The organism is Stenotrophomonas sp. STEN054 (assembly GCF_056854535.1).
The window spans coordinates 55948-103889 of record NZ_JBXFWG010000010.1 but is presented as its reverse complement, the minus strand read 5'-3'; the positions used below and the strand labels follow the sequence as shown (position 1 = coordinate 103889).

At 65.3% G+C, this 47942-nt stretch carries 43 protein-coding genes and 1 pseudogene (1 of these 44 running past the window's edge); 26 read left to right on the top strand and 18 right to left on the bottom strand.

Features of this window, described 5'->3' with window-relative positions; genetic code table 11:
• Nucleotides 1-135: 135 nt before the first annotated feature.
• The 5 genes from moeB (at nucleotide 136) to guaA (ending at nucleotide 7868) form a co-directional block, all read left to right on the top strand.
• Entirely contained in the window at nucleotides 136-1272 is a 1137-nt protein-coding gene (moeB, locus tag AC1VXD_RS06155) for a molybdopterin-synthase adenylyltransferase MoeB (protein WP_482991318.1), read from the top strand.
• A gap of 217 nt (nucleotides 1273-1489) precedes the next feature.
• The gene (locus tag AC1VXD_RS06150) at nucleotides 1490-3319 is read left to right on the top strand and encodes a monovalent cation:proton antiporter-2 (CPA2) family protein (protein ID WP_482991317.1); all 1830 of its coding nucleotides are present in this window, start codon (nucleotides 1490-1492) and stop codon (nucleotides 3317-3319) included.
• 227 nt (nucleotides 3320-3546) lie between these two features.
• On the top strand, nucleotides 3547-4425 hold the full coding sequence (folD, locus tag AC1VXD_RS06145; protein WP_482991316.1) for a bifunctional methylenetetrahydrofolate dehydrogenase/methenyltetrahydrofolate cyclohydrolase FolD: 879 nt from the start codon (nucleotides 3547-3549) through the stop codon (nucleotides 4423-4425).
• 310 nt (nucleotides 4426-4735) lie between these two features.
• On the top strand, nucleotides 4736-6193 hold the full coding sequence (gene guaB, locus AC1VXD_RS06140) for an IMP dehydrogenase (RefSeq protein ID WP_482991315.1): 1458 nt from the start codon (nucleotides 4736-4738) through the stop codon (nucleotides 6191-6193).
• Between the two features lie 109 nt (nucleotides 6194-6302).
• Nucleotides 6303-7868, top strand: a complete 1566-nt coding sequence (gene guaA, locus AC1VXD_RS06135) for a glutamine-hydrolyzing GMP synthase (protein WP_005413109.1) — start codon at nucleotides 6303-6305, stop codon at nucleotides 7866-7868.
• Between the two features lie 766 nt (nucleotides 7869-8634).
• Here guaA and AC1VXD_RS06130 read toward each other — a convergent pair.
• From AC1VXD_RS06130 to AC1VXD_RS06110, 5 genes are all read right to left on the bottom strand, one after another.
• Nucleotides 8635-11895 carry a type I restriction endonuclease subunit R gene (locus AC1VXD_RS06130; RefSeq protein WP_482991314.1) on the bottom strand — a complete coding sequence of 1087 codons (3261 nt, stop codon included), beginning with the start codon at nucleotides 11893-11895 and terminating at the stop codon, nucleotides 8635-8637.
• 57 nt (nucleotides 11896-11952) lie between these two features.
• Entirely contained in the window at nucleotides 11953-13269 is a 1317-nt protein-coding gene (locus tag AC1VXD_RS06125) for a restriction endonuclease subunit S (RefSeq protein ID WP_482991313.1), read from the bottom strand.
• Complete coding sequence (locus tag AC1VXD_RS06120; RefSeq protein WP_482991312.1) at nucleotides 13269-15383, bottom strand: N-6 DNA methylase; 2115 nt, start codon at nucleotides 15381-15383, stop codon at nucleotides 13269-13271. The genes AC1VXD_RS06125 and AC1VXD_RS06120 overlap by 1 nt, the downstream gene beginning before the upstream one ends.
• 1056 nt (nucleotides 15384-16439) lie before the next feature.
• Nucleotides 16440-16577, bottom strand: coding sequence for a hypothetical protein (locus tag AC1VXD_RS06115; protein ID WP_482991311.1), 138 nt, complete (start codon nucleotides 16575-16577; stop codon nucleotides 16440-16442).
• Between the two features lie 492 nt (nucleotides 16578-17069).
• The gene (locus AC1VXD_RS06110; protein ID WP_482991310.1) at nucleotides 17070-17993 is read right to left on the bottom strand and encodes a LysR family transcriptional regulator; all 924 of its coding nucleotides are present in this window, start codon (nucleotides 17991-17993) and stop codon (nucleotides 17070-17072) included.
• Between the two features lie 94 nt (nucleotides 17994-18087).
• Here AC1VXD_RS06110 and AC1VXD_RS06105 point away from each other — a divergent pair, with 94 nt between their 5' ends.
• Entirely contained in the window at nucleotides 18088-18927 is an 840-nt protein-coding gene (locus AC1VXD_RS06105) for a type 1 glutamine amidotransferase domain-containing protein (RefSeq protein WP_482991309.1), read from the top strand.
• A gap of 68 nt (nucleotides 18928-18995) precedes the next feature.
• Here the strand turns inward: AC1VXD_RS06105 and AC1VXD_RS06100 are convergent, their stop codons facing one another.
• Complete coding sequence (locus tag AC1VXD_RS06100; RefSeq protein WP_482991308.1) at nucleotides 18996-19520, bottom strand: hypothetical protein; 525 nt, start codon at nucleotides 19518-19520, stop codon at nucleotides 18996-18998.
• Between the two features lie 152 nt (nucleotides 19521-19672).
• Here AC1VXD_RS06100 and AC1VXD_RS06095 point away from each other — a divergent pair, with 152 nt between their 5' ends.
• The gene (locus AC1VXD_RS06095) at nucleotides 19673-20455 is read left to right on the top strand and encodes a 3-hydroxybutyrate dehydrogenase (RefSeq protein WP_482991307.1); all 783 of its coding nucleotides are present in this window, start codon (nucleotides 19673-19675) and stop codon (nucleotides 20453-20455) included.
• A gap of 425 nt (nucleotides 20456-20880) precedes the next feature.
• Here AC1VXD_RS06095 and AC1VXD_RS06090 read toward each other — a convergent pair whose 3' ends face one another.
• Both AC1VXD_RS06090 and AC1VXD_RS06085 read right to left on the bottom strand, forming a co-directional pair.
• Entirely contained in the window at nucleotides 20881-21237 is a 357-nt protein-coding gene (locus AC1VXD_RS06090) for a hypothetical protein (protein ID WP_482991306.1), read from the bottom strand.
• 667 nt (nucleotides 21238-21904) lie between these two features.
• On the bottom strand, nucleotides 21905-22300 hold the full coding sequence (locus tag AC1VXD_RS06085) for a winged helix-turn-helix transcriptional regulator (RefSeq protein ID WP_482991305.1): 396 nt from the start codon (nucleotides 22298-22300) through the stop codon (nucleotides 21905-21907).
• 96 nt (nucleotides 22301-22396) lie between these two features.
• Here AC1VXD_RS06085 and AC1VXD_RS06080 point away from each other — a divergent pair, with 96 nt between their 5' ends.
• Nucleotides 22397-23134 carry an SDR family NAD(P)-dependent oxidoreductase gene (locus AC1VXD_RS06080; protein WP_482991304.1) on the top strand — a complete coding sequence of 246 codons (738 nt, stop codon included), beginning with the start codon at nucleotides 22397-22399 and terminating at the stop codon, nucleotides 23132-23134.
• A 22-nt stretch (nucleotides 23135-23156) separates the two neighbouring features.
• Here the strand turns inward: AC1VXD_RS06080 and AC1VXD_RS06075 are convergent, their stop codons facing one another.
• On the bottom strand, nucleotides 23157-23414 hold the full coding sequence (locus AC1VXD_RS06075) for a hypothetical protein (protein WP_482991303.1): 258 nt from the start codon (nucleotides 23412-23414) through the stop codon (nucleotides 23157-23159).
• 413 nt (nucleotides 23415-23827) lie between these two features.
• Here AC1VXD_RS06075 and AC1VXD_RS06070 point away from each other — a divergent pair, with 413 nt between their 5' ends.
• From AC1VXD_RS06070 to AC1VXD_RS06030, 9 genes are all read left to right on the top strand, one after another.
• Nucleotides 23828-25195, top strand: coding sequence for an EAL domain-containing protein (locus AC1VXD_RS06070; RefSeq protein ID WP_482991302.1), 1368 nt, complete (start codon nucleotides 23828-23830; stop codon nucleotides 25193-25195).
• Between the two features lie 58 nt (nucleotides 25196-25253).
• Nucleotides 25254-25913 (top strand): thermostable hemolysin, encoded by a 660-nt coding sequence (locus AC1VXD_RS06065; protein ID WP_482991301.1) that lies wholly within the window; start codon nucleotides 25254-25256, stop codon nucleotides 25911-25913.
• Entirely contained in the window at nucleotides 25910-27397 is a 1488-nt protein-coding gene (locus tag AC1VXD_RS06060) for an AMP-binding protein (protein ID WP_482991300.1), read from the top strand. Before AC1VXD_RS06065 ends, AC1VXD_RS06060 begins: the two co-directional genes overlap by 4 nt.
• Complete coding sequence (locus AC1VXD_RS06055) at nucleotides 27394-28068, top strand: iron-containing redox enzyme family protein (protein ID WP_482991299.1); 675 nt, start codon at nucleotides 27394-27396, stop codon at nucleotides 28066-28068. Before AC1VXD_RS06060 ends, AC1VXD_RS06055 begins: the two co-directional genes overlap by 4 nt.
• Entirely contained in the window at nucleotides 28068-28928 is an 861-nt protein-coding gene (locus AC1VXD_RS06050; protein WP_482991298.1) for an SDR family oxidoreductase, read from the top strand. Before AC1VXD_RS06055 ends, AC1VXD_RS06050 begins: the two co-directional genes overlap by 1 nt.
• A gap of 4 nt (nucleotides 28929-28932) precedes the next feature.
• A complete protein-coding gene (locus AC1VXD_RS06045) occupies nucleotides 28933-29571 on the top strand; it encodes a tetratricopeptide repeat protein (RefSeq protein WP_482991324.1) in 639 nt (212 codons plus the stop codon).
• 24 nt (nucleotides 29572-29595) lie between these two features.
• On the top strand, nucleotides 29596-30270 hold the full coding sequence (locus AC1VXD_RS06040; protein ID WP_482991297.1) for a response regulator transcription factor: 675 nt from the start codon (nucleotides 29596-29598) through the stop codon (nucleotides 30268-30270).
• A 17-nt stretch (nucleotides 30271-30287) separates the two neighbouring features.
• Nucleotides 30288-31673: an ATP-binding protein gene (locus AC1VXD_RS06035; RefSeq protein ID WP_482991323.1), complete on the top strand. Its 1386-nt coding sequence runs from the start codon at nucleotides 30288-30290 to the stop codon at nucleotides 31671-31673.
• A gap of 111 nt (nucleotides 31674-31784) precedes the next feature.
• Nucleotides 31785-32441 carry a hypothetical protein gene (locus AC1VXD_RS06030; RefSeq protein WP_482991296.1) on the top strand — a complete coding sequence of 219 codons (657 nt, stop codon included), beginning with the start codon at nucleotides 31785-31787 and terminating at the stop codon, nucleotides 32439-32441.
• A 196-nt stretch (nucleotides 32442-32637) separates the two neighbouring features.
• On the opposite strand, the gene AC1VXD_RS06025 is transcribed toward AC1VXD_RS06030, so the two are convergent.
• From AC1VXD_RS06025 to AC1VXD_RS06010, 4 genes are all read right to left on the bottom strand, one after another.
• Entirely contained in the window at nucleotides 32638-33084 is a 447-nt protein-coding gene (locus AC1VXD_RS06025) for a chemotaxis protein CheW (RefSeq protein ID WP_482991295.1), read from the bottom strand.
• Between the two features lie 113 nt (nucleotides 33085-33197).
• Nucleotides 33198-34964 carry an EAL domain-containing protein gene (locus AC1VXD_RS06020; protein WP_482991294.1) on the bottom strand — a complete coding sequence of 589 codons (1767 nt, stop codon included), beginning with the start codon at nucleotides 34962-34964 and terminating at the stop codon, nucleotides 33198-33200.
• Between the two features lie 120 nt (nucleotides 34965-35084).
• The gene (locus AC1VXD_RS06015) at nucleotides 35085-36677 is read right to left on the bottom strand and encodes a diguanylate cyclase (protein WP_482991293.1); all 1593 of its coding nucleotides are present in this window, start codon (nucleotides 36675-36677) and stop codon (nucleotides 35085-35087) included.
• Nucleotides 36678-36822: 145 nt separating this feature from the next.
• Complete coding sequence (locus AC1VXD_RS06010) at nucleotides 36823-37656, bottom strand: oxidoreductase (protein WP_482991292.1); 834 nt, start codon at nucleotides 37654-37656, stop codon at nucleotides 36823-36825.
• A 100-nt stretch (nucleotides 37657-37756) separates the two neighbouring features.
• Here AC1VXD_RS06010 and AC1VXD_RS06005 point away from each other — a divergent pair, with 100 nt between their 5' ends.
• The 3 genes from AC1VXD_RS06005 (at nucleotide 37757) to AC1VXD_RS05995 (ending at nucleotide 39618) form a co-directional block, all read left to right on the top strand.
• A complete protein-coding gene (locus AC1VXD_RS06005) occupies nucleotides 37757-38710 on the top strand; it encodes an AraC family transcriptional regulator (RefSeq protein WP_482991291.1) in 954 nt (317 codons plus the stop codon).
• 129 nt (nucleotides 38711-38839) lie between these two features.
• Nucleotides 38840-39271 carry a BLUF domain-containing protein gene (locus tag AC1VXD_RS06000; protein ID WP_482991290.1) on the top strand — a complete coding sequence of 144 codons (432 nt, stop codon included), beginning with the start codon at nucleotides 38840-38842 and terminating at the stop codon, nucleotides 39269-39271.
• Between the two features lie 62 nt (nucleotides 39272-39333).
• Nucleotides 39334-39618: a hypothetical protein gene (locus AC1VXD_RS05995; protein ID WP_482991289.1), complete on the top strand. Its 285-nt coding sequence runs from the start codon at nucleotides 39334-39336 to the stop codon at nucleotides 39616-39618.
• Here the strand turns inward: AC1VXD_RS05995 and AC1VXD_RS05990 are convergent.
• Nucleotides 39581-40057, bottom strand: a complete 477-nt coding sequence (locus tag AC1VXD_RS05990; protein ID WP_482991288.1) for a BLUF domain-containing protein — start codon at nucleotides 40055-40057, stop codon at nucleotides 39581-39583. The genes AC1VXD_RS05995 and AC1VXD_RS05990 overlap by 38 nt on opposite strands.
• A gap of 350 nt (nucleotides 40058-40407) precedes the next feature.
• On the opposite strand from AC1VXD_RS05990, the gene AC1VXD_RS05985 reads away from it, so the two are divergent.
• Nucleotides 40408-43173 (top strand): hybrid sensor histidine kinase/response regulator, encoded by a 2766-nt coding sequence (locus tag AC1VXD_RS05985; RefSeq protein ID WP_482991287.1) that lies wholly within the window; start codon nucleotides 40408-40410, stop codon nucleotides 43171-43173.
• Here the strand turns inward: AC1VXD_RS05985 and AC1VXD_RS05980 are convergent.
• Both AC1VXD_RS05980 and AC1VXD_RS05975 read right to left on the bottom strand, forming a co-directional pair.
• Nucleotides 43130-43474: a response regulator gene (locus AC1VXD_RS05980; protein ID WP_482991322.1), complete on the bottom strand. Its 345-nt coding sequence runs from the start codon at nucleotides 43472-43474 to the stop codon at nucleotides 43130-43132. The genes AC1VXD_RS05985 and AC1VXD_RS05980 overlap by 44 nt on opposite strands.
• 124 nt (nucleotides 43475-43598) lie before the next feature.
• Nucleotides 43599-43769, bottom strand: a complete 171-nt coding sequence (locus AC1VXD_RS05975; protein ID WP_482991286.1) for a CsbD family protein — start codon at nucleotides 43767-43769, stop codon at nucleotides 43599-43601.
• Between the two features lie 154 nt (nucleotides 43770-43923).
• Between AC1VXD_RS05975 and AC1VXD_RS05970 the strand changes: the two are divergent.
• Nucleotides 43924-44073 (top strand): annotated as a pseudogene (locus tag AC1VXD_RS05970) (TetR/AcrR family transcriptional regulator); the annotation flags it as partial.
• Between the two features lie 89 nt (nucleotides 44074-44162).
• Nucleotides 44163-44663, top strand: coding sequence for a hypothetical protein (locus AC1VXD_RS05965; protein WP_482991285.1), 501 nt, complete (start codon nucleotides 44163-44165; stop codon nucleotides 44661-44663).
• Between the two features lie 5 nt (nucleotides 44664-44668).
• Here the strand turns inward: AC1VXD_RS05965 and AC1VXD_RS05960 are convergent, their stop codons facing one another.
• Nucleotides 44669-44866, bottom strand: a complete 198-nt coding sequence (locus AC1VXD_RS05960) for a hypothetical protein (protein ID WP_482991284.1) — start codon at nucleotides 44864-44866, stop codon at nucleotides 44669-44671.
• Nucleotides 44867-45346: 480 nt separating this feature from the next.
• On the opposite strand from AC1VXD_RS05960, the gene AC1VXD_RS05955 reads away from it, so the two are divergent.
• Nucleotides 45347-45847 carry a helix-turn-helix transcriptional regulator gene (locus AC1VXD_RS05955; protein ID WP_482991321.1) on the top strand — a complete coding sequence of 167 codons (501 nt, stop codon included), beginning with the start codon at nucleotides 45347-45349 and terminating at the stop codon, nucleotides 45845-45847.
• Nucleotides 45848-45868: 21 nt separating this feature from the next.
• Here the strand turns inward: AC1VXD_RS05955 and AC1VXD_RS05950 are convergent, their stop codons facing one another.
• Nucleotides 45869-46945 (bottom strand): MBL fold metallo-hydrolase, encoded by a 1077-nt coding sequence (locus tag AC1VXD_RS05950; protein WP_482991283.1) that lies wholly within the window; start codon nucleotides 46943-46945, stop codon nucleotides 45869-45871.
• A gap of 104 nt (nucleotides 46946-47049) precedes the next feature.
• Here AC1VXD_RS05950 and AC1VXD_RS05945 point away from each other — a divergent pair, with 104 nt between their 5' ends.
• Nucleotides 47050-47661 carry a TetR/AcrR family transcriptional regulator gene (locus AC1VXD_RS05945; RefSeq protein ID WP_482991282.1) on the top strand — a complete coding sequence of 204 codons (612 nt, stop codon included), beginning with the start codon at nucleotides 47050-47052 and terminating at the stop codon, nucleotides 47659-47661.
• A gap of 129 nt (nucleotides 47662-47790) precedes the next feature.
• Nucleotides 47791-47942: the 5' portion of a phosphotransferase gene (locus AC1VXD_RS05940; RefSeq protein WP_482991281.1), read on the top strand. 868 nt of this gene lie beyond the right edge of the window; the window shows 152 of its 1020 coding nt (coding positions 1-152); the start codon lies at nucleotides 47791-47793; its stop codon lies beyond the right edge, outside the window.

Below are 47942 nucleotides of genomic sequence, written 5' to 3'. Positions count from 1 at the left end.
GGGGGGGGCGGGGCGTGGGTGGGCGGGGTGCGCTGCCGGCCGCCGCGCGGCGCGGCGCGCCGCGCGGCGCGGAGCGCGCCCCCCCGGCGGCCGCCCCCCGCCCGCTACCGGCTGAGCCTGCGCGATAATGGGCACATGAGCATTCCAGAGCTTTCCCCGCAGCAGGCGCAGGCGCGCGTGGCCCACGGCGCGGTGCTGATCGATGTGCGCCAGGCACATGAGCGTGCCGGTGGCATGGCTGAGGGTGCGCGTGGCGTGGCCAAGAACGACCTGCTGGCCGACCCGGCCGCGCACCTGCCGCTCCAGGGCCAGGACATCCTGCTGATCTGCCAGAGCGGCAAGCGCTCCACCGACGCGGCGCAGGCGCTGCTGGCCGCAGGCTATTCGAACGTGGCGTCCGTGGCCGGCGGCACCGTGGCATGGCGCGAGCAGGGGCTGCCGCTGGTGCAGCCGATGCTGGATGCCGCTGACCGCGACTTCTACGACCGCTACTCACGCCATCTGCTGCTGCCGCAGGTGGGTGAGGCCGGCCAGCGCCGCCTGCAGCAGTCGCGCGTGCTGGTACTGGGTGCAGGCGGCCTGGGCGCTCCGGCCGGCTTCTATCTCGCGGCGGCTGGGGTAGGGCGCCTGCGCTTCGCCGACCACGACCGCGTGGAGCGCAGCAACCTGCACCGGCAGATCGTGCATACCGAGGCCAGCGTCGGCCAGCTGAAGGTCGATTCGGCACGCGAGCGCCTGCTGGCGTTGAACCCGTCCATCGAGGTCGAGGCCGTGCCCGAGCGGGTGACCTCGGAGAACGTCGATCGCCTGCTGGACGGCGTGGACGTGGTGCTGGATGGCTCGGACAACTTCTCGCTGCGCTACCTGCTCAACGACGCCTGCATCAAGCACGCGAAGCCCATGGTCCATGCCGCCATCGAGCGCTTTGATGGGCAGGTAAGCGTGTTTGATGCGGGCCGCCAGCGTGGCGTGGCGCCTTGCTACCGCTGCCTGTTCCCGGAGCCGCCGCCGCCGGAGTTCGCGCCCAATTGCTCCGAGGCCGGTGTGCTCGGCGTGTTGCCCGGTCTGGCCGGCGTGCTGCAGGCCACCGAGGTGCTGAAGCTGCTGCTGGGCATCGGCGAGCCGCTGGTCGGCAGGCTGCTGCGCTTCGATGCGCTGGGGATGCGCTTTCGTGAGACCCGCATCCAGCCTGATCCCCAGTGCCCGGTGTGCGCGCCCGGGGTGCCGTTCCCGGGGTATATCGATTACGCCGCGTTCTGCCGGGGCGGCTGAGCGCCGCGGCGCGTCATCCACGCATGGCGTGGATCTGCTCCTGTCTGCAGTAGATCCACGGCATGCGTGGATCAATGTTGGCGATTCCGGAACGATATTGGTTATCGACGCCGCCATCGTTCCATTTTCGGCACAAGCAAACGCAACGCACGTGCTATTGCCGTCAGAAAACTTGCTCTATCGTTGAGGCCGATTTCGGTTTTCGGGGACACACCGCATGGCGGTAGAAGCAGCGACCAGCGAACTGGTCAAGGTCGTGGCCCTGTTGGGCGCGGCAGTGGTGATGGTGCCCCTGTTCCGCAGGCTCGGCCTGGGTTCGGTGCTGGGTTACTTCGCCGCGGGCCTGGCGATCGGACCGTTCGGCCTGGGCTGGTTCTCCGACCCGCAGGCGATCCTGCATACGGCCGAGCTGGGCGTGGTGATGTTCCTGTTCGTCATCGGCCTGGAAATGCGCCCCTCGCACCTGTGGAGCCTGCGCAAGGAAATCTTCGGGCTGGGGACGCTGCAGATCGCCACCTGTGCGCTGGTGCTGACCAGCATCGCCAAACTGTTCGGCCTGCCGTGGCAGGTGGCCTTCATCGGCGCCACCGGCTTCGTGCTCACCTCCACCGCCGTGGTGATGCAGCTGCTGGCCGAGCGCGGTGACATCGCGCTGCCGTCGGGGCAGAAGATCGTCTCCATCCTGCTGTTCGAAGACCTGCTGATCGTGCCGCTGCTGGCCCTGGTCGCGTGGATGGCGCCGAGCGCGGGCAGTGCCGATGGCGAAGGCTCGCGCTGGTTGTCGGTGGCAATCGGCGTTGGCGCCATCGTCGGCCTGGTGCTGGTCGGTCGCTTCCTGCTCAATCCGTTGTTCCGCCTGCTGGCCGAATCGAAGGCACGCGAAGTGATGACCGCCGCCGCGCTGCTGGTGGTGCTGGGTGCGGCGCTGCTGATGCAGCTGTCCGGCCTGTCGATGGCGATGGGCGCGTTCCTCGCGGGCGTGCTGCTGAGCGAATCCACCTTCCGCCACCAGATCGAAGCGGACATCGAGCCGTTCCGCGGCATCCTGCTGGGCCTGTTCTTCCTCAGCGTGGGCATGGCCCTGGACCTGTCCGTGGTGGCCGGCAACTGGCCGATGATCGTAGGCCTGGTGCTGGCGCTTATGGCCGCCAAGGCGCTGTGCATCTACGGGGTGGCACGGGTGATGGGCAGCGACCACGCACAGGCGATGGACCGCGGCGTGCTGATGGCACAGGGCGGCGAGTTCGCCTTCGTGCTGTTCTCCGCCGCCGCCAGTGCCGGCGTCATCGACATGGACATCAATGCCAACTTCACCGCCGTGGTGGTGCTGTCGATGGCGCTGACCCCGCTGGTGGTGCTGATCTACAAGCGCGTGGCGCCCAAGCCCGAGGTGAGCCTGGAAGGCGTGGACACCGCCGACGGCCTGTCCGGCAGCGTGCTGATGATCGGCTTCGGCCGCTTCGGCCAGGTGGCCAGCCAGTCGCTGCTGGCCCGCGACGTGGATGTGACCATCATCGACAACGATGTCGAGATGATCCACAACGCCGAGCGCTTCGGTTTCAAGATCTATTACGGCGATGGTACCCGTCTTGACGTGCTGCATGCCTCCGGCGCCGGTACCGCCCGGGCGATCGCGGTGTGCGTGAACAATGCCGAGGATGCCGACCGCATCGTCGAGCTGGTCGCGCATGAGTTCCCGCAGGCCAAGCTGCTGGTGCGCTCGTTCGACCGCGAGCACTCGCTGCGGTTGATCCATGCCGGCGTTGATTTCCAGATCCGCGAGACCTTTGAATCGGCGCTGATGTTCGGCCAGGCCGCGCTGATGGAACTGGGTGCGGACGAGGACGACGCGCAGGAGATCGCCGAGCAGATCCGCGAGCGCGACGCCGAGCGTTTCGAACTGGAAATGGCCGGCGGCAGCCTGCGGGCCGGTGCGCACATGGTGTTCGGCAGCGCGCTGCCGGGCGTGCCGACCCCGACCCCGTTCACCGCGCCCAAGCGCAAGGCCCGCACGTTGAATGCGGACCAGGTGCCGGAAGAAGAGTAGAGCCGAGCCCACGCTCGGCTGCTCTTCAGCCAGATCGCGCTGGCCCCCCGCCGCGCTTCGCGCTCGCCGGGCATGGCCCGGCGCTACCCGGGCGGTGCGCGTGGTTCGTGGGTAGCGCCGGGCCATGACCGGCGAGCGAAGCGGTCGTAACAACCGGTCGTGGCGGTGGGCGAGGGGGCCTGAATCAGGGACAATAGCGTCCCCGCCGCCGCCTGCCCCCGCATTCGATGACTGACTCCGCCCCCCAGCTTCCTGCCCGCATCCTCGATGGCCGCCGTATTGCCGAGGACCTGCTCGACAGCCTGAAGGTGCGTGTCGACGCCCGCGTGGCCGCTGGCGGCAGCCGCCCCGGTTTGGCCGTGGTGCTGGTGGGTGGCGACCCGGCCTCGGCCGTGTACGTGCGCAACAAGCGCCGCGCGGCCGAAAAGGTCGGCATCGAAGCGCATGACTACGATCTGCCGGCCGGCACCAGCGAAGCCGAACTGCTGGCCCTGATCGACCAGCTCAATGCCGACCCCAAGATCAATGGCATCCTGATCCAGCTGCCGCTGCCGGGTATTCCCGACGCGCGCCGCCTGATCCAGCGCATCGACCCGCGCAAGGACGTGGACGGCTTCCACCCGGAAAACGTCGGCCACCTGGCCCTGCGTGAGTTCGGCCTGCGCCCGTGCACCCCGCGCGGCATCACCACGCTGCTGGGCCATACCGACCAGCCGGTGCGCGGCCGCAACGCCACCATCGTCGGCGTCAGCAACCACGTCGGCCGGCCGATGGGCCTGGAGCTGCTGATCGCCGGTTGCACGGTCACCAGCTGCCACAAGTTCACCCCCAAGGACGTGCTGGAACAGGCCGTGCGCAATGCCGACATCCTGGTGGTGGCGGTGGGCCGCCCGGGCATTGTGCCGGGCGAGTGGGTGAAGCCGGGCGCGGTGGTGATTGATGTGGGCATCAACCGGCTGGAGGATGGTCGCCTGGTGGGCGATGTCGGCTTCGAGGCTGCGGCCGAGCGGGCGAGCTGGATCACCCCGGTGCCGGGTGGTGTGGGCCCGATGACTGTGGCCACGCTGATGCAGAACACGTTGGAAGCGGCGGAAGCGCTGAGCTGACCGGCTGTTGGCAGGTGCCAACCTTGGTTGTCACGGTAGGGTAGCGCCGGGCCACGCCCGGCGGAGGGCAACTGCGCCGCTGCGCTCGCCGGGCATGGCCCGGCGCTACCGGGGCAGTCAACCTTGGTTGTCACGGTAGGGTAGCGCCGGGCCGCGCCGGGGGGAGGCAACTGCGCCGCTGCGCTCGCCGGGCATGGCCCGGCGCTACCCGGGCGGTGTCGCCCGCGCGACACTGCGTCGCATCCACCCCCTCCCACGGGGCGTGAAAAAGGGGTAAAATGTCGCGCTTCCCCACATCTCGGGTATGCCGATGCTGCGCATCCAGGCTGAAGCACTCACTTACGACGACGTCTCGCTCGTCCCCGCCCACTCGACCATCCTGCCCAAGGACGTCAACCTCGAAACGCGGTTGACCCGAGACCTGAAGCTCAAGCTTCCGATCCTGTCCGCAGCCATGGATACCGTCACCGAAGCCCGCCTGGCCATCGCCATGGCACAGCTGGGTGGCATGGGCATCATCCACAAGAATCTCAGCCTGGAACAGCAGGCCGCAGAAGTGGCCAAGGTCAAGAAGTTCGAGGCCGGCGTCATCCGCGACCCGATCACCGTCGGCCCGGAAACCACCATCCGGGACGTGCTGGCCTTGACCCAGGCGCACAACATCTCCGGCGTACCGGTGGTGGGCAGCGACGGCCTGCTGGCCGGTATCGTCACCCACCGGGACATGCGCTTCGAGACCGAGCTGGACGATCCGGTCCGCCACATCATGACCAAGAAGGATCGCCTGATCACGGTCAAGGAAGGCGCCGCCAGCGAAGAAGTGCTGCAGCTGCTGCACCGCAACCGCATTGAAAAGGTGCTGGTGGTCAACGATGATTTCGCCCTGCGTGGCCTGATCACCGTCAAGGACATCCAGAAGAACACCGACTTCCCCAACGCCGCCAAGGATCTGTCGACCCGCCTGCTGGTCGGCGCTGCCGTCGGCGTGGGTGGCGATACCGACCGCCGCGTGGAAGCGCTGGTTGCCGCCGGCGTGGACGTGATCGTGGTCGATACCGCGCACGGCCATTCGCAGGGCGTGCTGGACCGCGTCAGCTGGGTGAAGAAGCACTTCCCGAACGTGCAGGTCATCGGTGGCAACATCTGCACCGGCGAAGCCGCACTGGCACTGCTGGACAGCGGCGCAGACGCCGTGAAGGTCGGCATCGGCCCGGGCTCGATCTGCACCACCCGCGTCGTCGCCGGCGTCGGCGTGCCGCAGGTCACTGCCATCGATCTGGTGGCCGAGGCCCTGCAGGACCGCATCCCGCTCATCGCCGACGGTGGTATCCGCTTCTCCGGTGATATCGGCAAGGCGCTGGCCGCCGGTGCCTCGACCATCATGGTCGGCGGCCTGCTGGCCGGTACCGAGGAATCGCCGGGCGAGACCGAGCTGTACCAGGGACGTTCGTACAAGAGCTACCGCGGCATGGGTTCGCTGGCCGCCATGGAAAAGGGGTCCAAGGACCGCTACTTCCAGGACGCCGCCACCGCCGACAAGCTGGTGCCGGAAGGCATCGAAGGCCGCGTGCCGTACCGCGGCCCGGTGGGCGGCATCATCCACCAGCTGATGGGTGGCCTGCGCGCCACCATGGGCTACGTGGGGTGCGCCACCATCGAGGACATGCGCACCAAGCCCAAGTTCGTCAAGATCAGCGGCGCCGGCCAGCGTGAGAGCCACGTCCACGACGTGACGATCACCAAGGAACCGCCGAACTACCGCGCCTGACGCGGGCCGGAGAAAGAGGAACGAGGAAGCTGATTCCCGTTCCTCTTTTTCCATCTGCCGCAGCAAATTATTTGAAGTTTCGTTTTCCCTACTGCATTGCCAGGGCGCCATGACCAATATCCATAACGACAAGATCCTGATCCTCGATTTCGGCGCGCAGTACACGCAGCTGATTGCCCGCCGCATCCGCGAGCTGGGCGTCTACTGCGAGATCTGGGCCTGGGACCACAACCCGGCCGAGATCGCGGCGTTTGGCGCCAAGGGCATCATCCTGTCCGGTGGCCCGGAATCGACTACGCTGCCGGGCGCCCCGGCCGCGCCGCAGGAAGTGTTCGACAGCGGCCTGCCGATCTTCGGCATCTGCTACGGCATGCAGACCCTGGCGGCCCAGCTGGGCGGTGCCACCGAAGCGGCGGACCAGCGCGAATTCGGCCACGCCGAAGTGAACGTCATCAACCCCGATGCACTGTTCAAGGGCCTGAGCGACCACGGCGGCGAGCCGAAGCTGAATGTCTGGATGAGCCACGGCGACCACGTCTCCGTCGCACCGCCGGGCTTCACCATCACCGCCACCACCGACCGCATTCCGGTGGCCGCCATGGCCAACGAAGAAAAGCGCTGGTACGGCGTGCAGTTCCACCCGGAAGTGACCCACACCCTGCAGGGCCAGGCGCTGCTGCGCCGCTTCGTGGTGGATGTGTGTGGCTGCCAGACCCTGTGGACCGCCGCCAACATCATCGACGACCAGATCGCCCGCGTGCGCGAGCAGGTTGGCGATGACGAAGTGATCCTGGGCCTGTCCGGCGGCGTCGATTCGTCCGTGGTGGCTGCGCTGCTGCACAAGGCCATCGGCGAGAAGCTGACCTGCGTGTTCGTGGATACCGGCCTGCTGCGCTGGCAGGAAGGCGACCAGGTGATGGCGATGTTTGCCGAGCACATGGGGGTAAAGGTGGTGCGCGTGAATGCCGCCGACCGTTACTTCGCCGCGCTGGAAGGCGTGAGCGACCCGGAAGCCAAGCGCAAGATCATCGGCAACCTGTTCGTTGAGATCTTCGACGAAGAGTCGAACAAGCTGAAGAACGCCAAGTGGCTGGCGCAGGGCACCATCTACCCGGACGTGATCGAGTCGGCCGGCAGCAAGACCGGCAAGGCGCATGTGATCAAGAGCCACCACAACGTGGGCGGCCTGCCGGAGCACATGAAGCTGGGCCTGGTGGAGCCGCTGCGCGAGCTGTTCAAGGACGAAGTGCGCCGCCTGGGCGTGGAGCTGGGCCTGCCGCGCACCATGGTCTACCGCCATCCGTTCCCGGGCCCGGGCCTGGGCGTGCGTATCCTGGGCGAAGTGAAGCGCGAATACGCCGAGCTGCTGGCCAAGGCCGATGCCATCTTCATTGATGAGCTGCGCAAGGCCGACCTGTACGACAAGACCAGCCAGGCGTTTGCCGTGTTCCTGCCGGTGAAGTCGGTGGGTGTGGTGGGCGATGCGCGGGCTTATGAGTGGGTGATTGCGCTAAGGGCCGTGGAGACGATCGACTTCATGACCGCGCACTGGGCGCATCTGCCGTATGAGTTCCTGGGTACGGTGAGCAACCGGATCATCAATGAGTTGCGGGGGGTGTCAAGGGTTGTCTATGACATCTCGGGGAAGCCGCCGGCTACTATTGAGTGGGAGTGAGTTGAAAGAACGAGGGCGCCGAGAGGCGCCCTTGTTGTTTGTGGTGTCCGATATCCATCGGGCAAATAGCAGGCGATGGGGCAGCTGTTCTTTCGAAGGTCGCATCGCCCGCCAACTGGACTTGGTACGCATGCATTGAGAACGCATCGACTAGGCATTGCCAACGGTCACATCAGGCGGCAGCTTCTGGTATATCCAGTGCGGTAGGGCCAGCGATAAACCTGGTGGCGGTGTTCCTTTTCGAACCATGGACAATTGATGCTATCGCTCCAGTCTAGTGCTGGGTCTGGTTATGCGCTGGCTTGTTAGCGACGCGCTAGGCAGACCTACTATCGAATCTCTGGTGAAAGCCCAAATAATGCGGCGAAGCACTCGTTCTTCTTGGTACCTGACTGGCTGAGTCAGACGAGCGACGAGGCCCTTGGGCGCGTTGTCGGTCAAACCTACGATGGCAGTTGCCAAGAGTCTGAATGCTGTTGACTAGTCAGGGTGGATATCGCGCACCATCGCTGCTTGGGCAAGCATCATGGTCCTTCCAACACTAGGCGCACCCTCACTCCTGGCCAGCTCGTTGGGCCGCTTGATCCAGTGCCGCCGGTCCTAGCCGCATGGAGGGTAAAAGGGGCTGGGCATTTGGGCCTCAGTGAAGCGTCGGTGGTGCTCTGGCGCTGTCAGCTTCTGGCCGCAGGACGCCATGCGACTTGAAGCAGTCGGTTACTGTCAGCGGTTGTTGAGCTAATCCACTGCGATCCATCGCTACCCGCGCTCATGCTGCCCACTTCCTGCCGCGCAGCGCGTACTCAACGGCAAGGTCATAGACGTTGTCGCACTTCTGCTTGAAGGTTGTACGGTCATAGCTTTCCGGCAAGTCCGCATCAAGCACGCGTTCGATTTCCGCGCGCACCTGCTTCTGCGTCTGCGCGCTCTGGTGCCAGTTCTGAATCAGCACCTTGGGCTGCTCTTCCACCAGGCGCTTCAGCAGGTGCTTGGCGGCCAGCTTCACGCGCTGAGTCTCTTCCTGCGTCAGTGACTCCTTGTTCAGCAGATCGAACAGCTCCAACTCGTCCTCGGTCAGGCCCTCGCGGATGTGTCGTTCGGCTTCTTCCTTCAGCTCCTGGGCATAGGCGGTCAGCTCGTCGTAGTAGTTCTCGGTGGACGTGGCGCCGGAGTTGTAGGCGTCGATCACATTCTGCAGCCGCTGGATGAAGTCCACCCGTGTACGGTTCTGCGCCAGCATCTCGGCCAGCTTTCGCTGCAGAAAGGCCTGCAGGTCGGCGATCTGGATGTTCTTGAACGGCGTCTGCTGGAACTCCTCGCGTAGCTTCTCAACGTTCACCTTGCTGAGGTCCCAGGCCTTGCCGCGCTGCACGATCTTGTACTGCGCCTCGAACTCTTTGGCCGAAAAGGCCTCGGCCTTGTCCACCACCACGCTGGCGTCAAGCAGCGCCTCGATGCGCTGCACCGCGCTGTCAATGTCGACCTGCTCGACGATGCTGTCCATCACCCCGCGCAGGTACTGGAAGGCCGACACCACGCGGCCCAGTTCGCGGCCCAGCACCTCAGGCTTGCAGGCCTCGTACAGCGAGGAGATCGTGTTTTCGTAGACGTTGAAGGACTTGCGCTGCTCGTCGCTGGTCAGCAGCGTGTCGGCAAAGCCGTTGAACTGGCCAAGCTTGGTGAACACGTCGCCGCGGTCCAGCGCCTCGTGCAGCGGCACACCCTGGCTTTGGCAGTAGGCCAGGCCCTGCTCTATGGCCTCGTCCAGCAGCGTGAACAGATGACTCTTGTCTCGCACCGGCAGCTCGTCGTCCTCGGGGCCGGCGGCGTAGTCCTTTAGCGCCTTCTTCATGCGGCGGAAGACGTTGTAGTAGTCCACGATCTCGCCGTGACGCTTGGCCACGCCCAAGATCTCGTGGCCGCTCACCCGGTTGGCCCGCGCGATGGTCTGCATCAGCGTGTGGCCCTGCATGGGCTTGTCGAGGTACAGCGTGCTCACCGTAGGCGCGTCGAAGCCTGTCAGCCACATCGCGCAGACGAACACCAGTTGCAGCGGGTGCTCCGGGTCCTTGAAGTTGAACTCGATATCGTGGCCGTGCTCATCCAGCGCATTCATGCGCTGGCGATGCGGCTTGATGTCGAGATTCTTCTTGGAGAACTTCTCCTCCTCGCCCGCCTCCTCGCTGACGATCACCGCCATCTGCACCGCGCCCATCCAGGCCTTGAGCTGCTTCAGGCGCTGCCGCTCCACGTCGTTGGTCGTCGCGCTGATGCGGCCGTTCAGCGCCTTGATTTCGGCTTTCCACAGAGCCTGCACCTTGTCGAACATGGTCACGGCGGTGAACTTGTCCACCGAGATGACGATGCCCTTGCCCAAGTAGCCGCGACGGGGGAAGTGGTAGACGATGTCTCGCGCAATCGTGTCCAGTCGGTCCTCGCGCTTGACAACCTCCATCTCCTGCGCGAAGCGCTTCTCCAGCTTTTCCTGCGCCTCGCCGTCGAGGTTCTCGTCTTCCAGGATCGCAGCGAACTCGTCGCTGAGATCGTCGTTCTGGATCAGCACCTCCGGCACACGCTTCTCGTAGAACAGCGGCACCGTGGCGCCGTCTTCCACGCTTTGCTGGAAGTTGTACTCGGACACGTAGTCGCCGAACCAAGCGTTGGTCTTGCGCTCCTGGCCCAACAGCGGCGTGCCGGTGAAGGCCAGGAAGTTGGCGCGTGGCAGGCCGACGCGCATGTTCTCGGCCAGGCCCGCGTACTGCGTACGGTGCGCCTCGTCCACGATGACGACGATGTCGTCGCGGTCGGACAGCAGCGGGTAGTCCTTGCCCTTGTCGAACCGGAACTTCTGGATCAGCGTGAACACCACGCGCTTGTTCTTCCCCAGCATCTCGCGCAGTTGCGCGCTGCCCTTGGGTCGCACGTCGTCCTTGGGCGCCACCACACCGGTGTGCAGGAAGTTGCGGTAGATCTGCCCATCCAGGTCGTCTCGGTCCGTCACCACCACGAAGGTGAAGTTGCCGGTGAGCTTGCGGAAGATCTTGCGCGTGTAAAACACCATCGAGAAGCTCTTGCCCGAGCCCTGAGTGTGCCAGAAAACGCCCAGCCTGCCGCCCAGCTCGCGCCGACGGCTGAACTGCTCGAAGGCGTTGTTGACGCCGATGAATTGGTGGTTCTGCGCGATGACCTTCTGCGTCTCGCGGTAGAACACGCAGAAGTTCTCCACATAGTCCAGCAGCCGCTCAGGCATCAGCAGGCCCAACACGGCGCGCTCCACGCTTAGGCCCTGCGCGGCAATGGCAGGGCGGTCCAGCTTTTCCTTCTCGTCGTCCACCCGCAGCCAGGTGAAGAAGTGCTCCCACTGCGCGGTGATGCTGCCCAGCCGGGTCTCGATGCCATTGCTCAGCAGGCACAACGCATTGGCGGTGAAGAGCTGCGGAATCTCGGCCTTGTAGGTAGTCAGGTTGTCGTCGAAGGCTGCGCGCAGCTTCACGTTGCTGTTCTTCAGCTCGATGAACACCAACGGCAGGCCGTTCACGTACAGCAGCAAGTCGGGCCGGCGGTAGCCATGTTCGCCGCGCACCCAGAGCTGGCTCACCGCCAGATAGTGGTTGCGGCCGGTGCGCGGATCATGCGCGTCGAAGTCGATGACCTTCAGCCGCTCGGTCACGGTCTGCCCGACCTGCGGCCCGGCCTCGGGCTTGTAGGTCACCGGCACGCCGTCGCGTATCAATCCGTCCATCTCCCGGTTGGCCGCGACCAGGCTCATTGCCGTGCGCGGTTGCAGCAGTTGGGCCAGAGCCTGGTCCACCGCATGGGCCGGAGCCTGCGGGTTCAGCCGCTCCAGCGCGGCGCGCAGCCGGTCGGCCAGGATCACCTCGCGCTTGTCCGCGCGGCCCGAGCCGTCGTTCAGCTCGTCGGGCTGGGCCGTGTAGCAGTTCAGCGCATCGAAGCCGCACAGATGCTGCAGCCGCTGCAGCAGGGCCTGCTCGATATCGTCTTCGCTGATGAAATTCTTCGCGGCGGCCACGGCACCCCCTGGTGTTTGCCGGTTGTGGAGAAGAAGACCTGCTAACGGGCTATCGCCTCACGCGGCGGGGCCTGTGCGGGAGGCATGCTGTTGCATGCTGGGCGGGAACTGGATGTCTAAGGCCTCGACGCGGAGTTTGCCGGATATCAGGCGGGGCAGAAGGGCATCTCGACTCTTGGCGAGTCGCAGGTTCTGTTTCGACAGCACCAGCCGCTGCTCTAAGAGTTGGTTCAGCAGCTGCAGTTGAGGATTCAATGAATCCGGCGGAACCAGGAGCTTTATCGCGTTGAGATGCTTGGCTCCAAGGTGTCCGACTGTCGCGCCAACAATCGTCTGCTGGTAGTGCGATATTGGCGCTTTCAGGGAATGGGCCAAATACGCGCGCAGTCGCTCCTGCTTTGGAACAACACGGCAGGTCCGTTGAACAAGATAGGCATCCTCAGCGACCCAATGGTTCATGTGGAACTCTCCGTCCATGCCGATGAGCAGATCGCCCGCGCGCACGACGTACTTGTCATCAGCAATCTCCTCCGTATAGGTCTTCGAGTCGCCTGCGAGGACGTCACGGATGCGGATGATCTTCTTGCCTACGTCCAGCTCAGAGAACCGATCACCTGCGAAGGTGAAGCCGTATGTGATCGAAGCCAGTTTGGGCAAATCAACGTATGACCAGCCAGGGGGTGGATTCACCCGGCTTACGCCGTTTGCGGCGCCAGGAAACCGCATCCGCACAAACCACTCGCGGTAGATCTCTTCGGCCATGGACTCCAGCAAGGCGATGCGGCGCTGGTTGTTGGCGATCAGGTCATCAAGCGTACCCAGAATCGCAGCGATCTTTTCCTGCTTCTCGTGCGGAGGGAGGATGACTGGCAGTCGATGCTGCTCAGTGATGCCGAGGTAGGCACGAGTCGAGCCAGAACTGGCCAGCATTTGCAGCGTCTGCTGGAACAATGAGCTATCGAAGTATGCCTTCAGGTACCGGTTGCTGAGCGCCGCTTTATCCTTGACGCGGTAGTAGGTCACCTGGGGCGTGAGCATGATGTACGGATGCTTGTCGTAGGCCACGATGGCGGTCTCACCAATTGTGGCCTTGTGTGTCAACAAGACGTCGCCGTTCTTCGCGAAACCCTTGCGCAGACTCTCCGCTTGGCGTTCGGTGATGAAAGCGCAGTGGCCATACTCAACGCGACCGTTCTTGAGATCGCTTGCCATCACGAAGGGCACCCCCTCGGACACGAAGTCCGCTGACTTCGGATGAATTTCTCCGTGGTTACCGTCGATAGGGCGCTCCAGGACGCCTCGCTTAATCAGATCACCTACGGTCGTGAGCTCAAAGCTTGCGTCCCGTATACCGATGGCTTCTCTCTTGTCCATCAGTGGCCCCCGAGGATCGCAGCAAGGTTCTTGGTCAAGGTCGCCTCAAGCGCATGCGCATTGGCTGCGAGTGATTCCAGTTCGGCGTGCTGTTCTGCAATAGCGGCCAGGAACTCCTCCTCCGTCTTCCCATCCTCCTCGATCACCACGCCGACATACCGCCCCGGATTGAGCGACCAATCCTGCTCGGCAATCTCTTCGCGGCTGGCCAGCTTGCACAGGCCGGTGACGTCTTCGTAGGCGGCCTTCGGGAAACGCCCCTGCAGCCAGCTCACATGCTGGTAGTACAGCTCGGCAGCCTTCAGTTCGTCGTGCAGCGCCTGCACCGCGACTTTCACGCCCTTGGTCTGGCGGTTGGCAGTGGCGCGCTTGCCGACTGCCTTGGCGGCCTCGGTCTTGCGCTTGTCCATCTCGCGGATGGCCTTGTCCAGCGCCTTCACCGCTGCGTGCTGGCCGGTGAAGAAGGGCGCGAACTGGGCGCGCAGCAGGTGCTGCGCTTGGTTGCGCTCCTCCACGCTGTGCTTCTGGCCACGGGTGCGTTCGTGCTGGTCCTGCGCCAGCGCAAGCGCGGCGAGCTGGCCCCACTGGGCCTGCAGCGCGGCGATGGCGTCGCGCGCCGCTTGGCTGGTCTGGGCATCGGCCGCTTCTTCAGCCAGCACAGCCAGCAGACGGTCGCTCAAGGCGGGCAGGTGCTCGGCGGCTTCCTTGAGCTGGGCCATGCCTAGGTGCAGGTAACGGTCCACCTGGTCCACGAACTCCTGGCGGCGGCCCTTGTGCAGGCGGGGGATGAGGGCGATGTTCTGGATCTGCTCGTCGCTCAGCTCACGGTGGGCGCGGTCCACTTGTGTGAAGATGTTGCGGGCGTCGATGAACAGCAACTTGTCATCGGTCTTGCCCTTGTCGAAGAACCACAGCGTGGCGGGCAGCGTGACGGTGTAGAACAGGTTGGACGGCAGGGTGAGCATGCCGTAGATAAGGTTCTGTTCGATGAGCGTGCGGCGGATGTCTGCCTCGGAGTGGCGGGCATCGCTCGCCGAGTTGGCCATCACCAGCGCGGCGCGGCCGCCGGGCTTGAGCGACGTGGCGAAGAGGTTGATCCAGAGGTAGTTGCCGTTGGGCACGGTCTCGACGGCTTTTTCCTTGCCGCCTTTCCCGCCCGCCGCCTTTGCCTTGGTCTTGTTGCGGGGCACGCCGTAGGTGTTGAAGCGGCGGTCTTTCTCCACGGCGTCCAGCGTCACGTCGTCCACGTTGAACGGCGGGTTGGCCATCACGTAGTCGAAGGCGCCGAAGGCGTTGAAGGGGTCCTCGTAGTAGGTGTTGGCTTGCTTGATGTCGCCGCGCAGGTTGTTCACGGCAAGGTTCATCTTGGCGAGCTTGACGGTCTCCAGCGTCTTCTCGGTGCCGCAGACGAACACGTCCAGGTCTGCCGCCTTGTCGGCCTGGTGCTGGAGGATGAAATCCGCAGACTGCACAAACATGCCGCCGGAGCCGCAGGCGGGGTCGAAGACTTTGCCGCCATGGGGCTCGATAATCTCGGTCATCAGCTTGACGACGGAGCGCGGCGTGAAGAACTCACCGCCGCCCTGGCCCTCGCTGAGCGCAAAGTTCGCGAGAAAGTACTCGTAGATCTGGCCGAACACGTCGCCGGTAGCGTCCACCGGGATGTCGGAGAACAGCTTGAGCAGGTCCTTAGGAATGTGCTGGTTCTTAGGGCTGCGGGTGAAGCGGTCGTACTCCTCCTGCGGCAGCACGCCCAGCAGCTCTGGCTTGGTGTTCTCGATGCTGGCCATCGCGGCGCGGATGGCCTTGGCGATGTTTTCCTTCTCGGGCAGGTTCAGCAGGTAGTCGTAGCGGGCCTTCGCATCGACGTAGAAGCCACACTTCTCGATGGCAATCTCTTCCAATGTGCGCTCACGGCGCGTGCCCTGGAGCTTCTTGAATTCCTGCTCGATTGCCGCTTGGTGTTGCCGGTACTTGTTATCCGCGAATTTCAGGAAGATCAGACCGAGCACTGGGGTGCTGTACTCGCTGGCCTTGAGATCGGAGTTGGCGCGGAGCTTGTCGGCTGCTGACCACAGGTCATTTTCGAGTTTCTTGAGCTGGTCGCGGTTCATTCTATTGATCGTAAAGGGGTTTGACCTGTTCCTGTCCTGCCGCCAATGAACATGTTCTGACGCGCAGACTCGATCACGGCGCCCAGGGGGTTTCGATAGGCGTCTTGACGTTCGTAAACAAATCTTGAGTTGACAATCAAAGATGATACTAGCCAGAAGGCTGCTTGTGGCTATCGTGCGTCATATGACCCATTGCGGCCATTGGTGCGGCCGCCGATCCTGCCCTGATGCCATTTGCCGCTGACTTGTTAGCTGGGCCCTGCCGCCCAAGATCGAGTTGTATCAAGGCGAAGCGCGCAGATCGGTACTTTGTGAGTGAGTCGCATAACCGGACCCACTGGTCCGTCTACTTGGTAGTTGGGCGCCACTACAGCTATGACTGACCTTTGGGGTCTCATTTCGGCAACCGATTGGCATGCCACACCCTGCATGGTCGGCCGCGCAGCGCCGGGACTGATGTTGCGGCCGGCTCGGTCATCTTGTATGAACAGGGCGGTTCCACTCCAGCTCCAATGAGCCTTCCATGCTGCGCAGTTCAGATACTGGACGATGGCTCTGAGCAGCCTATCGTCGTTGTCCAGGCAGAGCTCGCGCAGCAGGGCGCCATCTTGGGTGTACGGCCATTATCCGGGGGTAATGGCATTTGCATGTCTACGGACGTTCGGTTGCTTCCTGCCGGCTTTGGGTCGCAGGTTGGCGCCTAACAGTTCAGTCAAGCCGAGCTTGCTTCGCGAGTTGGACTAATTCCAGAGTCGAACGTCCGCTCTTGGCCGGAAGCGGACGTTGTTCGATGTTGTACGCTACGAAGTCTGTCGTGTGTATGCTCCGGCAAGCAGATCACGCCGGTCTAAACTCCCGACAAGCCCACTCAACCAATCCTCGGCAAGCCAAAAACAACCCGTCCGCCACCCCCTCATCCAGATGCCGCTCCAGGTCCGCTACCACCCGGCAGCCGTCTGCCTCGTGCAGCAGTTCCAGCACCGTCAGCGCTCCCGCCATCGCGCGCTCACTCCTGGCCAGGCTCACGCGACGGCCCGGTGACACATCGGTTTCCGGTCAGGGGTGCCCATCAGCCCCTTCGCAGCCGCGCATGCGCTTGAGGATGCTGAGGAGATAGTTCAGGTCGGGCAGGGAACCGTCGTCGTTGATGGGCCCAACAACGGTGTAGGCGGAGAGGATGTCGGAATCGTTCATGGCGTCGGTTTCCTTGACTGTGCTTAATAGCGCCACCGCGTGAGCGGGGTGGCGGACGATGCGTGGATGCAAACCGGACGTTAGTTGTCAGTGCCGGGTGGGCCCGCCGCCCCCCACGCGCCGCCCGCCCAAACGGCTGACCGATTGCCCGCCGGCACCGGTTAAGGACGTTGCCGACGGGCAACCGCAAACTACAGACGCGTACATCAATGCGGGTTTGCAGACCCGGCCACCCCTTGTCCGTGGCGCGCCACGGTATTTTGCGCCGTCGATCCTAATGCCAATAGAAATTTGCGAAGGAATCGCCGAATCCTAGAGCGAAGTACCGTAGTTGCACGGCCCATTCGCGCAGCACAGGACACCACTAGACGCATTCGCGCAGATGCTCTGTTGATTGCGAATCTGAGTAACCCAATCGCCCACGCCGCAAGCGAATGCCGCGACGGCCATCTTTCAAACAGTTCCTAGCCCCGCTCCGCTGGCAGCGCAGCCTCAGCCAGCACCGTCCGATGCCTCAGCCGCATTCCCCACCAGCAACTCAATCATCGCCCTTGCCGCCGCCGACTGCCGCCGATGCGGCGCATAGATCACCGAGAACGGCCTCGACCGCCCGCGCAGCTGTGGCAGCACTTCCACAAGCTCCCCACGCAGCAACCGCTCCCGCACGATGAACTCATAAGTCTGGCAAATCCCAATCCCCTGTTCGGCCAGCGACACCACGCCCAGCACGTCGTCGGAGGTCTCGATGGACGAACGCGGCAGCCAGTCCACGTCGCGGCCGTCGTCGCGGAAGATCCACGGGGCCAGCCGCCCGGTGCGCGGCATCACGAAGGGCAGGCACAGGTGCTGCTGCAGATCGTCCAGCGTCTGTGGCGTCCCGCGGCGCTGCAGGTACTCCGGCGAAGCCACCAACAGCAGTGGCGCATCCTCCAGCTTCCGCCCTACCAGCCCGCTATCCGGCAGCTGCCCCAGCCGAATAGCCAGGTCAAAACCCTCCGCCACCAGGTCCACATTGCGGTTGGTGATGTTCAGTTCCACCTGCACCTGCGGGTACTGCTGCGCAAAGCGCGCCAGCACGGGCGGCAGCCGGTAGTGGCCATAGGTGGTCGGTACGCTCAGGCGCACGCGGCCGGCCAGTGCGCCGTCCTGACCCTGCACGTCGCGCTCGGCGTCGTCCAGCAAGCCGAAGGCAGTGCGCACCTGTTCCAGATAGAGCCGCCCGGCGTCGGTCAGTCCCACGCGGCGGGTGGTCCGCTGCAGCAGCTGCCGACCCAGCCGCGCTTCAAGACGGGTGACTGCGCGGCTAAGCACGGAGGGCGTGGTCGACAGCGCCACCGCGCCGGCTGTGAACGAGCCGTGCTCGACCACCGCCAGGAACACCTCCACATCGCCCAGGTAGTCGAACTTGCGGCTCATTTGGCTCTCCGGGGAACAGATCTTTTGCGAGGAGGCCAATTTATCGCCGCTTCGGCGATGAATAAAGTGGCCGCCATTCCCAGAGGAGCTACCCATGAACCTGATGACCCGGCTGGCCGCAGCGCTCGCCCTGACCCTGGCCGCAACCGGCGCGCATGCCGCCAACGTGCTGGTGGTGCTGTCCGACGAAAACCACCTGGACCTGAAGGACGGCAAGGTGCTGTCCACCGGCTTCTACCTCAACGAGCTGATGCAGCCGGTCAAGCTGCTGCTGGACGCGGGCCACGAGGTGACCTTCGCCACGCCGCAGGGGCGGGCGCCGACGGTGGATGCGTCCTCGGTGACGCCGGCATACTTCGGCAACGATGCTGCGCAGCTGAAGCTGCACAAGGACCTGCTGGAGAAGCTGGCGCTGACCTCGCCGACCGCTTCGCCGGTGGTCAGCCTGGCGCGTGTCGAGCAGCGGGGCTACGCACACTTCGACGCGGTCTACATTCCTGGTGGGCACGCGCCGATGCAGGATCTGTTGAAGAGCCCCGCACTGGGCCGGTTGCTGACCGACTTCCACCAGCGCAACAAGACCACCGCGCTGGTCTGCCATGGGCCGATCGCGCTGCTGTCCACACTGCCGGATGCCAAAGGCTTCGTGGCGAAGCTGGAAGCGGGAGCCAAGCCCACCACACCGAAGTGGATCTACAGCGGCTACCAGATGACGGTGATCAGCAACCAGGAAGAAGAGCAGGCCAAGCCGATGCTGGGCGGCGGTGAGATGAAGTTCTACCCGCAGACGGGGTTGGAGCGGGCGGGTGGGCGCTTCAGCAGCAACACCACGCCGTGGACCGGCCATGTGGTGGTGGACCGCGAGCTGATCACCGGGCAGAACCCGGCCTCAGCGATGGAAGTGGGCCAGCGGTTGGTTGAGCGCTTGAAGTAACGTCGCGGGTGCCACCAGCGCCTAAGCTGGGGCAGGGGCATGCCTTGTGGCGTCACCAGGAGGCATGCTCAATCCAGATTGAGCCGGGACAACGTTTCCGCAGCGGGGGTGATATCCACCCTGCGCATGCACCCGAACGCCAAGCCCTGGAACCAGAAAGCGATGACCGAGTCACCCATCTGGGTTCCGATCGCGTTCCATTCGAGTTCGTTCGCGGCGTGGCTGAGTACCAGAAGCTTCGGGTAACGCTTGCGTACCGAGGAAAATGGTATGCAGCTTCCAGATAGATTGAATGCAACCGCAGTAGCAAGATCGCCCTCTCCCGTGGTGACCGATAGTCCTTCCATGAAAAGCGAGGGCGCAATTTCAATGCGCTGAGGATCGGCCGATGTCAGAGGTTCCTCGGCGCGTTCCGCAAGAGACGGCAGCATCGTCCGCAAGCGTGCGCTGTCGCCGGGTAGCGCTGTGGCAATCCTCTCCGCCAATGTCCAGACTTCCTGTTCGGCATCCTTGGATGCCTTGGGTGCAGACGCTGTAACGTCAGCGGCAAAGAAGGCAGTGAAGAGCGTGAGAAGCTGGGCGATGGTCCTCATCGAATATGTCTCCATTCCCTGTTCATGACTGTGCAACTCAACCGGCAGGTTACCTCGGGGATCCCTCACCGCCAATCTGGCCTCATGGTGAGAAAGACCATCCACGCGTGGCGTGGATCTACACTGAGCTTCCTCCCTACGGAAGCTCGCCCATGTTCACCGGAAAAGTCGCGGTAGTCACCGGCTCCACCAGCGGCATCGGTCTTGGCATTGCCACCGCGCTGGCGCGGCAAGGTGCCGACATCGTGCTGAATGGCTTTGGCGATGCGCAGGACATCGAGCGCATCCGCTTCAGCCTGGAGGCCGAGTTCGGGGTGCGGGTGGCGCATGATGGCGCCGATCTTTCGCGGGGCGAAGCGGTGCGGGAGATGATCGACCGTACCGTCGCCACCATGGGCCGCATCGACATCCTGGTGAACAACGCGGGCATCCAGCACACCGCGTCCATTGAGGAATTTCCCGTCGAGAAGTGGGATGCGATCCTGGCGCTGAATCTTTCGGCCGTCTTCCATGCGACGGCAGCGGCCGTGCCGCACATGAAGCAGCAGGGGTGGGGCCGCATCATCAATATCGCATCGGCACACGGCTTGGTGGGCTCGGTGAACAAGTCGGCCTATGTGGCGGCCAAGCATGGCGTGGTCGGGTTAACCAAGGTGACCGGGTTGGAGAACGCGGGCACGGGCATCACGGCCAATGCCATCTGCCCGGGGTGGGTGCGGACCCCGCTGGTTGAGAAACAGATCACTGCGCTGGCGGAGCGGGAAGGGACGGACCAGGAATCGGCTGCCCGTGAACTGCTGGCCGAGAAGCAGCCATCGCTGCAGTTTGTGACGCCGGAGCAGCTTGGGGAGATGGTGGTGTTTCTTGCGTCGGATGCCGCGGCCCAGATGACGGGCACGGCGCTGCCGATGGATGGCGGTTGGACCGCGCGCTAGACGCGGCTGCACGGGATGTTTGGTTTTCCGCCGGGCATGGCCCGGCGCTACCGGGGCGGGTGCGCGGTGGTAGCGCGGGGCCGTGCCCCGCGAGCGCGCGGCGCGGCGGTTTTGATTTTCCGCCGGGCCTGGCCCGGCGCTACAGGTGCAGGGTGGTGGTAGCGCGCGGCCATGCCCCGCGAGCGCGAAGCGCGGCCCGTTTGGGTTTCCCGCCGGGCATGGCCCGGCGCTACCGGTGCAGGGTGTTGGTAGCGCGGGGCCGTGCCCCGCGAGCGCGCGGCGCGGCGGTTTTGATTTTCCGCCGGGCATGGCCCGACCGGTGCAGGGTGGCGGTAGCGCGGGGCCATGCCCCGCGAGCGCGCAGCGCGGCACGTTCGGGTTTTCCGCCGGGCATGGCCCGCCGCTACCGTGCGGCTGCCGCAGCGTCAGGCAGGCCTGATCTCCCTGCAAACCAGTTCCGCCAGCTCCCGGCAGGCAAAGAACAACCCCTCGACCACGCCTTCGTCCAGGTGGCGGCTGGGCGTGGCCACCGATTCGCAGCGGCGTGCCGCATGCAGCATCTCGACCCCGGTCAGAATCGCCACGGCGGCGCGATCAATCCGGGCCAGTGACTGTCTGCGGCCTTCGGAAAGGTTCTCTTCCGGCCACAGCATTCCATCGGAGCCTTCGCCATCGCGGATGCGTTTCAGGCAGCCCTGGAAGGTGCTGAGGTCAGAGGAGGGATTGCTGTCGTCGTTGATGGGGTCATCGACGGAGAAAGGCGGGTTCTTGGGTGTGGTCATGGCGTCGGCTTCCGTGGCTGTACTTAACAGCGCCACCGCGCGGAAGAGGGTGGCGGACGGTGCGTGGCTGCAAACCGGGAAGTGCAATGCAATTAGACCGGTGGGTACGAGTACCCCCACGCACCGCCCGCCATACAGGCCGACGGATTACCCGCCGGCACCGGTTTCCGGACGGTGCCGACGGGCAAGCGTAAACAACATGCATTGATACTTCGCGGGTTTGCAGACCCGGCCACTCGTTGTCAGTGGCACGCCATGGTGTTTACGCCTGCTCGTTCGATGCAATGAGAAAAATCCGAAGATTTTGCGGACTTCGGAAAGGCAGGCGCGAGTGTCGCATGCTTCATCCCGGACGCACGCGACAGTGAATGACGCCATCGGGCTTTACTTAGGCCGTTCGCGATACGGGATGACGTAAGGTGCGCGGCCGGCGCCGACGCGTGTGACGCTTCCTGCTTACCAGTTGTTGTATGAAGCAGCCTTTTCGAACGCGGTGATGGCGTGAGGTATGCCTTGAAGTGACGTAAGGGGTGTTAGTGGCGAGCCAGATGCGACAGATGATGGGCAGGCATTGCGCTTGGCCGCTGCGCTCGCCGGACATGGTCCGGCGCTACCGGGCCGCTGCGCTCGCCGGGCACGGCCCGGCGCTACCTTGCGTGGCCCGGCGTTATCTCGCCTGGTCGTACTCGGTCTGGGCGCGTTCCATCTCCGGCCCGTAGTGCAAGGCCCAGTCGTACAGCGCGGTGAACGGCTGCTGCAGCGAACGCCCCAATGCGGTGATGGTGTATTCCACGCCCACGGGCGTGGTCGGCAGCACGTGCCGTTCAATCAAGCCGTTACGCTCCAGCCGCTTCAACGCATCGGCCAGCGCTTTGTGGGTGATGCCGTCCAGCCGGCGCATGATCTCGTTGAATCGTGACGGGCGCGAACACAGCACGGTGAGGATGAGGATGGACCACTTGCTGGCGATCTGTTCCAGGATCGGGCGCGAACGGTGCACGTCGATCAGCGCGTCTTCGGCAACGCAGTCGGTACGGGTATGCGGGTGGGCAGGGCGGGGCATCGGTTTACTCCACGATATCTACGCTAGCTTAAGTGCGTATTTTGCCGTAAGTATAAGCTGTATATCATCGGCCGCACTTACCCAAGTGAGGTCGTGATGAGCAGATTGCAGGACAAGGTGGCCCTGATTACCGGTGGCGGCTCTGGCATTGGAGGCGCGATCGCGCAGCGCTTCGCCGCCGAGGGGGCAACGGTGTACGCCACCAGCCGCTCGGCCGGGGAAGCCGCGCCGCACCCTTCGGCGGAAACGGGAACCGGGCGCATCCACCCGCTGCGCGCTGATGCGGGTACGTCGGCCGGGCTTGCACAGGTGTTCGATCGCATCCGTGCGGAGGCAGGCCGCATTGATGTGCTGGTCATCAACGCCGGTATTTCCGAGTTCGCGATGCTGGGCGACGTCAGCGAAGACCTATTCGACCGCACCTTCGCGCTGAACGTGCGCGCGGCACTGTTTGCCGCGCAGGGTGCGCTTGATCTGATGCCGGCCGGTGGCAGCATCGTGTTGATCGGCTCCATTGCCGGGGCCATCGGAACGAAGGGCTACGGCGTGTATGGCGCGAGCAAAGCGGCACTGCGCGCGTTTGCGCGTACCTGGGCCAATGAGCTGGCACCACGGGGCATCCGTGTGAATGTCGTCAGCCCCGGGCCGGTGGATACCGCGATGTTCGATGCGGTGAGCGATGAGGTGCGCAAGGCGATCACCGCTCTGGTGCCGATGAGGCGGTTGGGCAGGGCCGAGGAAGTGGCCGCAGCCGCGCTTTTCCTGGCCAGCCGCGAGAGCAGCTTCACCACCGGCGCGGAGCTGGCGGTGGATGGTGGGATGGCGCAGGTATAAGCGCGCGCGATGCCTGGCTGGGCTAGGGCCCGTAGAGTTTGTCCGGGTCTATCCCAGCCAGGGCCAGCACGCGGTCGCGGCGCACCTGCTGCACCCACGCGGCAAACAACTGGGCGTTGGTGAACGCGCCGGTGGTACTGCACGCGGGGCAGGTCAGCTCGATACCCGCTTCAACCTGTCGAAGGCCCCCTGGCTCGGAATAGCGCGCCTCATCTGCGCAGTGCAGGCATTTGCAATGCAGGGCCTCTACGCGATCAATCGTTCCATTGAGTCGCAGCAAGGGACGGATCCTGAGGATCCGGAACGCGGAAGGGGACGTCATGTGTCGTGCCGGTGAGGGGCTAGACACGGGGGCGAAGAATTCGCACCGCAGAGGAGCCAGATGTGATCACCATACAGCATGAATCGTTAAGCATGCTCACGCAGTCTTCGCTGCTTTGCGGGCGTTGCTGCCGGTAGCGGGGGCGCTTTCCGCGTGCGCCTGGTGGTGAAGCGTCCTGCTGACTCGGTATTGGGCGGCTGCTTCAGACCCTGCCGCGCCCACGCTCAAGTCTGGCTGCGGGCAACCCTAGGTACGCTGACGACGGCCCATCGGTCATCACATCCCGCTTTGCTATTCTGCGCGCCGGGGGACACCCGTGCCGTGCACGCTGCAGGTGTCGCAACGTCAAACCACCAAGGGAAAGTGTCTGGATGCCCGACAAAGCGGCGCGCGAGCAGTTCGGATTGCTCAGGTTCCAGGGCGCTGCGCGGCGCGAGAAGGTCGCTTCGCTCCTGTCGCTCGCAGGAGTCGCTTGTATCTGCCTGGGACTGTTCTGGACCACCTGCTATCTCCATTACCACCGAGCGGATCTGGCACTGGTGTTTATCTTCCTCATCGGCGTGGGCGTGCTGGCGCTGCAGCGCAGCCCACGCACCGATGGGACATCACTGCTGGTTGTGGCACATGGCATCTTCACGGCCATTTTTGCTGTGTCGTTGATCGAGCCGCCCGTCGGCGATGTGCCCCGATCAGTGCATCTGTTCTTCCTGCCCCTCGCGGCGGGCGCGGCCTTCACCTTCGAGGCCCGCGAGCGCTACGGCTCGCTGCTCTTTCCCCTGATCTGCCTTCTGGTGTTTGCAGGCTTCGCGGTGGGCATCCTGGATTCGATTGCCCCCGGCCGTTCGCCACCGCTGGAGGTGCGTGGCTGGGGGTTATGGGCCAACACGCTGCTGGCCATGGCACTGCTGGCCGCGATCTTTACCATCTACCGGCGCGACGTCGGCAAGCAGCTGCGCCTGGAGCGCGAGCTGGGGCGCGCGGTACGTAACGGAGAGATCACCGTGCACTATCAGCCGCAGGTTCGCGGGCCGGGCGAGCTGATGGGCGTGGAGGCGCTGGTGCGGTGGCGCCACCCTGTGCAGGGTGTGCTGTCCCCGGTAGCGTTCATTCCATTGGCCGAGGAAAGCGGCCTGATCCGCGACATTGGAATGGAAGTGCTGCGCCAGGCGTGCGAAGCGCTAAAGCAGTGGTCCAGCGCGCCATCCACCCGTCAGTTGCGCGTAGCGGTGAACATCAGCCCCGTCCAGTTGCGGGATCCTGGCATTGTTGATGCAGTGGCGGCCGTCATACAGCATGCGGGCATTGACAGCGCGTTACTGGAATTCGAACTGACAGAGTCGGCCCTGTCCCATGACACCGTGGCGGTCGTGGACAAGATGAAGTCGATTGAAGTGCTTGGGGTGACCTGGGCGCTGGATGATTTCGGAACGGGCTACTCCTCACTCTCTACGCTGCGCACGCTGCCCGTGCGCAAGTTGAAGATCGACCGGCAGTTTGTCGAAGCTGCCGTACACCAGGAAAGCGCGCGGCAGCTGTTGGGAAAAATCATTGAGATTTCCCAGGTGATGGAAATGACCGCACTGGCGGAGGGGGTGGAGACGCCAGCGCAGCACGAGCTGCTGCTTGGACTGGGCTGCGAGCTGTTCCAGGGATATCTGTTCGGGCACCCGATGCCAGCGGAGGCGCTGCCGGGATGGTTGGCTCAGCACGGGACCAACGAAATGGCAGCGAAGCGCTAACAATCGCCTAACAACCGGCTAATCAAGCCTTAATCGGGCGCCATCACGATCCTGTCCCATGGACAAGATCCCACTGCCGATCCCCTTGGCCCCGCATCCGGGCAGGTTTGCCGAAGCGGCCCTCATCACCGCCGACCACCCCCAGCGCGGCGAGGTGGAGGCTTTCATTGCCACCACCTACCGCCAGCGCTTCGGCGCCGACGTGCGCAGTTTCATGCCGCAGCTGCTGGCCTACCGTGACACACACGGGGAGCTGGTGGCTGCGGTAGGCCTGCGCAATGCGGCCAGCGGTGATCTGTTCGTGGAGCACTATCTGGATGCACCGGTGGAAGAGGTCCTCGGGCAGCGACTGCACAGCGCCCCGCGCCGCGAGCAGATTGCCGAGGTGGGCCATTTTGCTGCTTCAACCCCCGGGGTGGCACGCGAACTGATCGTGCAACTGGCCTGGGTGCTGAATGCTGCACACGTGGACTGGGTGATGTTCGTGGCCACGCAGCAGCTGCGCAATGCCTTCGTGCGCCTGCATCTGGCGCCCATTGATCTGGTGGCCGCGCGCGCCGAGCGCATGGGCAGCGGCGCGGCAGACTGGGGGCGCTACTACGAGACGCAGCCGCGGCTGATGTGCGGCAACATCCGCGAAGGCATTGCCTTTCTTGGTGGCCAGGCCTGTGCGGTAGCAACGGCCGATGCCGCCTGCGCAGCAGGAGCATCGGCATGAGCGCGGCTGCGCAGGAGTTTCTGCGCCTGCTGCAGGCGCACCGGCAACCGGTGCTTGCCAGCCAGGAGACGCTGGCTGCCTCGACACTGCAATCGCGCGTCCTGGAGCTTGCGCAGTGGCTGCAACGGTCCGGGGTGGGCTGTGTGGCCAGCCGGCTGGACAACGGGCCGGACTGGATGGTGCTGGACCTTGCCCTGCGCATCACCGGCGTTGCCCACGTGCCGCTGCCGACCTTCTTTTCGCAGGAGCAGGTTCAGCATGCCCTGCAGACCAGCGCGGCGCAGCTGCTGGTGACCGCCGGCAATGTGTTGCCGGAGCACGACGAAGCCGAGGCGGGCGCCTTGCCTGGCCTGCGTGCACATGCGGCGTGGCTGCGTGTCCCGGCCAGCGCGGCGCTGCCGACGGGCACGGCGTGCGTCACCTACACCTCCGGCAGCACGGGCCACCCGCGCGGCGTATGCCTTTCGGCGGAAACCCTGCTGACGGTGGCCGGCTCACTGGCCGATGCCGCCGCAGAGATCGCGCCGAAGCGGCATCTGTGCCTGATGCCGTTGTCCACGCTGCTGGAAAATGTGGCTGGCCTGTATGCGGCGGTGTTGTCGGGGGCGGAGATCGCGCTGCCGTCGCTTCAGGAAATCGGCTACACCGGCGCTGCCGGGTTGGACGTGCCGACCTTGCTGCGCTGCCTGCACCGCTACCAGCCCGAGAGCATCATCCTGGTGCCGCAGCTGCTGCTGGCGCTGGTGATGGCCGCTGAGCGGGGGGCCGCGCTGCCTGCATCGCTGCGATACCTCGCCGTTGGCGGTGGCCGTGTCGCGCCGCAGCTGCTGGCGCGGGCGCGGCGGCTCAACCTGCCGGTTTTCGAGGGCTATGGCCTGACCGAATGCGGTTCGGTCGTGTGCCTCAACCGCCCCGGGGCACAGCGCGATGGCTCCGTTGGCCAGCCTCTGCCGCACGCACAGGTGCAGATTGTGGACGGCGAGATCGTTGTGGGCGGTTCGCGGGCACTCGGTTACCTGGGCGGCGAACCGCTTCCGCCTGGCCCCATCCACACGGGCGATCTGGGCCACATCGATGCGGACGGCTACGTACACGTCACCGGCCGCCGCAAGAACGTGTTCATTACCGCCTTCGGCCGCAATGTCTCGCCCGAGTGGGTGGAAAGCGAGCTGCTTTCGCATCCGGCCATCGCACAGGCGCTGGTATGGGGGGAGGCCCGGGCGGACAACGTGGCGGTGCTGGTGCCGCGGTTCCCGCAGCAGGGCACCCAAGCGCTGGAAGCGGCCCTGGCCGCCATCAACGCGGGGCTGCCCGACTACGCGCGGATTGCCCGCTACGTGCTGGCAACGCCCTTCACCGCGCAGTCGGGCCTGCTGACCGCCAACGGCAGGCCGCGCCGCGAGGCCATCCTCGCCCACTACCAGACCGGGATCGATGCCGCCTACGGCCAACCCGCTTTCAGTTCCACTGGAGACCACGCATGACCTTCCACGACCTTCTTCTGGCCGAAACCACGCGCGAGCGGCAGACGCTGCTGCAGATTCCGATCATCGGCGATGCACTGGCCGGGCGGATCGATCGCAGTGATTACCTGGCGTTCCTGCAGCAGGCGTACCACCACGTGCGGCACACGGTGCCGCTGCTGATGGCCTGCGGCGCGCGCCTGCCGGCACGGCTGGAATGGCTGCGCGCGGCCATTGGCGAGTACATCGAAGAGGAGATGGGCCACCAGGAATGGGTGCTGGACGATATTGCCGGGGCGGGCGGCGACCGCGCCGCAGCGGCGGCGTCCGAGCCGGCGCTGGCCACCGAGCTGATGGTCAGCTATGCCTACGACACCATCCAGCGCGGCAACCCGGTCGGCTTCTTCGGCATGGTGCTGGTGCTGGAGGGCACCAGCGTGGCGCTGGCCACCCAGGCCGCCAACAGCCTGCAGGCCACGCTGGATCTGCCTCGCAATGCCTTCAGCTACCTGCTCTCGCATGGCGATCTTGATATCGAGCATGTGGGGTTCTTCAAGTCGTTGATGGACAGGCTGGACGACCCGGCCGACCAGGCGGCCGTCATCCACGCGGCACGTCGCTTCTACGTGCTGTATGGCGATATCTTCCGCACGCTGCGCGGTAGTGGCGCGCGACTGGCGGAGGCCGCGTGATGGAACTGCGCGGACGAACGGTGATATTGACCGGGGCAAGCGGTGGCATCGGTCGCCTGCTGTGCGCAGGGTTGGTGGGCGAGGGCGCAACGGTGGTGGCGGTAGGCCGCGATGGGCCGCGCCTGCAGGCGCTGGCCTCGACGCTGCCGGCAGGCAAGGTGGTGGCCGTGGCGGCCGATATCGGCACGGTCGAGGGCCGCAGCACGGTGCTCGCCCAGGCGGAGGCGCTGCAGACAGCACCTTCCATGCTGGTGGTGGGCCATGCGAGCGCTGCCTTCGGACTGTTTGCAGGCCAATCGGCGCAGTCGCTTGAGCAGCTGATGCAGGCCAACCTGGTGGGATCGATGCTGCTGATCCATGCGCTGCTGCCGTTGCTGGAGCGCCAGCCGAAGGCCAGTGTGGCGGTGCTCGGCTCGACGTTCGGCAGCCTGGCGTTCCCCGGATTTGTCGCCTACAGCGCCAGCAAGTTCGGTCTGCGTGGCTTGGTGGAGGCGCTGGGCCGCGAGTATGCGGGCAGCACGGTCACGTTCCAGTACCTCTCGCCGCGTGCGACGCGCACGGATTTCAACAGTGCGGCCGTCGACGCCATGAACGCCGAACTGGGCGTGGCCCACGACCCGGCCGAGCGCGTGGCGGCAGCGCTGCTGGCGGCGCTGCGCTCGGGAAACCCGCGGCTGCAGCTGGGCTGGCCGGAGCGACTGTTTGCACGCTTGAACGGGCTGCTGCCGGAACTGGTGGATCGCAGTCTGCGCAGGCAGTTGCCGATCATCAGGCGCCATGCCAGTAGCCCCTCCGCGGTCCCACACCCATCCACACATCACCCAGATCAGGACACTTCCCATGAAGCGCACGCAGGCTAAGACCATGTTCTATCTCATCCTCATCGCCGCCGTCGTGCTGGTCGGGGTGGCCGTGGCAGCAGAGCCGTCGGCAACGGTGGCGCAGGTGCGCGACCGCTGGGCACAGATCAATTACCAGACACCCAAGGCCCAGCGCGAGGCCGCGTTTGCTGCCTTGTCAAAACAGGCGGCGCAGGCACGGCAGGCTGCGCCCAGGGATGCGGGTGCATTGATCTGGGAAGGCATCGTGCTGTCCAGCCTGGCGGGCGAGAAGGGCGGCATGGGCGCGCTCAGCCTGGTCAAGCAGGCGCGTGCCGATTTCGAGGCGGCGCTGAAGCTGGACCCGCAGGCACTGGATGGCGCGGCGTACACCAGTTTGGGCGCGCTGTACTACCAGGTGCCCGGTTGGCCACTGGGCTTTGGTGATGACGACCAGGCACGCCGGATGCTGAAGAAGGGCCTGGACATCGACCCCAACGGCATTGATGCGAACTACTTCTATGGCGACTTCCTTCGTGACCAGAAGGAGTGGGCGCTGGCGCAGGCGGCGCTGCAGAAGGCCGTGACGGCGCCGGCCCGGCCTGGGCGGGAGGTGGCCGACGCCGGTCGTCGCCACGAGGCCGAGGCCAAGTTGAAGGATGTCGTGGGCCATCTTGCAAAGTAGCACCGGCAACCGGACACTGCCGGCATGCGCATTCTCCTTGTAGAAGATGACCGCTCCCTGGGCGAGGGCATCCGGACAGCCCTGCGTCGCGGAGCCTTTGCGGTGGACTGGGTGGAGGATGGCACGGCGGCTCTACTGGCGGCCAAGGATGGCGATTTCGACCTTGTCGTGCTGGACCTTGGGCTGCCGCGGGTGGATGGCATTGAAGTGATCCGCCGCCTGCGCGCGGCGGCCAACCCGGTGCCGATCCTGGTGCTGAGCGCCCGCGAGCGGGCCAGCGACCGTACCCTGGGATTGGATGTTGGCGCGGATGATTACCTGGGCAAACCGTTCGACACCGCCGAGCTGCTGGCGCGCGTGCGCGCCCTGGTCAGGCGCAGCAGCGGCAGGGCGCAACCCACGCTGGATGCGGGCAACCTGCATCTGGACCCGGCCACGCTGGAGGCACGCTGGAAGGGCCGGATGCTGGACCTGACCCGGCGGGAATTTTCATTGTTGCGGCTGCTGATGGAACAGAACGGGCGACCGATGGCACGGGAAACCATCCAGAAACACCTGTACGGCTGGGATGAAGACGTGGCCAGCAACGCGGTGGATGTGCACGTGCACCAGCTGCGGCGCAAGGTCGACCCCGGCATCGTCCGCACGGTGCGCGGCATCGGCTACGCACTGGGCCAGGCACCGGATGCTGACGCATGACCTCCATGCGCCGGACATTGCTGATCACGCTGCTGGGCACGTTGGCCGTGCTGATGGCCGTGGCTGGTTTCTTCAGCTATCGCGCCGGCCTGCAGGAAGCCGGGGAGATGTTCGATGCCCGGCTGGTGCAGTCGACACGGGTGCTGGTGGGGCTGGTGGATGAACCGCTCGGTGACCTCAGCGCGTTTCCTGGGGACCCGATCGTGCTGCGTGGTTGGCACGGGCGCGCCGAAGGCGTGGGCGAAGCGCTGGCGTTCACCGACGGCCACGCCTATGAAAGCAAGCTGGCTTTCCAGGTATGGGATCGGCAATCACGGCTGCTGCTGCGCTCGGACAGCGCCCCGGTCACGCCAATGGCTGCACTGGTGGCCGGCTACGCGAGCCCTGTGATTGATGGCGAGCAGTGGCGCACCTTCACGTTGCGCACTGGCGAGGGGCGCTGGTTCCAGTCGGGCGAGCGCTCGGACATTCGCGAGGAGCTGGCCGAGGATATTGCCGGTGGCACGTTATTGCCGCTGCTGCTGGCGCTGCCACTGATGGCGCTGGTGATCTGGTGGGGCGTGAGCCACGTGACACGGTCGCTGCAGCGGGTCTCGGACCAGATTGGCGAGCGAGATCCGGAGCGGATGTCGCCGCTGGAGCTGGGCAATGTGCCCCGCGAGGTGCACGGGCTGGTGCAGGCGGTAAATGGCCTGCTGCAGCGGCTGCACGCAGCGTTGGCGCGCGAGCGGCGCTTCGTGGCCGACGCTGCCCACGAACTGCGCACCCCCATCAGCGCGCTGAAGGTGCACGCAGACAACGCGCGCCTGGCCGCCGACGGGTCCGCCCGGTTCAAGGCGCAGGACCTGCTGCAGGATTCGGTGGTGCGCTTGGAGCGACTGGTGGCGCAGTTGCTGATGCTCAGCAGGACCGAGGCGACCGCACGGTCTCCTATCGCGCGGCTGAGTCTGGACGCGCTGGTGGCCACTGAAGTCGATGCCCTCCGCGCGCTGCTGGAACTGCATTCATTGCGACTGTCGCTCACCCTGTCGCCAGTGGAGGTGAGGGGAGACGAGGCCGGGCTGGGTGCGCTGGTGCGCAATCTGCTTGAGAATGCCATCCGCTACACACCGAGCGGTGGCGAAGTCCTGGTAGAAGTGGGCCAGGAGAATGGCGCCGCCTGGTTCAGCGTGGACGACAGTGGCCCGGGCATTGCCGAGGAAGAGCGCGACCGTGTATTCGATCGTTTCTACCGGATTCTTGGCAGTGGCGTAGAGGGCAGCGGCCTGGGCCTGGCCATTGTCCGTGGTGTTGCGGAGGCACACGGGGCGACGGTCACGCTGCAGCGCTCTGCACGGTTGGGCGGACTGCGGGTCGTGGTGGCCTGGCCGCCGCATGCGCCGGACGCAGCGGGGTGCCGGTAAAGCCAAGCTCATGCTTGGCTGCCGCAAGTGCTGCCAGCCATGGGCTGGCACTACTGAAGCGGGGCGCGCTGGCGGTAAGCTGGCCCCACCCCTGACGGTGCTCCTGATCCCATGGACCTGATCCGACTGCTTAGATCGCTTGAGGAGTTTCTCTACGAACTGGTGGGCTGGCTGGTGTTCTACCCGCGCACGCTGTGGCGGGTACTGGTGCGACCGGGCGAGGTGGCGAGCTACACGCGGCGCGAGTTCGCCAAGGACCCGGAGCACCGCTTTGCCGATGCCATCAGCCCGGTGCTGATGTTGATCCTGTCGGTGGTGCTGGCGCACGCGCTGGAGATGACCCTGCGTCAGGCACCGCTGTCGGTATCCGGGCCGCTGGGCAAGCTGCTTTTCTCCAGCGAGCAGGGCCTGCTGCTGACGCGCTCGGCGGTGTTCTGCATTTTTGCGCTGGGCGCGGCGCTGAGCACGTTGTGGCGGCAACGCTTGCCGATTGACCGCGACACCTTGCGTGAGCCGTTCTCCATCCAGGCGTTCCTGGCGTGCCCCTTCGTGTTGCTGCTTGCGGTGTCGCAGGCGGTGGGCGGGGAAGCGAAAGGGTGGGGCGCGGCGATCGGGTTCGTGGCGGTGGTCTGGTACCTGTGGGCGCGCGCGCGCACCTTCATGGCGTTGAATGACGTGGGCTATTTGCCTGCGGTGGGGTTCGTGCTGGCGTCGTTCCTGCTGACGTCCGCATTCGTCATCGCACTGGTGCTTGCCATCGCGCTGTAGGGACGAGCCTATGCTCGGCTGACTGAAGCCGGACGGGATACATGCTGCAAGCCATGGGCTGGCACTACTGTGATCTTTCCGTCGCCGCGTCCGCCGGGCATGGCCCGGCGCTACCGTTCCGTCGCCGCGTCCGCCGGGCATGGCCCGGCGCTACCGTTCCGTCGCTGCGTCCGCCGGGCCATGTCCGGCGATGCGCTTACGCGGCAATCAACAACATCGGGTCTATCAGCGGTATTTCGCTGTTGTCGGCCATGGCAATGCTTTGGCTGCAGAACACATACCCCAGCGGATTGTCGGCCCGCAGCTGCTTGCGCGGCACGCTTTCGATGTCGCCCACTTCATCCACAGCCAAGCCGATTACGTCAGTGCCGGCGCGCACCAGCGTCATCGCCGGGCAGCTGTAGATAAATGGCGTCAGTCCGCTGAGGCGCCGCAGGTCGACTACGCGAAGGACCTGATCGCGAACGGTGAGGGTAGGGCGGCCTTCGCTGATCGGGCGGTCGAAGACTTCCGGACCGCGTATCTCGACGGTGGCCTGCACATCCACGGCAAACCACTGCTCACCGGCCCGTACGGCCAAGTATTCAAAGAAGGTACGCGACGGCGAGGCCGGTTGTCCGGCCGAAAGGGAAGACGGCTGCAAGAGAATTCCAGTGGAAGGGGCACTGCTGCGGCGGCGACATCATGCCGTTTAAGCGAGCTCAACGGTGTCAGCAAAACATGAATGCCCAAATTTCTGTTCAGCGAAGGCTGGGTTCAGGCCGGTGCGTACGGTACCGTCTGCAGCGCAGCCAGCCCGTTGCCACTGACCGGCCGGGAGAGCGCAAAGCCCTGGATCTCGTCGCAGCCGTACGCCTGCAGCAAGGCCACCTGCTCAGCGGTCTCGGCACCTTCGCCCACCGTGTTGTAACCCAGGCCTTGGGCCAGTCTGATGACTGCCTGCACCTTCAGTTGCGCGCGGGTATCCGTGGACAGGTCGTCGATCATCGACTTGTCCAGCTTGATGGTGTGGATGGGCAACTCGGTGAGGTAGCCGAAGTTGCTGTAGCCACTGCCGAAATCATCCACGGCCAAGCGCACTCCCGCGGCAGCCAGCTCTCTGAGTTGCTCGCCGGGCGGGGAATCTGCGCGGAGCCACTCGCCTTCGGTAATTTCGATCTCCACATCCTGGCACCGCAGGCCGTGCCTCTCGATATGTGCAAGCAGGGAGGTGGCCATGCCAGCACGTGCAACATCACGCGGTGACAGGTTGATGGACAGCAGCATTGAAATCCCTTCCCGACGCCACTGGGCCACTTGCGTCAATGCACGGTCGAGTACCCAGTCGGTCACCACCTCCATCAGTGCAGTGCGTTCAAACACGGGAATGAATTCGGCTGGGCTCACTGCGCCCAGGTCGGGATGGTTCCAGCGCAGGAGTACCTCAGCGGCCACCGGCACCAGATCCCGCGCGCGATAGCGCGGCTGGTACACCAGATAGAACTCATCATTCAGAAGCCCGCGCTCTGCGTCGGTCGCCAGACGATAGCCGCGCTTCAATCCGGCATCCCGGCTGGCCGAATACCAGCAGAACGGTGCGCCGGTGCTGTGCGCGCAGTGAAGGCCGATCAGCATGCGGCGGAGGACATCGTCGGCGCTGTGACGGTCCAGTTCGATCTCGCACAGGCCGGCATGGAACATCGGGGACATTGGTACGGCGGCAGCCAGCATGGGGCGGGTCAGCCGGCCCTGCAGCTCGTTCACCATCCGCTCGGCAGCCTCACCATCAGACTTTCTCAGCACAAATGCAAACCGGGTCACCCCCACGTGGTAGACCTCGGCGACGCCTTCCAGGGCGGACTTGATGCGCGCACCCGCGCGGCGGATGAGCGCTTCCAGCGGAGCCATGCCCAGCACCTGCCCAGCTTCATTTGCCCTTGGTAGATCCAGCACGTCTACCAATACGGCCACACACATGCGCTGTGGGGCGCGTGCCGACCAGGCGGCATAGTCGAGGGTGAACTGATGGCGGTTGGGCAGTCCGCTGACAGGGTCGCGGCGGCCCGTGAGGACCCGCAGCTCAAGCTCGTTCATCACCGCAATGGCCACTGTCTGAAGCTGCCTGCGGTCGTCTTCGGAAAACGTTCGGGTTGCAGGGTCCATCACGCAGAGGGCGCCGATGGCTATGCCATTCTTGGCCAGCAACGGCGCGCCGGCGTAGAACCGAAGATGTGGCGGATTCACCACCAGCGGGTTGCCAGCGAAGCGAGGGTCGTAGCGGAGGTCGGCGACCACCATGCCGTCGGCCGAGCGGATGGTGTGAGCGCAGATGGAATGCTCGATCTGCATTTCGGTAGCGTCCAGGCCCTGCCGCGCGATCATCCGCTGGCGTTCGGTCTCAACGAGGGAAACGAAGGCCACGCCGGTCCGGAACAGGCGCGTGGCCAGTTCGGTGAGGCGGTCCAGTGAACTGCTGACAACCTCGTCCAGGGCATCCAGGCTGCCCAATGTCGACATGCGTTCTTCAGAGCGGGTAGGGGCCATGTCCTTTAACCGGTTGAACGGGAGCGCGGGAGCCAGATCGTCGCAATGCCTCGAACTATGAGCACTGCCAGATTTGCAGGTGTATTGCGGTGGTGCCGTGTAGACGCGGCAAGCACCACGTCAAGAGGGCGCTGCAGGTCGATGGTTGCGCCTGCGGTAGAGCACGGCACGGTTGCGGCCGCCGTGCTTGGCCCGGTACAGCGCCTTGTCGGCCTGGCGGATGGCCAGATCCGGATTGGCCTGGGTTTCCGGGTAATGGCTGACGCCGGCGGAAATGGTGACGTGCCCGACCTCTGCGAAGACCTGCGCTTCGATGGCAGCGCGCAGGCGCTCAGCCACCTGAAGCGCGTCATCGGCGGTGACCTCCGGCAGCAGCACCAGGAACTCCTCGCCACCGAGGCGGCACAGCACGTCCTGCGGGCGGGCATTGGCGCGCATGCTCTGGGCGACGCCAGCGATGACCTGGTCACCGGCGTCGTGGCCGTGGCGGTCATTCACACCCTTGAAATGGTCCACGTCGAGGGTGATGACGCCGAACGGCATGCCGGAGGCGGTAAGCGCACTGAGCGCGCGTTCCAGCCCGCGCCGGTTGAGCAGCTGGGTGAGGGGATCGGTGAGCGCGGCCAGGTCGAGCTTGCCGATGCGGTCGCTGAGGTTGCGGAAGCTGACCAGCACGGCCTGCTTCAACTGCGCGGCCTCGAAATACCAGGAATTGACCGCCTTGACCCGGGAAATGGCGGCACCAACATCGCCTTCCTGCGCGTGCCGGGCCAACTGCTGCAGCGGCGCGGCGATGCGTCGCGAGCACAGCCAGATGAGCACCAGCGACAACAGGCCCAGCGGCGCGGCATTGCGCAGCACGGTGCCGAACAGGCTGCCCATGGGTGCGGTGGCGGCCTCGATGGGGCGCTGGGCGACGATGCCCCAGCCGGCAGCGGGCACCGGTGCGAAGCCAGCCAGCATGTGCACGCCGTGGCGGTTGTGCGAATGCAGTGCGCCGGCGCTTCCTTGGCTGAGTGCTTCGACGGCGGCATTGCGGGTGGCGGGCTGGCCGACCCGGTCAGGCTCGGGGTGGTAGAGCACAGTGCCGTCGCGGCTGACCACGTACAGGTACGAGCCATCCTCGTAGGGGTGCGTGCCGAGCAGGGAATGCAGGACGTTCGGGTCGCGCAGGTGGATGGAGGCGGTGATGTAGCCGGCGTAGTCGCCGTCGGCGTCGAACACCGGATGTGAGAGGGTGACGACCAGGTTGCCGGTGTGGGCCATGAACGGGTCGCTGACCATCGGCAGTCGCTGCTGCAGCGCCTTGCGATTGGCGGCGCTGGTGAGTGCCTTGCCCTGCAGTTCCGGCAGCGTGGGCGAGGTGCCGACCACCACGCCCTGCGCGTCCACCGCGATGACGCTGTTGAAGGCATCGGTCTGCAGCTTGATGCGCTCGACTTCATCGTCATGCGCCGCCGGTTGGCCAAGCTCACGGCTGAGGCGCTCGGCCCCGACCGCGAGCTGCTGCTGCGCGTTCAGTACGAAGTGCTGGGTGGACTGGGCCAGCGAGTGCGCGTACACGCGGTTGGCTTCCAGGCTTTTTTCAATGAGCTGCTGGCGCTGCACCTGGTAGCTGGCCCACAGCGTATTGCCCAGCATGACCATCGCCGACAGCGTGGCAAGCGCGAGGATCAGCCGCTGCAGGTTCACCTGCCGGATTGATGCATTCACCCTCGCGCCTCCCTGGCTGCTGGTAGGCGCTCAGGCTACAACCGGGGGGAGGGCAAACCGTGCGCGCGGCCTTCACGTGGCCAACGGACCGGCACGGTGCCGACCCACAGGGTCGCGCCCCGGTAGCGCCGGGCCACGCAGCGGCTCAGCCGTCGGTCGAACGGCTCAGGCCCTCCCACTCTTCGATACCTGCAGCCAGATCCTGCAGCTTGCCGCGCACCAGCTGCACGGCATCGCTACCCAGCAGCAGGTGGGTGGGCGGGGCGGGGCTGTCGATCAGCTGCAGCATGGCCTGCGCGGCCTTGACCGGATCGCCCAGTTGCTGCCCGCTGTTGGCCTCGCGCGCGCTGCGGATGGGATCGAACAGGGCGTCGTAATCCCCGATCGCGCGTGGCGAACGCACCATCGAGCGGCCGGCCCAGTCGGTGCGGAACGAACCGGGCGCGACGGCGGTGACGTGGATGCCGAAGCCGGCCACTTCCTTGGCCAGCACTTCGCTGATGCCTTCCAGCGCGAACTTGCTGGCGCAGTACCAGGCGATGCCCGGCATCGTGATGAAGCCGCCCATCGAGGTGATGTTGAGGATGTGGCCGCGGCGGCGCGCGCGCATGTGCGGCAGTACGGCCTTGATGAGGGCCGCCGGGCCGAACACGTTCACCTCGAACTGCTGGCGCAGGTCGGCGAGTGTCGATTCCTCGAGGACGCCTTCGTGGCCGTAGCCGGCGTTGTTGACCAGCACGTCGATGGCGCCGATGTAGGTTTCGATATGGGGGACGAGGGCATCGATGGCGTCGGCATCGGTGACGTCCATAAGGCGCGCGAAGGCCTGGCCGGGGGCGAGGGCTTCGAAGTCGTGGCGGGCGGTTTCGCTGCGCACGGTGCCGACCACGCGATGGCCGGCCTGCAGGGCCTGCAGGGCGAGGGCGCGGCCGAAACCGCTGCTGACGCCGGTGATGAGGAGGAGGCGGGAGGTCGTCATGGTCATGGGTCTTGGTTGCGGGACTTGCACGTTAGTGCTTGCCCGGGCGACGGCCCAGACCTAGGATTCGGGCATTCTTGCCTATTCCTATGAGGTGCCCGTGGCCGCTGTTGAACCGTCGATGCAGGCGCGCATGGTCAACCTGCTGCGGGCGCAGGCCACGCAGGAGGGCTACACGCTGACGGCCCTGCCAGGCGTGCGACTGCTGCGCTCGGACCGGCCGCTGGCGCGGGCGCCGGTGCTGTATGACCCGGGCATCGTGATTGTCTGCCAGGGCGTGAAGCGCGGCTACATGGGCGCGAGGGTTTACCAGTACGACGCGCAGCACTACTTGGCGGTGTCGGTGCCGGTGCCGTTCACCATGGAAACCGAGGCGAGCGCCGACGCGCCGCTGCTGGCCATCTACCTGCACCTGGACCTGCAGCTGGCCGCGGAGCTGATGCTGGAGTTGGAGGCGCACGCGCACGCGCACGCGGACGCCGTGCCCGCGCCGGCGCAGAGCATGATGGCCAGCCCGATCGAGCCGGCGATGCAGGCCACCGTGCTGCGGCTGCTGGAGGCGCTGGGCGATCCGCTGGAGGCGGCGCTGCTCGGCCCGGCGTTGGTGCGCGAGCTGTATTTCCGTGTGCTGACCGGTGCACAGGGCGGCGCGATGCGCGAGGCACTGGCAATGCGCGGGCGTTTCGGCCGCATCGGCAAGGTGCTGCGGCATATCCATGCGGCCTACGCGACGGCGTTGGATGTGGACGCGTTGGCGGCCGAGGCGGAGATGAGCGTGCCGACCTTCCACGATCACTTCCGTGCCATCACCGGTACCTCGCCGATGCAGTACGTGAAGTCGACCCGGCTGCACCAGGCGCGGTTGCTGATGCTGCGCCAGGGCATGACGGCCGAGGCGGCGGCGCTGGGCGTGGGCTACGCCAGCGCGTCGCAGTTCAATCGCGAATTCAAGCGCCTGTTCGCGCTGCCGCCGGCGGCCGAGGTGGCGCGGATGCGGCGCAGCTTCGCACTGCCACCGGCGCCGGTGGATGCGGTGTATGTGTCGTCGCATTGAGTGAGGGGCTGATGGGGTCGACTGCTGGTCACGCTGTCCGCACGGAGGGCTGGGTAAGGTGTTGCACGCTTTTGAAGCGACCGAGGCGCAAGATCCTGCGCCGCGCTTTCCTCTTTCCCGGAAGTACCCATGTCTGCCTTGCCTCTGCATGCGCTGGCCTACCAGAGCACCGTGTCTTACCCGTTGGCCGCCACGTCCATCGATGAACTGCTCATCGACGCCATGGCGCGCAACCAGGCCCTGTCCGTCACAGGCATCCTGTTGTTCGATGGACACCGGTTCTTCCAGTATCTGGAAGGCCCGGAAGAGGCCATCTACCAGGTTTTCAGCCGGATCGAGGCCGCCACGCGCCATGGCAACGTGGTGGTGCAGTTTGATGAAGCGGTCAGCGAGCGCTACTTCCGCACCTGGTCGATGGTCTGCCGCAGCGTGGACGTGTCGGCCCTGCATGCCATTGCGGCCGGCAAGTGGAAGCGGCAATTCCCCACCGTGCGCGACGATCGACGTGCGGTGCCCGGCCTCGGTGCGCTGGTGGATTTCTGGGAGCTGCCCCACGTTTGAGCGCGCTCACTTCGGCATGACGGGGTGAGCCGCTAGGGTGTGTCCTCACACAAGGGGGAAGCATGGAAGAATCGAACCGCGGTATGGTGCGCTGGCTGAGTTTCCGGCTGCGCAATGGTCAGTCGATTGGCCCGGAGCGGTTGCGCGAGGCGTGGACCTGGGCCTGCCAGTCGCCGCGTTCGGGGGTGCGCCGCGAGCAGCTGGGCGAAGACCACTGGGTCTACGCCCTGTATGGGCCGGAGCTGATTACCTGCCCGCGCACGGCCGAGCAGCGCATGCGGGGCTTCCTGCTCGATGCGGGGTATATCTTCACGATGGGTTCGCTGGGGCGGCGCGAGGCTGCGTGATGCCTGCCTGACGAGCTTCCCCGCCCAGTGTGGGGAAGTGCGGACGCAGCAGCGATGCGAGAAGCGCCATGCCGGCGCTGGCATCGCTGCGCGGTTGGCCGAATTCGTCCCACTGCGCATTGACCAGGCCGGATACCACGGTCTGCCCGGTTTCGACCCGCGTCATCGCCCAGTACGGCACCGCGCGCGTGGCGATGGAGGTGTCCAGCACCCGCACCAGTGCGTGGTGCGACCGGCTTTCCTGGATGCGGCGCATGACCGTCTCCACGCCGTCGGGCGGCCCCTCGAGATACTGGAAGAATTGCTGCCCACTGACGAGCAGTGCGCCGGTAACGCCTGCAACGCGATTGAACGAGGCCGAGTGGGAGATGATGCTGCGGATCTTTTCATCGGAGAGATCCGGCGACATGTGGCTGGAATAGGCAAACGCACGGAGCATGGAAGGGGATCGTGTGTGACGCGCGTCACTATACGGAGCCGCCTTTGGACAGGCGTGAGGCTTTGCTCACGCGCTCTGCGGGCGAGCGCGCCGAAGGGACTTCTTTGACGGCGGCGTTCTCCTCGATGCCGTACATTGGTGTCGACAGTCTCATTTCTGCAGCGGGCGGGGTGCCCCTGGGGTGCTGCGACTCCCGCTTTTGACCAGGAACTGAAGTGCCCGCTCATTCCCCCGTGTTTCCCCGTGCCGCAGGCGCTGCTGCTGAACGCGTGCGTTCGCACGACTGGGCTTCGACGCCGTTGGGTCCTGTCGCGCAATGGCCCGCGTCCCTGCGCTGCGCGGTGGAACTGATGCTCAATTCCCCCGAGAGCATGTACCTGGTCTGGGGCGACGCGTTGGTTTTCCTGTTCAACGATGCCTACGCACCGATCCTGGGGCCGCGGCTGGAACAGGCCATGGGCGCGCCGCTGCGCGAGCTGTGGGCCGATGCGTGGCCGGCCGTGCGCGAGCCGATAGAGCGCGCATTTGCCGGCCAGGGCTCGCGCTTCGAGCATGTGCCGGTGGCGATGAACCGCTACGGCCTGCCTGAGGACACATGGTGGACGTTCTCGTTTTCGCCCCTGTACGGCGAGGATGCACAGCCATCGGGCGCCTTCTGCGTGACCAAGGAGGTGACCGGCATGGTGGTGGCGCAGGATCGCCTGGCGCGTGAGAACGAGCGGCTGATCGCACTGTTTGATAAATCGCCGCTGTTCATGGCATTCCTGGCGGGGCCGGAGCATCGCATCGAGCTGGTCAACCCGGGCTATGCCAGCCTGATCGGCCACCGCGAGGTGGTCGGCCGCCCCATCGTCGAGGCGTTGCCGGAGGTGCTGGACCAGGGCTACCTGCATCTGCTGGATGAGGTGTACCGCACGGGTGAGCCCTACATCGGCCGCAAGGTGGCCTATGACAGCGGTGCAGGCGATGCAGGACACGGACTGCGCCACATCGTCGATGTGGTGTTCCAGCCGTGCAAGGACGACGCCGGGCAGGTGACGGGCATCTTCGTACAGGGGCTGGACCTGACGCCGCAGGTCGCGCTGGAGCGGCACCTTTGGCTGACCGAGGCTCGGCACCGGCAGATCATGGACAGTGCACATGACTTCGCCATCATCGCCTTCGACATGGACGGTCTGGTGACACTTTGGAATCGCGGTGCGGAACAGATTCTCGGCTGGCATGAAAGCGAGGTGCTGGGGCGCCATGGCGAGGTGCTCTACCTGGATGAAGACCGCCAGGCAGAGCGGTTTCGCTACAACATGGAGCAGGCACTGCTGCGCGGTGGCATGAGCGGTGAGCGCTGGCTGCGACGGCGCGATGGCGGCCGCTTCTGGGCCCACGGGTCGATGACCGTGCTGCGTGGCCATGAAGCTGAGGCGGTGGGCTACGTGGTGGTGTTTCGTGATCGCACTGCCGAACGGCAGGCGTCGGAGGCACTGGTACAGAGCGAGCGTCGGCTGGGCGCGCTGGTTTCCGCAGCGACGCAGTCGCTCTACGCCATCTCCGCCGATTGGCAGCAGGTGAATCTGATCTATCGCCAAGGCGGCGCTGGGGATCTTCGCGAGGCGGGCGGGACGTGGCGCGATCAGTTGATCCATCCTGCCGATCGTGACGCAGTGGATGCCGCCATCGAGCAGGCACTGGAGACCGGTTCGGCGTTGGAGGTCGAGCACCGCAGCCTGGTGCCCAACGGCGAGGTCCGCTGGTTGCAGATGCGTGCGGTACCGCTGCTGGATGAGGACGGGCGGGTACGGGAGTGGTTCGGTGCAGCGGCAGACATCAGTGACCGCCGCATCGCCCAGCAGCGTCTGCAGCAGCTGACCCTGACCCTGGAAGAGCGGGTCCAGGCACGAACGGCCGAGCTGATGGCCATGGAAGAGCGGCTACGGCAAAGCCAGAAGATGGAATCGCTGGGGCAGTTGACCGGCGGCATCGCGCACGACTTCAACAACATGCTGACCGCGGTTTCGATGGGGCTGGAGCTGCTGGAACTCAGGGTGGGGCAGGGACGCGTGGAGGATCTGCAGCGTTACCTTGAGATGGCCCGAGGTGGCGCCGACCGCGCTGCGGCACTAACCCAGCGCCTGCTTGCGTTTTCGCGGCGGCAGACCCTGGCGCCATCGTCGGTGCGTGTTTCCTCGCTAGTAAGCGGCATGCTGGACATTCTCAGTCGATCCATCGGGCCTTCGATCAACATCGAAACGCGGCTGCAGGACGGCGGCGACGATGTCCTGGTGGATGCGCCGCAGCTGGAGAATGCACTGCTCAACCTCTGCATCAACGCCCGCGATGCCATGCCCGAAGGCGGGACGCTGGTCATCTCCACGGATATCGAGGCGGTGACGGCTGCACGGGGTGAGCAGCTTGGACTGCCCGCGGCGACGTACGTGCGTCTTTCCGTGCGCGATACCGGAACGGGCATGGATGCCAGCGTGCTGGAGAAGGTGTTCGAGCCGTTCTTCACCACCAAGCCGATCGGCCAGGGCACCGGGCTCGGCCTTTCGATGATCTATGGGTTCACCCGGCAGTCGGGCGGGCAGGTGGATGTGCAATCAACGCTTGGGCATGGCACCACGATCAGCCTGTATCTGCCGCAGTTCAGCGGCGCGCCGGTGGCGTGTTCAGAGCCTGTGGCAGACGCCTCGAATACGCCGATGATCTCAGGCCGCTCGGTGCTGCTGGTAGAAGACGAAACGTCCATCCGCGCGCTGGTGCGCGATGTGCTGAGCACGCACGGGCATCACGTGACCGAAGCCGCAAATGGCAGCGAAGCGCTTTCGCTGTTGGCAACTGACCATCCATTCGACCTGCTGGTGACGGATGTGGGCTTGACGGGAACGCTGAATGGGCGACAGGTTGCGGACGCGGGTCGGCAGTCGCGACCGTCGATGCCTGTGCTGTTCATCACCGGCTACGCGGCCTGTGCGGCGGTGGGCGGTGAGCACCTTGAGCCTGGGATGGAGATTCTGACCAAACCCTTCGCTGCCGCCGAACTGGAGCGGCGTGTGGACCGCCTCCTTGCCGGCGAATTCAGATCGTGGAGTGCACCGACTTCAGAAGCTCCCGCAGCGTAAATGGCTTGCGCAGCAGGGGGACGTGGCGAGGCAGGATCTCCGGATCGCCGACGGTCTGGCCAGCGTAACCGGTCATGAGCAGCACGCGCAGGGAAGGGTCCTGGCTCATGGCCTGGCGGGCAAGCTCGCATCCGTTCATGCCTGGCAGGCGGATGTCGGAAATCAGAAGATCGAATGACCCGGCGTTGCACAGTGCTGTGACCGCCGCTTCTGCATCGCCAACCGCGGTGATGTCGTAGCCGCTCTCGGACAGGACATCCTCGGCGAGTTCGCGGATGGCCGTGTCATCCTCTACAAGCAGGATGCGTTGCGTGGTGGTTGAAATCACAGGGGGGGGAATTCTCGTTGCATGGGGCGGGACTGCAGATGCCCTCGGCTGAGGGCACCCGGATGCCGCGTGGTGGGACGCGGGGTATTCCAGTAGATCAGTGGCGCGCGTCATCCTTGGCCCTGCCGACGGCACTCTGCACTTTTCCAACGCCCTTCTGTGCTTTGCCTTCAAGCTCCTGGGTCTTGTTGCCGGTGACCTTGCCGGCCACTTCCTTCACCGTGCCCTTGACCTGGTTCTTGGCACCTTCGCTACGATTCTTGTCCATTGCAGAACACCTTTCTGTAAAGCCCGGATGGGGATTCGATCCTGCGTTGGCAGCGGTGGCGTGTCAGTGAAAGAAACGCGAGCGTCATCCTCACGCCGCCAGCGCCCGGGACCCCGTCCCCCGGGTAGCGCCAGGCTGTGCCTGGCGAGCACCCCTGCGGCTGCAGGGTTCGGCAACGGACGAGGCCAAGGCGTTCATGTCATCGGTGCACGGCGCGATGTTGGCTGCGCGCGGCCTGGGTGATGCGGCCACGTTCGCGGCACTGGCGCGCCTGGCCATCGCGCGGGTCAGCGCGGCGGTTTGAGGTTCGTGTTGGGCCTGCGGCAGCGCGGGCCTTCTTTTTATTCTCGCGCCCTACCTACTAGTAGGTTTATTCATCATCGGAGACATCCCATGGCACACCCCCTGTCCACCCTCGGCGCGATCCACACGGCCGTCAGCCTGATCCCGGTTCTTGCTGGCCTGTATGGCTTGGTCCGCCATCGCGCGATCGACCCGGCCACGCGTTCGGGCAAGGTCTACCTGCTGGGCCTGGTGCTGTCGGTCGCGACGGCCTTCACCGTTTCCAGCACCGGCGGATTGAACCCGGGCCATGCGTTCGGGGTGATCGTGCTGCTGGTCGCCTTCGGCGGCGTGCTCGCGGGGCGGCTGCGTTTCCTCGGCCGCTTGGCGCCTTACCTGTCGACGTTCGCGTTATCCTTCAGCTTCCTGCTGTCACTGGTGCCGGGCACCAACGAAACGCTGACCCGCGTGCCGGTGGGCCATCCCATTGCCGCCGCGCCGCTTGCACCGGTGGTGCTGCAGGTGTTGCTGGGCTGCGCGGTGGTGTTCGTGATCGGCTTCGCCGCGCAGTGCTGGCGCATCCGTTCGCGCAACAAGCACGCGCGGGCCTGATGCCATCAGGCTGCGGTTGGGTGAAGTCGACCGGCGGCCAGCAGCACGTCCAGAATCTGCGCGGTGATCGATTCTTCGCTGCCCGTGGCATCGATCACGTGGCAGCGCTGCGGATCACGTCGCGCCGCCTCCAGCAGGCCGCGACGGATGCGACCGAAATTGCGATGTGCCTCGGCCGGGTCGCTGCGGGTCTCGGGATTCACCCGCAAGGGTGAACCCCGGGGGCTCTGGTAGCCGTCGACCTTGGTCGACGGAGAGCGCCAACCAAGATTGGCAGCTACCAGAGCGCGGGTGTCGCTGATGACTCTGGTGCTGCTGTGGCCAGGCAGTAGGGTCGATCGTCCCAGTGCGCCCCAGTGGTTGTCAGTTGACAACCCTGGTGCCGCTCGCCAGACTCCGAGGGAAAGGAATGCCCCGTGCGCGCCATCCAGACAAAGACATCGAAGCCGCCCTTCGTTTCGCCGAATCACGTGGCTGGCGCTTACGCATTGGTGGCAGTCATGCCTGGGGGCGGATGTACTGCCCCTACAACGACAAAGACTGCCGGTGCGGGGAATTCTGTGTCGTGAGCATCTGGAGCACACCCCGGAAAGCACTGAACCATGCAAGAGCCCTGTGCCGCGTTGTCAAAAACTGCACCCGCCAGCAATGATGCACCTGCCATCTCCCGGAGACTCCCCATGATGGAATTCACCTTCACGCTCAAATACCGCCTGCCCGACATCGATAGCGACGCGGGCAGCCTGGAGCAGCAGCTGGCAGACGCTGGCTGCGACGATGCGCTGCTGGGTATCGGCAGGCCGGGCAGATTGGCGCTCGAGTTCTGCCGACAGTCAGCCACTGCGCAGGAGGCGGTGCTGTCCGCCTTGGCCGACGTGCGCAAGGCGGTTCCCGGTGCGGAGCTGATCGAAGTCAGCCCCGACCTGGTCGGCCTGACCGATGTGGCCGATCTGCTGGGCATGTCGCGTCAGAACATGCGCAAGCTGTTGCTCGCACACCCACAGACGTTTCCGGCCCCGGTCCACGAAGGAAGCGCGTCTGTCTGGCACCTGGCGGACATTCTTTCGTGGCTGCACGCGCGCGGCAGCCATAAGGTCAGCGGCGAGCTGCTGGAGCTCGCCGCTGCGGCGCTGAAAGCAAATGTGGCCAAAGAGCAGGAGCGGTTGCTGCAGCACCCCGGATGAAAGCGACAGCCCGGCTGCGCGTCAGCGTTCCGCCGTCTCCCACCATCGCGTACCCGCCACAGGCGCCTGCATGTCCAGCGCCTGGCCCATGATGGGCGTGGCCACGGGCACGTTCTTCGCCGCCGCCAGCGCAGTGATGCGCTCGAACGGCTGCTGCCAGGCGTGCAGGGCCAGGTCGAAGGTGCCGTTGTGGATCGGCAGCAGCCACTTGCCGCGCAGGTCCAGGTGCGCCTGCAGGGTCTGCTCTGGCTGCATGTGCACGAAGGCCCAGCGCTTGTCGTAGGCGCCAGTCTCGATCATCGTCAGGTCGAACGGGCCGTACTTCTCCCCGATGGTCTTGAAGCCGTCGAAGTAGCCGGTATCGCCGCTGAAGAAGATGCGGAAGTCGCCGTCCTGGATCACCCACGAGGCCCACAGGCTGCGATCGCTGTCACCGAGGCCGCGGCCGGAGAAATGTTGACCCGGCGTGGCGGTCAGGCGCAGGCCATTGGCCTCGGTCGACTGCCACCAGTCCAGCTGCTCGACCTTGGCGGCATCCACACCCCAGGCAATCAACTGGTCGCCCACGCCCAGCGGCGCGATGAAGCGCGCGGTCTTGCCGGCCAGCTGCATCACCGCGGCATGGTCCAGATGGTCGTAATGGTTGTGCGAGAGGATCACGCCCGCGATCGGCGGCAGGTCCTCAATGCTGATCGGCGGTGCGTGGAAGCGTGCCGGGCCCATCCACTGCACTGGCGAGGCGCGCTCGGAGAACACCGGGTCGGTCAGCCAGTACTGGCCGCGCAGCTTCAGCAGGATCGTGGAGTGGCCAAGCCGGAACAGGCTGCGATCCGGCGCGGCGTCGAGCGTGGCACGGTCCAGCGCCTGCACCGGAATCGGCTGCGTGGGTACGGTGCCACTGGGCTTGTTGAACATGAAGGCCCACCAGATCTCCAGACCATCACGCAGGCTCATGGCGGGCTTGGGCAGGACATTGCGGAACTTGCCGTCGCGGAATTGGGGCGACTCTGGGAAGCGGGGCAGGGACCACGACTTGCAGAAGGTGTAGGCGGTCACGGCAAGAGTTCCGATCAGGAGGATGAGGAGCAGGCGCTTCATCAGGGACGTCCGCTGGGTACACTGCACAGTGTAGTTTCCGATTCTGGGAAAGTACACTGGTCGGTGTAAAATGTGGGCATCCGTTCAGTTTCCTGGTTCCTGCCATGTCCCGTGCCCCGCAACGCCTGACCGACCGTAAACGCGATGCCATCGTGCGCGCGGCGGTGGAGGAGTTCCGTAGTGCCGGCTACGAGGCGACCAGCATGGACCGCATCGCCACGGCGGCCGGCGTGTCCAAGCGCACGGTCTACAACCATTTCCCCAGCAAGGAAGCGCTGTTTGGCCACATCCTCGAAGAGCTGTGGGAAAGCAGCACGGCTGCCGTCGTGCTGCCGTACCGCTCTGACCAGCCGCTGGACGTGCAGCTGCTGCAGCTGCTCGGGCAGAAGCTGGACCTGTTGGGCGATGCCAACTTCATCGACCTGGCGCGCGTGGCAATGGCCGAGATCATCCATTCACCCGAGCGTGCGCAGACGATTGTCTGCCGCATGGGCGAAAAGGAAGGCGGCGTGAACGCATGGATCCGCGCCGCGATCGCCGATGGGCGCCTGCGCGAGGTCGATCCGGAATTCGCCGACCAGCAGCTGCAGGGCCTGGTGAAGGGCTTCGCGTTCTGGCCGCAGGTCACCATGGGCCAGGAGCCGCTGGGCCCGGTCGAACGGCGCAAGGTCGCCGAATCGGCGGTGGCGATGTTCCTGGGGTTCTACGCACGCTGAGCCCACGCGGCGGCGGGTGCGACATAGCAGCGCATCGCTGTCCACCGACGCTATGTTGTGACGTAATCGCCATCGAACCGACTTGGCCATCTGCGACACTGCGTCAGGATTCCACGGCAAGACCGCCCCATGTCCTTCGCGTCGGCGCAGCAGATCAATGACGTACTGCAGCAGTCCTACGGCATCACCGCCACCGCCGTGGTCCCGCGCGTGGTGGGTGCCGACGCCAACGCGAGCGTGTTCCGCATCGATGCGCGCGGCAGCCAGTGGTGGTTGAAGTG

Excerpts from the sequence above, each read along its gene's own strand:
- AC1VXD_RS06045 (WP_482991324.1), top strand. The coding sequence starts at position 28,933 with ATGTTCTATCTCATCCTCATCGCCGCCGTCGTGCTGGTCGGGGTGGCC.
- guaB (WP_482991315.1), top strand. The coding sequence starts at position 4,736 with ATGCTGCGCATCCAGGCTGAAGCACTCACTTACGACGACGTCTCGCTC.
- AC1VXD_RS06050 (WP_482991298.1), top strand. The coding sequence starts at position 28,068 with ATGGAACTGCGCGGACGAACGGTGATATTGACCGGGGCAAGCGGTGGC.
- AC1VXD_RS06110 (WP_482991310.1), bottom strand. The coding sequence starts at position 17,993 with ATGAGCCGCAAGTTCGACTACCTGGGCGATGTGGAGGTGTTCCTGGCG.
- AC1VXD_RS06115 (WP_482991311.1), bottom strand. The coding sequence starts at position 16,577 with ATGAACGATTCCGACATCCTCTCCGCCTACACCGTTGTTGGGCCCATC.
- AC1VXD_RS06060 (WP_482991300.1), top strand. The coding sequence starts at position 25,910 with ATGAGCGCGGCTGCGCAGGAGTTTCTGCGCCTGCTGCAGGCGCACCGG.
- AC1VXD_RS06020 (WP_482991294.1), bottom strand. The coding sequence starts at position 34,964 with ATGGCCCCTACCCGCTCTGAAGAACGCATGTCGACATTGGGCAGCCTG.
- AC1VXD_RS06070 (WP_482991302.1), top strand. The coding sequence starts at position 23,828 with ATGCCCGACAAAGCGGCGCGCGAGCAGTTCGGATTGCTCAGGTTCCAG.
- folD (WP_482991316.1), top strand. The coding sequence starts at position 3,547 with ATGACTGACTCCGCCCCCCAGCTTCCTGCCCGCATCCTCGATGGCCGC.
- AC1VXD_RS05990 (WP_482991288.1), bottom strand. The coding sequence starts at position 40,057 with ATGCTCCGTGCGTTTGCCTATTCCAGCCACATGTCGCCGGATCTCTCC.
- AC1VXD_RS05975 (WP_482991286.1), bottom strand. The coding sequence starts at position 43,769 with ATGGACAAGAATCGTAGCGAAGGTGCCAAGAACCAGGTCAAGGGCACG.
- AC1VXD_RS05965 (WP_482991285.1), top strand. The coding sequence starts at position 44,163 with ATGGCACACCCCCTGTCCACCCTCGGCGCGATCCACACGGCCGTCAGC.
- moeB (WP_482991318.1), top strand. The coding sequence starts at position 136 with ATGAGCATTCCAGAGCTTTCCCCGCAGCAGGCGCAGGCGCGCGTGGCC.
- AC1VXD_RS05995 (WP_482991289.1), top strand. The coding sequence starts at position 39,334 with ATGGAAGAATCGAACCGCGGTATGGTGCGCTGGCTGAGTTTCCGGCTG.
- AC1VXD_RS06090 (WP_482991306.1), bottom strand. The coding sequence starts at position 21,237 with ATGACCACACCCAAGAACCCGCCTTTCTCCGTCGATGACCCCATCAAC.
- AC1VXD_RS06095 (WP_482991307.1), top strand. The coding sequence starts at position 19,673 with ATGTTCACCGGAAAAGTCGCGGTAGTCACCGGCTCCACCAGCGGCATC.
- AC1VXD_RS06125 (WP_482991313.1), bottom strand. The coding sequence starts at position 13,269 with ATGGACAAGAGAGAAGCCATCGGTATACGGGACGCAAGCTTTGAGCTC.
- AC1VXD_RS05985 (WP_482991287.1), top strand. The coding sequence starts at position 40,408 with ATGCTCAATTCCCCCGAGAGCATGTACCTGGTCTGGGGCGACGCGTTG.
- AC1VXD_RS06150 (WP_482991317.1), top strand. The coding sequence starts at position 1,490 with ATGGCGGTAGAAGCAGCGACCAGCGAACTGGTCAAGGTCGTGGCCCTG.
- AC1VXD_RS05945 (WP_482991282.1), top strand. The coding sequence starts at position 47,050 with ATGTCCCGTGCCCCGCAACGCCTGACCGACCGTAAACGCGATGCCATC.
- AC1VXD_RS06030 (WP_482991296.1), top strand. The coding sequence starts at position 31,785 with ATGGACCTGATCCGACTGCTTAGATCGCTTGAGGAGTTTCTCTACGAA.
- AC1VXD_RS06085 (WP_482991305.1), bottom strand. The coding sequence starts at position 22,300 with ATGCCCCGCCCTGCCCACCCGCATACCCGTACCGACTGCGTTGCCGAA.
- AC1VXD_RS06120 (WP_482991312.1), bottom strand. The coding sequence starts at position 15,383 with ATGAACCGCGACCAGCTCAAGAAACTCGAAAATGACCTGTGGTCAGCA.
- AC1VXD_RS06065 (WP_482991301.1), top strand. The coding sequence starts at position 25,254 with ATGGACAAGATCCCACTGCCGATCCCCTTGGCCCCGCATCCGGGCAGG.
- AC1VXD_RS06055 (WP_482991299.1), top strand. The coding sequence starts at position 27,394 with ATGACCTTCCACGACCTTCTTCTGGCCGAAACCACGCGCGAGCGGCAG.
- AC1VXD_RS06080 (WP_482991304.1), top strand. The coding sequence starts at position 22,397 with ATGAGCAGATTGCAGGACAAGGTGGCCCTGATTACCGGTGGCGGCTCT.
- AC1VXD_RS06000 (WP_482991290.1), top strand. The coding sequence starts at position 38,840 with ATGTCTGCCTTGCCTCTGCATGCGCTGGCCTACCAGAGCACCGTGTCT.
- guaA (WP_005413109.1), top strand. The coding sequence starts at position 6,303 with ATGACCAATATCCATAACGACAAGATCCTGATCCTCGATTTCGGCGCG.
- AC1VXD_RS05950 (WP_482991283.1), bottom strand. The coding sequence starts at position 46,945 with ATGAAGCGCCTGCTCCTCATCCTCCTGATCGGAACTCTTGCCGTGACC.
- AC1VXD_RS06010 (WP_482991292.1), bottom strand. The coding sequence starts at position 37,656 with ATGACGACCTCCCGCCTCCTCCTCATCACCGGCGTCAGCAGCGGTTTC.
- AC1VXD_RS06040 (WP_482991297.1), top strand. The coding sequence starts at position 29,596 with ATGCGCATTCTCCTTGTAGAAGATGACCGCTCCCTGGGCGAGGGCATC.
- AC1VXD_RS06100 (WP_482991308.1), bottom strand. The coding sequence starts at position 19,520 with ATGAGGACCATCGCCCAGCTTCTCACGCTCTTCACTGCCTTCTTTGCC.
- AC1VXD_RS06105 (WP_482991309.1), top strand. The coding sequence starts at position 18,088 with ATGAACCTGATGACCCGGCTGGCCGCAGCGCTCGCCCTGACCCTGGCC.
- AC1VXD_RS05955 (WP_482991321.1), top strand. The coding sequence starts at position 45,347 with ATGGAATTCACCTTCACGCTCAAATACCGCCTGCCCGACATCGATAGC.